Origin of the sequence: Pseudoflavonifractor intestinihominis, from assembly GCF_040096055.1 — a bacterium.
In the GTDB taxonomy this organism is placed as follows: Bacteria; Bacillota; Clostridia; order Oscillospirales; family Oscillospiraceae; genus Pseudoflavonifractor; species Pseudoflavonifractor intestinihominis.
This window is the reverse complement of the sequence record NZ_JBBMFK010000005.1, coordinates 113,297-170,251: the sequence shown is the minus strand read 5'-3', so window position 1 is coordinate 170,251 and position 56,955 is coordinate 113,297. Positions and strand designations below refer to the sequence as shown.

Below are 56,955 nucleotides of genomic sequence, written 5' to 3'. Positions count from 1 at the left end.
CTCCGTCTGGCCGTCCCCGCCCATGGCCGCCCGGACGGCGGCGCGGAAGTCGTCCATGGTCTTGCCGTGTCTGGGCCTCCAGTGCTCCACGTCGGCGTGGTTGGAGGCGATGCCCGCCCGGTAGCCCTCGGCGTGGCAGAGGATATCCACCACCCGCTTGGCCTCGTCCCGCTCGCCCAGCTTCATGCAGGTCATCCAGTACCAGTCCACCGTGGCGGCCAGGCACAGGGGGTCGTGCTTGGCGATGAGGTGGCGGGCCTTTGTGTGGCACATCTTGGCGTGCTCATAGAGCCCTTCCAGATATGCGGCCACGCCCTGGTAGTACCACGCCTCCCAGTCCATGGGGTTGAGGGCGGAGGCGGTGGCCAGCTCGGAGATGGCCATCGTATAGTCGGACTGCCCCATCAGCTTGCGGCCCCGCCAGGTCCGGAGGGAGGCGTGGAAAGGCGCGTAGATCAGGCCTGTGGAGAAACAGTGGAGCGCCATCTCGTTCTCCCCCTTCCAGGTGTGCTGCAACCCCTTCTGGTACCACAGCTCCGGATTGCAGGGGTCTGTCTTCAGCTTTTCGTTTACCTCCGCCAGCAGCTTCTCATCCGGGTCCAGCGGCTCATACTTCATGTTCTTCTCTGCCATCTCAATCTTCTCCTTGATCATAAATCATTTGATATGGGACAAGCCCTTGTTGAATGCTCATGTACGGTAAAGAAGCAAGCAACCGAAAACAATAGATAGACCGCCAGCACTACACTATTCCGAACCAAAGACCAAAAGATAAGCATTTTGAGAAAATCTAAACTTTTGGATTTTCCTACAATGCCGACTACGGCGGAATCCCTCCCACTCCTTATATATTTCTTTCTGTATACATTGAATTTGTATTTAGTAAAATGCAGACAACACCACGGATCGGCTTTTGGCTGGACAATTCCAACCAAACACCGCAGCAGACAGTAGAAACCATTCTGAACGTTAGGAAGCCGGTATGATTGTTACATATAAGGGGAAGAAAAATTTCTTTTAGATACTTGTTTTCCTAAAACTGATGTGATATAATAATTCAATTCCAGAAAAGGAGTAAAAAATATGCGGCAAGGTATTCTTAAATAAAACTATAATCAAATAGTGGGAACAAAGGATTATGATAGTCCCTTTTGTAGGGGCTTAGTTTTTTGTACCCAATTTAAGAATACTTTTGCCTTATCAATTTTGACATATCCCCAAAAACAGCACTCACAAACAGGTGTATGCTGTATATGTGTATGTCCGCAAATTATCATCCCCAGTGGTAAAAGTATTTTACTGCTGGGGATTTTTATGCCCTTCGGGGCAGTAAAGGGAGGACAATCACATGAAAATAATCAATATTGGAATTCTTGCCCATGTAGACGCTGGAAAGACGACCTTGACGGAGAGCCTGCTATATGCCAGCGGAGCCATTTCAGAACCGGGGAGCGTCGAAAAAGGGACAACGAGGACGGACACCATGTTTTTGGAGCGGCAGCGTGGGATTACCATTCAAGCGGCAGTCACTTCCTTCCAGTGGCACAGATGTAAAGTCAACATTGTGGATACGCCCGGCCACATGGATTTTTTGGCGGAGGTGTACCGCTCTTTGGCTGTTTTAGATGGGGCCATCTTGGTGATCTCCGCTAAAGATGGCGTGCAGGCCCAGACCCGTATTCTGTTCCATGCCCTGCGGAAAATGAACATTCCCACCGTTATCTTTATCAACAAGATCGACCAGGCTGGCGTTGATTTGCAGAGCGTGGTTCAGTCTGTTCGGGATAAGCTCTCCGCCGATATTATCATCAAGCAGACGGTGTCGCTGTCCCCGGAAATAGTCCTGGAGGAAAATACCGACATAGAAGCATGGGATGCGGTCATCGAAAATAACGATAAATTATTGGAAAAGTATATCGCAGGAGAACCAATCAGCCGGGAAAAACTTGTGCGGGAGGAACAGCGGCGGGTTCAAGACGCCTCCCTGTTCCCGGTCTATTATGGCAGCGCCAAAAAGGGCCTTGGCATTCAACCGTTGATGGATGCGGTGACAGGGCTGTTCCAACCGATTGGGGAACAGGGGAGCGCCGCCCTATGCGGCAGCGTTTTCAAGGTGGAGTATACAGATTGCGGCCAGCGGCGTGTCTATCTACGGCTATACAGCGGAACGCTGCGCCTGCGGGATACGGTGGCCCTGGCCGGGAGAGAAAAGCTGAAAATCACAGAGATGCGTATTCCATCCAAAGGGGAAATTGTTCGGACAGACACCGCTTATCCGGGTGAAATTGTTATCCTTCCCAGCGACAGCGTGAGGTTAAACGATGTATTAGGGGACCCAACCCGGCTCCCTCGTAAAAGGTGGCGTGAGGACCCCCTCCCCATGCTGCGGACGTCGATTGCGCCGAAAACGGCAGCGCAAAGAGAACGGCTGCTGGACGCTCTTACGCAACTTGCGGATACTGACCCGCTTTTGCGCTGCGAGGTGGATTCCATCACCCATGAGATCATTCTTTCTTTTTTGGGCCGGGTGCAGTTGGAGGTTGTTTCCGCTTTGCTGTCGGAAAAATACAAGCTTGAAACAGTGGTAAAGGAACCCACCGTCATTTATATGGAGCGGCCGCTCAAAGCAGCCAGCCACACCATCCATATCGAGGTGCCGCCCAACCCGTTTTGGGCATCCATCGGACTGTCTGTTACACCACTCCCGCTTGGCTCCGGTGTACAATACGAGAGCCGGGTTTCGCTGGGATACTTGAACCAGAGTTTTCAAAACGCTGTCAGGGATGGTATCCGTTACGGGCTGGAGCAGGGCTTGTTCGGCTGGAACGTAACGGACTGTAAGATTTGCTTTGAATACGGGCTTTATTACAGTCCGGTCAGCACGCCGGCGGACTTCCGCTCATTGGCCCCGATTGTATTGGAACAGGCATTGAAGGAATCAGGGACGCAACTGCTGGAACCTTATCTCTCCTTCACCCTCTATGCGCCCCGGGAATATCTTTCCAGGGCTTATCATGATGCACCGAAATACTGTGCCACCATCGAAACGGTCCAGGTAAAAAAGGATGAAGTTGTCTTTACTGGCGAGATTCCCGCCCGCTGTATACAGGCATACCGTACTGATCTGGCCTTTTACACCAACGGGCAGAGCGTATGCCTTACAGAACTGAAAGGGTATCAGGCCGCTGTCGGCAAGCCAGTCATCCAGCCCCGCCGTCCAAACAGCCGCCTGGACAAGGTGCGCTATATGTTTCAGAAGATAATGTAACGTCTTGCGCAATGCAAGCGTTCATTGCTGGCTATTGCGAAATATCATTGATAAAATCAGTATCAGAGAGGAGAAACTATTTTGAACCAGGAACAGACGAATATTACAACAGGAAAGCAAATACGTCATCTGCGAACACAATTGGGAATGACACAGGAAGAACTAGCCGGGGAATTGAATGTTACCCGGCAGGCACTATCGAATTGGGAGAGAGATGTTAATGAACCCGATTTAAATATGTTGAAAAAAATTTGCTTTCTTTTTGGAGTCAACATGGACGATTTTGCGAAGGAGGTAATAACAAAGATGGAAACATATGAAAAAAAGGAGAAACGACAATTTAATAAGTACGATATGGCAATTGGACTTTTTTATGGTGTTGGTATATTTCTTGGCATTGGTATTTTCTTTGTTGGCGGTTTTATGACAATGTCAGGTGCAGGGTGGGGAGCATCACTATTTGGCGGTGGCTGTTTTTCTCTTGTATTTGGCTTGATATGCCATGCAGTTATTACATTGAGAAGAAATGACAAATGATGACATATCCTGCTTTCTATACTTTTCGGTAATACCGAGTAAAAAAAGCCGCTGCTTTTGGCTTTCCAATAGCGGCGGCTTAATGCAAGCGGCGGCAAAGGGAAATATCCTTTGAATACCTTACAGAAGAAAAGTTTTGCAGCATTACAAAAATAAAAGCCTATACCATTTTGGAAAGAAAAGATACATAATAGTCAAGACGACAACAATCAGAAGTTATGGAGGGTAACAATGGAATATAGTAAGGAAGATTTAATGGAAGCAAAAAAGCAAATTTTGGGAGTGGGAGAGAACATGGGAACAGAGGAAAGTAAAAAAATCTGGGAGGAGAACGCACAATTTTGGGATAATGCAATGGGTGACGAATCTAATGAATTTCACAGAGAGGTAGTGCGCCCCAAAGTAACGGAACTTCTATCTCCTAATCCTGCGGATTACATTTTGGATATTGCGTGTGGCAATGGAAATTATTCTTCGTATCTTGCACAAAGAGGTGCTTCGGTTGTCGCTTTTGATTACAGCAAAAAAATGATAGAATTGGCTAAAAGACGGCAATCACAATATGCAAAACAAATTGAATTTTGTGTGGCGGATGCGACCGATAGAAAAAGTATATTAGAATTAAAAAGAAATCGAGCCTTTACGAAAGCAGTTTCTAATATGGCAATTATGGATATTACGGACATTGAACCACTTCTTATGGCTGTTTATGAACTGTTGCAGGAAAGCGGAATTTTTGTCTTTGCAACGCAACACCCTTGTTTTGTCACGTTGACTGAAAAATATATGACACCGCACAGTTACTATGATATAGCGATTGAAGGGCAACCGAAAGAGCAGATTTATTATCATCGTTCCATACAAGATATTTTTAACCTTTGTTTTAGAGCTGGATTTGTCATTGATGGATTTTATGAAGAATGTTTCAAAACCAACAAAGAAATTCCTATGGTAATGATAGTAAGGCTTAAGAAGGTAAAACGTGATAGCTTAAAATAAATTCAAGTTTGTCGGGTAAATAGCAAACCCAGCCGAGCCAGTCAACGATAAAATGAACGCCGCTTCGCGCCGTCGTTGACAGCCCCGCCCGTCTTTGCTGGTAGGCAATCAAGGGGCGACAGCAAGGAGTACTGCCGCCCCGCACTATTATTCAGAGAGGGGGAATTTCCATGACCGAAGATGAAGCCTACAAGGTGCATATCCAGTACACATTCAATGCCTTTTGCAAGGTAGTCATTCGTCACGCAGCCATAGATAAAATCTTGAAGCTGCGCCGGAGGTGGGAACGGGAAGTTTCCCTTGATTATCTGATGAGTGAAAAGTTTGTCCAGCTTGCCGAGCCGGAGTAGCTTGAAGAATATCTTTTTACCGCCTGCGGCCAGACCGCCGTTCTGTATCATGCGGAGCTTGCCGCCGCCCTTGCCCTTTTGCCGGAGCAGACGCAGGAAGAAATTTTTCGTTACTATTTCCTGCGCCAGCCGCAGCGAGTGATCGGCGTACATATTGGCCGGACACGCAGCACAGCGGGGCGGCATATCCGGCTTGCCTTGCAGCGGTTAAGGCGGCTCATGGAGGGAAATGACTATGAGTAAACTTCTCCCCTATGAAACAATCGTCAAAGCCCATGAGGGCGACCCGGACGCAATCGACACCATTCTTTCCCACTATGCCGGATATATCCGCTACTGTTCCAAAGTACACGGGAAAGTCAACGCCGAAGTTGAGGAACATATAAAGCAACAGCTCATTGCCGCCCTGTTCAAATTTCGCTTTGACCGATAAACAAAGAACAAACACTGGCTGTCATTAGCGGTTTCACTCCAGCCAGTTTACAATTCATCTATTCCTAAAGGAAGCAGGTCATAGTATAATAGAACCAACGACAAATATACTTTTAGGGGAGATATAGCAATATGAAAAGTAATAAATACTTAACTATTGGCTTATTAACAGGATTTATTGTCGGTGGTTGCATAGGTGTGTTGGCATGGGCGTTTTTGCAAAATCTTTTTGCTATTTCTATTTGTGCAGGTATCGGAATGTTGATTGGAATTGTTATAGGTACATTGATTGATTATGAAAAAAATAATCATCAAGAGAAATAGAAAAAATGCACAATGCCTTAAAGGGAAAACAGGAATTTATTGTGCTATCCATCATCGGGCCAACCTGACCTGAACTTTCAAAACTGAATATCCACCGCCCATCGGCGGCCAGCGAAAGCAGTAAGTCTGAAAAAGATTTGCTGCTTTTTTCTTTATCCGTTTGGCAAAATCGCAAAGTCATCCGTAGTAGGTAGGTGAAGCCGGAAACAAAAAATTTTCTGCGGCGGTAGCCAAATCTGCATTTTCTGTATTTCTAAGGCAAAGGAAAATTTGAGAAAATTCCCGGCAAGCGGGTAGCTGGCGGCCTTTGAAATGTATCTTTAGCGGAAAGAAAGAACTGCGGGTAAAAATCGCCCCACGCCGTAAGATTTTTGCAGAAATCCGGCCAAAACAGGCGGCAGCTATACGAGTAGTAAGTGCAAGGGGAAATCTACGGCTTACTTAGAGCAAGTTTCTACCACGGTGCCAAAATCCGCAATTCTGCGGTTTTGCCCCTCGCGGGAAACTTGTTGGGGAGTGCCTTCCCCAAACCCTGCTATGCGGCTTACGCCGCAAAAATATTTCTGTCCGGCAGACAGGAAATGCCCCGAAAATAGCTAACAGACCAGCCCATTTTTTGTGATAAGTGAAAGGAGGTTTACAGCCCATGCCGAAGCGATACAACACCCCCCACCGCAGCCATGTTGTGAAAACCCGGCTGACCGATGAAGAATACGCCGACTTCACAGAACGGCTTGCGCCCTATGGTATCAGTCAGTCCGAATTTCTCCGGCAGGCCATCCGGCGCACTACCATACGCCCCGTACTCCATGTGTCGTCAGTCAATGACGAGCTGCTCTCCGCTGTCGGGAAGCTCACAGCCGAGTACGGCAGGATTGGCGGCAATCTCAACCAGATTGCCCGCACCCTCAACGAGTGGCATAGCCCCTACCCGGCTATGGCAAAGGAATTGCGGGAAGCGGCCGCCGACCTTGCCGCCCTCAAGTATGAAGTCCTAAAGAAAGTAGGTGACGCCGTTGGCAACACTCAAGCATTTAGGCTCTAAGAACGCCGACTACGGAGCCGCCGAACAATACCTGCTCTTTGAGCATGACGAATTTACTATGAAGCCCGTCCTTGATGAAAACGGCAGGCTTATCCCCCGTGAGGATTATCGCTTGTCCACGCTGAACTGCGGCGGCGAGGATTTTGCCGTTGCGTGTATGCGCTCCAATCTCCGCTATGAGAAAAATCAGCGGCGGGAGGATGTGAAAAGCCACCACTATATCATCAGCTTTGACCCACGGGACGGGCCGGACAACGGCCTGACCGTAGACCGGGCGCAGGCGTTGGGGGAGCAATTCTGTAAAGAGCATTTCCCCGGCCATCAGGCCCTTGTCTGCACCCACCCGGACGGGCATAACCACAGCGGCAACATCCATGTGCATATCGTCATTAACAGCCTGCGGATAGAGGAAGTGCCGTTCCTGCCCTACATGGACAGGCCAGCGGACACGAAAGCCGGGTGCAAGCACCGCTGCACCGACGCAGCCCTACGCTACTTCAAGTCCGAGGTCATGGAGATGTGCCACCGGGAAGGACTTTACCAAATCGACCTCTTGAACGGCAGCAAGAACCGTGTCACAGACCGGGAATATTGGGCGCAGAAAAAGGGACAGGCCGCACTGGACAAGCAGAACGCCCCCATGATTGCAGGCGGTATCACGCCCCGGCAGACCAAGTTTGAAACGAACAAGGAGAAGCTGCGGCAGACCCTACGGAAAGCCCTTGCCACCGCTGCCAGCTTTGACGAGTTTTCCTCTCTGCTGTTGCGGGAGGGTGTGACCGTCAAGGAGAGCCGGGGGCGGCTGTCCTACCTCACGCCAGACAGGACGAAGCCTATCACCGCCCGGAAGCTGGGCGGCGACTTTGACCGCACCGCCGTCCTTGCCGTTTTGGAGCAGAACGCCCAGAGGGGCGTAACGGTTCGCTACACCCCGCAGCACCAAGCCGCCAGAGCCGCCGAACAGACCGCAGCCATACCCGAATACCTACACGCCGGGAAAGGCCGCTTACAGGGCGAAAAGACAGGGAAAATCGACCCCAGACAGGACAGTGTGCAGCGGCTTGTGGACATTGAGCAGAAGATGGCCGAGGGCAAGGGCAAAGGCTATGAACGATGGGCGAAGATACACAATCTGAAACAGGCCGCCAAGACCCTGACCATCTACCAACAGTACGGCTTTTCTTCCCCGGAACAGCTTGAAGCCGCCGTTGCTACCGCCTATCAGGAAATGCGCCAGACCAGCGGCGAACTGAAAGCACTGGAAACGAAGCTGCAAGGGAAAAGGGAGTTGCGGCAACAGGTACTTGCCTATGCCAAGACCAAGCCCATCCGCGAGGGGCTGAAAGCGCAGAAATCCGAGAAAGCCCGCGCCGCATACCGCCAGGCAAACGAGAGCGATTTTATCATAGCCGAAGCCGCCGCCCGGTATTTCAAGGCACAGGGGCTTACCAAGCTGCCCGGCCGAAAAGCGTTGCAGGCCGAGATCGAGCAGCTTATCTCCGAGAAAGACGGCCTGTACAACACCTATCACGAACAGAAGCAGCGGTTCAGGGAGTTGCAGACCGTCAAGCGGAACATCGACCAGATTTTGCGCCGGGAAGAGCCGCACCGCAGAAAGGAGCAGAGCCATGAACGATAAGCCGTCCCGCATGGACTACCGCCAGCACCAGGCAGCCCGCCGCCTTGTGCATGAGTGCTGTAACTACGACGAGGGGAACTGCCTGCTGTTAGACGACGGGGAGCCTTGCGTGTGCGTCCAGAGCATTTCCTATTCCCTCATGTGCCGCTGGTTCCGTGTGGCTGTCCTGCCCCTTGACGGGGAGCTGGCCGCAGCCCTCTTGTACCGGGGGAGCCGGAAACGCTGCGCGGTCTGCGGGGCGGCCTTTGTCCCCAAATCCAACCGGGGGAAATACTGCCCCGGCTGCGCCGGGTGCATGAAGAAACGCAAAGCCGCCGAGAGAAAGCGGAAACAAAGGCAGAAATGTCACGCTTTAGAGCCTTTCAAACCCGCATAAATCAAGGCTTTTTTCGTGGGTGTCAAAGGGTATGCGATACATTTATCCTTTCCCCCCGGAAATGCCGTCCTAATGCGTGACAAAGCCCAAAAACGACACAACACAGAGGGAGGTGATACTATCGCTGATTATATCAGGGCAGACACCACGCTGCCCGCCTATCTTCCATACCCCCGTTTCCTGCTGAAAATGGAGATTTCACAGACCGCCAAGCTGCTGTATGCGCTTTTATTAGACCGCTCCACCCTGTCACAGAAGAACGGCTGGCAGGACGGCGAGGGCAGGATATTCATTGTCTACCCCGTTGCGGAGATAGCGGAAATGCTGGACAAGGGTTGTACCGCCATCAAGGGAGCCTTGAAAGAACTGGACGCAGCCGGGCTTTTAGAACGGGAACGGCGGGGCTTCTCCGCACCCAATCGGCTTTATGTGAAAGTGCCGCCTGTCCCAGTGGTACGGTTTTCCGACCAACTGATGGCCGGAAAAGCGACCCTCATACAGTCGGAAAAGCGACCTTATGACGGTCGGAAAACCGACCCTATGATGGTCGGAAAACCGACCCCTAACAAAACTAATATAAACAACTTAATAGAGAACCAAACAATGAGAGCGAGTGGGGAGCCGCCCACAGCTTATGGCCGATATGAGAATATTTTTCTGTCAAAGGACGAATATGACGAGTTACAGGCAGAATACCCGGACAGGCTGGAACGGCTGATTGAGGAAATGAGCCATTACCTTGCCGCCAGCGGGAAAGCCTACCAGAATTATGCCGCCGCCTTGCACAGATGGGCGGCCAATGACAAAAAGGGAGCCGTAAAACAGGGCATCCCCGACTATACCTGTATGGAGGGAGAAAGCTTATGACAAGTGAAATCAAAGATATTTTGGAGAACATGACAACCGCCGCCCCGGAGATGGAGGACTATATCGGCGAGGACGGACTGCTTTACTGCGGAAAGTGCCATACGCCGAAAGAAGCCTACTTCCCGGAGGGTAAGGAGCTGTTTGGCCGTGACCGCCACCCGGCAGAGTGCGACTGCCAGAGAGCCGCCCGTGAGCAGCGGCAGGCCGCCGAGGAACACCGCCGCCATGTGGAAGCCGTGGAAAATCTGAAACAGAGGGCTTTTGCCGACTCAGCCATGCAGCAATGGACATTCGAGAACGACAACGGCAGAAACCCGCAGACCGGGATTGCCCGGCGGTATGCGGAGCATTGGGAAGAAATGCAGGCCGAAAACATCGGCTGCCTGTTCTGGGGGAACGTCGGCAACGGGAAAAGCTACCTTGCGGGCTGTATCGCAAACGCCCTCATGGAGAAAGAAGTCCCCGTATATATGACGAACTTCGCCGTTATCCTGGGCGACCTCTCTCCCGGCTTTACAGGCCGGAATGAGTATATTTCCCGCCTTTGCCGCTATCCGCTGCTTATCATTGACGACTTCGGCATGGAGCGTGGCACCGACTATGGACTGGAACAGGTATTCCATGTGATTGATACCCGATACCGCAGCAACAAGCCGCTGATCGCCACCACCAACCGCCCGCTGGACGAGTTGAAAAAGCCGACAGACACGGCCCATTCCCGGATTTATGACCGACTGCTGTCCATGTGCGTCCCGATACGCTTTACTGGCGTCAACTTCCGGCAGGAAACCGCAAAGCGGAAAATGGAAACCATGAAGAAACTGCTGGCTGAATGAAAGGAGTATTGCCTATGGAGAATATCAAGCAGCACGACCACCGTACCACCCGCCGCCCCGACTGCGTGACGGAAATCCGCATGGGGAATACCGTTCTTGTCGTGTCCGGCTTTTTCAAGAAAGACACCACCAGCACCGCCGCCGACAAGATGGCGAGGGTACTGGAAGCGGAAGCCGCTGCTACACAAAAAAAGGCGATTTGACAAGCTGTAAAGAAGCAGATTTATCACTTTTACCGCTGTACAGCCGCCCCTGTTCCGTGGTACAATGAAACCACGGAATAGTGGGGCTGGCTGTCGGAAACGGAGGATTTTATGTTAAGACAAGCCACCCAAAACCTCATTACCGCCCTTTATCCGAGATTGTCCCATGAGGACGAATTGCAAGGCGAGAGTAATTCCATTTCCAACCAGAAACGGATTTTGGAAGCCTACGCCAAGCAGAACGGCTTTACCAATCTGCGCTGGTACACCGACGACGGCTACTCAGGTGCGAACTTCCAGCGGCCCGGATTTCAAGCCATGCTTGCAGACATTGAAGCCGGGAAAGTCGGCACCGTCATAGTCAAGGACATGAGCAGGCTGGGGCGTAATTACTTGCAGGTGGGATTTTACACGGAAATGCTGTTCCCTCAAAAGGGCGTGCGTTTTATCGCTGTCAATGACAACGTGGACAGCGCAAACGGCGGCATGGACAATGATTTTACCCCTCTGCGGAACTTATTTAACGAATGGCTGGTGAGAGATACGAGCAAGAAAATCAAGGCAGTAAAGAAAGCAAAAGGCATGAGCGGCAAGCCTGTAACCAGCAAGCCAGTCTATGGCTATCTCATGGACAAGGACGAGAACTATATCGTTGACGAGGAAGCCGCCCCGGTTGTCCGGCAGATTTACCAGCTTTGCCTTGCGGGAAATGGCCCGACCAAGATTGCCCGTATGCTGACGGAGCAGCAAATCCCCACGCCGGGGACGCTGGAATACCGCAGGACGGGCAGCACCCGACGCTACCACCCCGGCTATGAGTGCAAGTGGGCGACAAACACCGTCGTCCATCTGCTGGAAAACCGGGAGTACACTGGCTGTCTGGTAAACTTCAAGACGGAGAAGCCCTCTTACAAGGTCAAGCACAGCGTTGAGAACCCCATCGAGAAGCAGGCTATCTTCCCAAATCACCATGAGCCGATTATCGACACGGAAACATGGGAGCGTGTGCAGGAGTTACGCAAGCAGCGAAAACGCCCGAACCGCTATGATGAAGTGGGGCTGTTCTCTGGTATGCTGTTCTGCGCCGACTGCGGCCATGTGCTGTATCAGCAGCGGTATCAGAACAAGAACCGCAAGCAGGACTGTTATATCTGCGGCAGCTACAAGAAGCGTACCCGTGACTGTACGGCACACTTTATCCGCACCGACCTTTTGACGGCGGGCGTGCTTTCCAATCTCCGGCAAGTGACGGAATACGCCGCCAGGCATGAGAGCCGCTTTGTAAAGCTGCTCATCCAGCAGAACGAAATCGGCGGCAAGAGAAAGACCGCCGCAGCCACGAAGCAGCTTGAACAGGCCCAGACACGCATTGCCGAAGTGAACCGCATTATCAAGCGGCTGTATGAGGACAATGTAAGCGGCAAAATCAGCGACGAGCGTTTCATGGAGCTGTCGGCGGACTATGAGCAGGAGCAGCGGGAACTGAAAGACCGGGCTGCCGCTTTGCAGGAGGAACTTTCCAAGTCGCAGGCCGCCACCGTCAACGCCGAGAAATTCATGGGGATTGTGAGAAAGCACCTTGCTTTTGAAGAATTGACCCCCACCCTCTTGCGGGAAATGATTGAGAAAATCGTCGTGCATGAGTGCAGCTATGACGAGAACGGCACCCGCAGGCAGGACATTGAGATTTATTACAGCTTTGTCGGCAAGATAGACTTGCCGGAAGCCTAACGCCTGACCTATCCGACACAGCCCTAAGTGCCGGATAGGAACGGCAAAATTTTTTACACTTCTATTACTTCTTTATCGCACATTAGCAAATATGGCGGAATTATAGTCTACACATTCTGTTTTTATCAAGTTGCGAGCGTTTTTTTATTCTATTTTTATGTATAAAAGCTGCATTTTTCAGTGAATATTATCAAATATTATTCATTTTTAGGACAAAACTTGCATTCAAAACTGTCAACAATTAAAAAGTGTTGCTTTCAGGGCGGGTATAGAAAAATTTCTTTGGCCAATTTTTGCAAATTGGACTTTTTCAGTCCGGCGGCGTATACTTGACAAAAAGCGCCGCCTGTCCCATACGTGGAACCGAGGGTTTCGCCGCCTCCTGTTTCTGCAGTTTCTTGGCCATAACAGGCAAATCTGAGCTTTGAGGTGGGGGAGTATGTTGCCGAAGCTAAAGCATGCGAATGTAAAGAGCGAGTTTTACAACATCTGGCGGGTAGAAAACCTGAACTACATCACACATATCCATGAAGAGCTGGAGATGGTGTACCTCTCTCAGGGCCAGCTGGAGGTAACGCTCGAGGACGAAGCGTATCTCCTGCGGGCCGGGGATGTCTGCTTTGCCGGCAGCCTGCAGGTCCATCAGTACCACAGCCTGGGCTACAGCAAATGCCTCATGATCGGAGCCTCGCCAAGTGTGGTGAACCTGTGCCAGGATGCGCGGAAGGATTTTCAGCTGGAGTGCCCCATCATCCGGAAGGGACAGTACAGCCCGGAGCTGGGCGCTTTGTTTGAGCTGCTGATCGAGTCCACCGACCTGATTCAAAATCCCGGGACCTGCATGGGGCTGATCAACGCCATCTTTGAATATCTGTGGGGTACGTCCCGTCAAGTTCCCAGGCCGGAGGTCCTCGCCCCGGTCAAAATGGTGCTCATGTACCTGCACCAGAACTGCTTCAAGCCCATTACGCTGCTGACAGCGGCCGAGGCGCTGGAGATGTCACAGTATCAGCTGTCCCGTCTGTGCAACCAGCAGATCGGAATGGGCTTTAACGCCTACCTGAAATTTCTCCGCGTCACGGCTGCAAAGCGGCTGCTCGTCAGCACGGACTGGCCCATGCCTGATATCTCCTCCCAGTGTGGATTTGAGAGCATCCGCACCTTTAACCGGGCGTTTAAAGAGCTGACAAACGGGCTCTCCCCCAGCGACTACCGGAACAGTCAGGCAGGCACATCCTTCTTCCAGATGAACACCGACGACAAACGCTAAACAAGAAAGCCGCGCCGCCGCCGGATTCCCCTTCTTTGGGAATCCGGCGGCGGCGCGGCCGTTATGGGCGATTGATTCTAATGGTTACTTGTTGGCGGTGTTGGCGGCCTTCCACGCCTTCATTTTCTGATGGCGGCGGACGAAGTAGGCCACACACAGGCCCAGCAGCACCACGTCCACCACACCGGCGGTGATGTACAGCCAGTAGGGCACATAGGGCTGGGCGATATCCTCGGCGGCGCTGTTCGCCGTCATATAGAGGATGTTGTGGGTGGCGCTGCGCATGGCCTGGCGGCCGTCGGGGGTGCCGGTGGTCTCCTCGCCGGGGCTGCTCAGACCCATGAGGGCCAGCTGGAGGTCGCAGCCGGCGCGGACGCAGCGGTCGGCGTCCACATAGCTCAGCTGCATGATGCAGTCGGTGATAACGGTGCCCCGGAAGCCCCACTCGTTGCGCAGCACCTGGGTGAGCAGCTCAGGGCTCTCGGCGCAGTTGGTGGTGCCCAGCCGGTTGAAGGCGGCCATCATGCCCTGGGAGTGTCCCTCCTTGACGGCCAGCTCAAAGCCCTTCAGGTACACCTCACGCATGGCCTGCTCGTTGAGCCAGGTGCACAGGCCGCCCTGGTCCCGGTTGGTCTCCTGGTCGTTGACGGCAAAGTGCTTGGAGTAGCAGTACACGCCCTGGGACTGGATGCCCTGTATCTCGGCGGCGGCCATCTTGCCGGTATGGAGGCCGTCCTCGGAGAAATACTCATAGTTGCGGCCGGAGAAGGGAGAGCGGAAGATGTTCAGGCCGGGGGCGTAGAGGCCGGAGATGTTGTAGGCGATGGCCTCCTGGGCAAAGGTGGTGCCCATGCGGCCGGCCAGCTCCTGGTTCCAGGTGCAGCCCAGCACGGACTGGCCGGTGTACTGGGTGCCGGTGACGCCGGCCATGATGTTGTTGATGCCGTTGGGGCCGTCGGTCTCGGTGTAGTAGGCCTTGCCCACCGAGGGCACGGCCTGGGTGCACCAGCCGCCGTTGGCGATGAGGTTGGTCATCTCCTCCACGGAGATCTGCTCCAGCAGCTTGTCCCACTGGGGGTCGTCGTAGTCCAGGCCCTTCATGTCGGCCAGGGTGAGGCCGTTGTCGGCAAAGGTGATGTCTGCGGCCTCCGGGTCGGAGGGCACGGAGGTATCGGTGAGGGCGGAGACGATCTCAGCGGAGGCCTCCCGGCTCTGGGGGGCCCGCTGGGTGGGCATGGTGCCGGCCCAGTCGGCACGGGAGACATAGGTCACGTCCTCGCCCCAGGTCACGTCGTCAAAGAGGTTGACGGCGGCCACGGCATCGGTGGAGCGGGGGCCGTCGTTGGCGTCGTTGTAGATCACGTCCTGGGCCACAGTGACGGTGCGGCTGTCGATGACATCGTGGGAGTTGTTCATCAGCTTGATCTCATACTCGCCCTGCTCCAGCACATAGGCGCCGCCCTGGGCCTTGACGCCGGTATAGTCGTAGGAGGCCATGTCCTCGTAGGTAAAGGAGATGGTGACGGTCTCGCTCTCCCCGGGCTGGAGGATGCCGGTCTTGCCGAAGCCGGAGAGGACCACGTGGCTCTTCTCAATGCCGCCGGGGGTGTAGGGGGCGGTGTAGTAGACCTGGACCACGTCCTTGCCCGCCGCGTCGCCGGTGTTGGTGACGGTCACGTCCATGGCGACGGTGGTGCCGTCGTCCCGGAAGTCGGCGATCTCCTGGGTGAAGGTGGTGTAGCTCAGGCCGTAGCCGAAGGGGTACTGGACGGTCTCGTCGTAGTCGATGAAGCCGTCGGCAGCAGCGGTCTCATAGTACCGGTAGCCCACGTAGATACCCTCCACGTAGTCCACATAGTGGTAGGCGTCGGGCTCGGTGTTGGCGGAGATGGGGGAAGTGTTGGTGTAGGTCACATTGGAGTAGTCGTAGTCGCCGAAGCTGTAATAGCTGGGCGCGCTCTCCACGGCGTAGGCAAAGGTGCTGGTGGTGCGGCCGGAGGGGTTCACCTCGCCGGAGAGGATCTGTCCCAGGGCATTGCAGCCGGTGGAGCCCAGGCAGCCCAGCCACAGGGCGGCGTCCACGTCGTCCTCCTCCAGGAAGCCCAGCTCCATGGCATTGGCGGAGTTGACCAGCACCACCACGGTGCCGAAGTTCTCCTTGACCATGTTGAGCATGTCGATCTCCACCTGCTGGAGCTCCAGGTAGTGCTTGCCCGCGTCGCCGCCCTTGACGCCCACGGAGGTGGCGGCGCCGGAGGAGCCCACCTCGCTCTCGCTGGGGGTCATGTCCAGGGGCAGGTCGGCGCCCTCGCCGCCCAGGCGGGAGATGACCACCAGAGCCACGTCGGAGAAGGCCTTGGCGTTGGCCAGCAGCTCGTCAGAGTACTCGCTGACCGGGGGTTCGTTGATGTCGAAGTTGTTGCCGGTGTAGCCCACGCCGGTGCGCTCCACGAAGTGGTCGTCGTAGAAGTCCACCAGCTCCTGGTTGACCTCAAAGCCGGCATTGGTCAGGCCCTGGGCCATGGTCACGTTGTTGCTCTCGTCGCCGGAGCCCGAGCCGGAGCCGCCGTACACGGTGTCCCGGGAGCCGTAGCCGAAGAGGTTGACCTTGCTGCCCTGGGCCAGGGGCAGGGCGCCGTTTTTGTTGTCCAGCAGGATGATGCCCTCGGAGGCCACCTCCTCCGTCATGGCGGCGGATGCCTCCCCCGCCTCGGAGGTCTCCGCCTCGGAGGGGCCTTTGTTGAAGAAATTGTTGATCATGGTCACGTTGGGCGGGATAAGCACGGCGGCGGCGGCGTTGACGGCCAGCAGCAGGGCCAGCACCACGCACATGACCGCCATGGCCGCCTTCCGGGGACGCCGGACAGGGGCAGACGCTTTCTTTTCCATGGATACTCCTCCTTGTTCTCTGTGCCCGTGCACAGGCTTTGGCAGGAGTATAGCACCTTCTCCCTTCCCCGCCGGGGCGGCATACCCACTTTGCGCTTTTTCCGGCGTAACTCGCACAAAACAGCGGGATGGCCGGAGATTTTTCCGGCCGCCCCGCTGTCAGGACGCTTCCCTGGGGATGGTCACCCGCAGGAGAAAAATGCCGTCCTCCGCCTGGATGGTGAGGAAGCCGCCGTACTTCTCCGCGGTGGAGCGGATGCTCTTCAGGCCGAAGCCGTGGTAGCCCCTGTCCGCCTTGCGGGTGACGGGCAGCTCCCCGTCGAAATTCAGGGCGCCCTGATAGTAGTTCTCCATCTGGAAGAGCACCAGCCCCGCCCGGGAGAAGACCGACACGGCGATGGTCCGCTTCTCCGGGTCGTCCAGAGGGGTGACGCTCTCGATGGCGTTGTCCAGGGCATTGCCGAAGATGGTGTAAATGTCCACCCCGTCCATAAAGTCCAGGCAGTCCCCGTCAGCCACGCAGGTGAGCGTAATGCCCCGACTCTCGCACAGCAGGCTCTTTTCGGTGAGGACGGTGTCCAGGATGTCGTTGCCCGTCTTGACCACGCTGTCGTAGATCATCACCGACTGCTCCAGGGCCTGGATGCTCTCCTCCCGCTCCCGCCGGTCGGAGATACGCCGCAGGGCGGCGATCTGGTGCTTCAGGTCGTGGCACTTGCGGTTGATGAGGTCCACGTTCTCCGCTGAGAGCTGGTACTGCTCCCGGCTCTTGTGCCACAGCTGCTGCTGCACATCCAGCTCATGCTGGAGGGAGAGCCGCTTCTGCTGTCCCACCTGTCCCCACAGGACATAGAAGCAGCAGAACATGGCGTAGAGCAGACACACCGGGTACAGCGGCCCGCCCGCCTCCTCCAGCTGCTGGGCCACGGCGGAGAGCACCAGGGCGATGGACAGGGCGCTGACCATGGTGCCCAGGGAATGGGTCACCTTGGTGTTGTACCGCCCCTCCCGGGCCAGCTGCCGGGCGAAGAGGACGTATGCCCCGGCGTAGACCGCCACATACAGCAGCACCGCCAGCAGGGTGTGCTCTCTGGGCTGGGTGATCTCCCACTCCAGGTGAAAGAGCCGGTAGAGGCAGTAGGTGAAGTGCTGGGTCAGATAGGCGCAGGTGGCGCAGTATACCGCCTCCCATGGCGAGATGTCGCAGCACAGCAGCGCGAAGGCCACCGCCAGGCCAAAGGAGAGGAAGGAGTAGACCAGCACAAGGGGCAGAGTTGTCTCCTGCAGGCCGGGGAAGAGTCTGCCCATAAGGTACATCAGCGGCCAGAAGCACAGCAGGCAGAGCACAATTCCGGCCGCCGCCCGGAAGGGGAACCACCTGCGCCGCCGCAGGGGCAGGCAGAACAGCACCGCTGCGGCCAGCAGCTCCATGGGCAGGTCGGCGGCCATCAGCACCTGGACCAGCACTTCTCTCACCGCAGCCCACCTCCCAGGTAGTCGCTCAGCCGCTGGAGGAACTCCTTGCGCCGGGGGCGGCTCACCGAAATGGTGTGGCCGTGGACCTGGACGGTCTCCTTGCCCACGCCGGTGACGTTTTTCAGGTTGACCATGTAGCTGTGGCTGCACCGGACAAAGGACAGCCCGGCCAGCTTCGTCTCCATCTCCTGGAGGGACCCGGACATCACGAACTCCTCCTCCATGGTGTGGATGTGGAGCCGGTGGTTGACCACCTCGATGAAGAGGATCTCGTCGGTGGATACCCGCTTCTCCCCCTCTCCGGCGGGGAGCATCAGGTAGCGCCGCTCCCGGCTGGCCACAATGGTCATGGCCTTTTTCAGCTTCAGGGCCAGCTGGCCGTAGGTCACCGGTTTGAGGACAAAGTCCAGGGCATCCACCTCATAGCCCTTGATGGCGTAGCGGGCCATGTTGGTGATGAACATGATGACAGCCGCCGGGTCCACGGCCCGGATGCGCCGGGCGGCGCTCATGCCGTCCAGGTGGGGCATCTCAATGTCCATGAGGATGATGTCCCACACCGGCCGGTAGTCCTCGGCGATGTCCATGCCGTCGGGAAAGACCACGATCTCCCCATCCAGCCCGTTCTCTTTCAGGTACCGCCGGACGCACTCCTCCAGCTGCCGGGCACAGGCCCGGTCGTCCTCCACAATCGCCACTCTTGTCACGAAAATCCCCCTTCTCCCACTGTCTGTGTCCCCTCCAGGCGCCGCTTTTCTTTCGGCCTGCGCTCCCTCACTCCAGCCAGTCGGCCCAGGTCCGGGCGAACAGGTTGTCCTTGAGGCAGGCGAAGTAGAAGGCGCCGCTCATGGGCGTGTCGGCCAGGTCGAACCGGGCCAGGGTGCCCTGGGCCAGCTCCCGCTCCACCACCGGCGCGTACAGGAAGGACACGCCCAGTCCGTCCACAACCAGGGCCTTGATTGTGGAAAAATCGCTGATGGCGGACACCTTGGGGAAGCTGCGCAGGGTACGGTTGTGGCGGCGGAGGGCGTCCTCAAAGATGGCCCGGGTGCCGGAGCCCACCTCCCGGATGAGGATCCGCTCGTCCTCCAGCTCCTCCATGGTGGCCGCCCGCCCTGCCAGCCTGTGTCCCGGCGGGCAGACGCCGAAAAATTCCTCCTGCCGGTACAGCCTGGTCTCATACCGGTTCCGCTCGAAAAAGCCCTCCACCAGTACAAAGTCCAGCCGCCCTGCCTCCAGAGCCCGGAGCAGGACCTGGGTGTTGTCCACCATCAGGGAGAAGGATGCCTCCGGGTGCTCCCGCAAAAAGCGCTCCACCTTGGGGGCGATGACGAACTCGCCGATGGTCTTGGAGGCCCCCACCCGCAGGGACACGGGCGCGGGGGCCGCCATGGCCTCCTCCACCTTCTGGCTGTTGTAGGCCAGGGAGCGGGTGTACTCCCGGAGCCTCAGCCCGGCCTCCGTCAGCCGGAGCACCTTTCCCTCGTAGGTGAAGAGGCGGCAGCCGTAGTGGTCCTCCAGGTGGTGGATGTGGTGGGTCACCGCCGGCTGGGTCAGGCAGAGCCGCTCGGCCGCCCGGGTATAGTTCATGGTCTCGCACAGGACAAGGAAGGTATTCCAGCGTGGGTCCAGCATGGCGCATCACCTATAACTCCAATTTATGGTGGCATTACGAATCTTCATTTTATTTTATCGCTCTCTTGGGCTATAATCAAGGGCGCCGAACGGAATACATAAAAAGAGAGAGAGAACACATCCATGAATTCTGTCAAACGAATCGGGCCCGGTCTGGTGCTCTGCCTGCTCCTGTCCATCCCCAGCGTTCTGCTGGGCCGCCTGTTCCCCGTGGTGGGCGGGCCGGTGTTCGCCATTCTGGCGGGCATGCTGGTGTCCCTGGTCCTGAAGGACCGGACCCGCTACCAGGCGGGCATCGCCTTCACCTCCAAGAAGATCCTCCAGTACGCGGTCATCCTGCTGGGCTTCGGCCTGAACCTGTCGGAGATCGCCAAGGTGGGCGCCAAGTCCCTCCCCATCATCTGCACCACGGTCTCCATGTCCCTCATCATCGCCTTTCTCATCCGGAAGTGGCTGAAGATGCCCAACAACATCTCCGTGCTGGTGGGCGTGGGCTCCTCCATCTGCGGCGGCTCGGCCATCGCCGCCACCGCCCCCGTCATCGGCGCGGACGACGAGGAAATCGTCCAGTCCATCTCGGTCATCTTCCTGTTCAACATTCTGGCAGCCCTGCTCTTCCCCACCCTGGGCGGAATGATGGGCATGAGCAACGAGGGCTTCGGCCTCTTTGCCGGCACCGCCATCAACGACACCTCCTCCGTGACCGCCGCCGCCTCCACCTGGGACACCCTCCACAACACCAACGGCGCGGTGCTGGAGTACGCCACCATCGTCAAGCTGACCCGCACCCTGGCCATCATCCCCATCACCCTGGCCCTGGCCTTCTGGCGGACCTGGCAGGTCAAGCGGGGCGGCGCCGTCTCCAACGGCTCCTTTGACCTGAAGAAGATCTTCCCCTTCTTTATCCTGTTCTTTGTGCTGGCCTCCATCATCACCACGGTCTCCACCATGGCGGGGGTGAACCCGGCTCTGTTCCAGGCCTTCAAGACCCTGTCCAAGTACTTCATCATTCTGGCCATGGCGGCCATCGGCCTGAACACCAACCTGGTCAAGCTGGTCAAGACCGGCGGCAAGCCCATCTTCATGGGGGTCTGCTGCTGGGTTGGCATCACCTGCGCCAGTCTCATCATGCAGCACGTCCAGGGCCTGCTGTAAGGCTTTCATTGAACATCCATTCACTTTTGCGGTATTTTGAAAGGGAGTAAGACAGCTATGTACGATATCATCATCATCGGCGCCGGCCCTGCCGGCATCAGCGCGGGCATCTATGCGGTCAGCCGGGGCAAGAAGACCCTGGTGCTGGAGAAGGCCCAGGTGGGCGGCATCATCGGCAAGGTGTCCACCGTCACCCACTACACCGCCCTGGAGGCCAGGGAGACCGGCGCCACTTTTGCCAGGCGTATGAAGGAGCAGGCCCTGGCCGCCGGGGTGGAGATCGCCTATGAGACGGTCACCGGCGTGACCCTGACCGGCCCGGTCAAGACGGTGCGCACCGACAAGGGCAGCTATCAGGCCGGCCGGGTCATCCTGGCCAACGGCGGCACCCTCCGCAAGCTGGGCATCCCCGGCGAGGCGGAGCTGGCGGGCCACGGCATCGGCCTGAATGCGGCCAAGGACGGCGCGGACTACGCCGGCCGGAACATCTACGTGGTGGGCGGCGCGGACGGCGCGGTGAAGGAGGCCCTGTATCTGGCCTCTCTGGCCAAGAAGCTGACCATTATCCACTTTGAGGACCAGCTGGGTTGCATCCCGGAGTTCCGGGAGAAGGTGGCCGCTGCGGGCAACATCGAACTGCGTCTGGGCTCCCGGCTCCACGCCGTCTCCGGCGACGTCCGGGTGGATCGGCTGGAGATTGCCAGCGAGAAGGACGGCTCCATTGAGACGGTGGAGGACCCGGGCTGCGGCGTCTTTGTGTACGCCGGTGTGACCCCCAACACGGAGCTGTACACCGAGCTTGCCCTGGAGGGCGGCTATATCCCCACCAACGAGAAGATGGAGACCGCCATTCCCGGCGTGTACGCTGCCGGCGACATCCGGGTCAAGCAGGTCTGCCAGGTGGCCACCGCCGTGTCGGACGGCGCCATTGCCGCCATCAACGCCGCCATGTGAGGGCGTAAACCCCTGTTTCCCTGAAAAGCAGCAAACCTCCCAGGTCCGGACAGCCGTCCGGGCCTGGGAGGTTTTTATTTGTACCTTTTCAGCGCCTCACCACATGGGATACCGGGCGGTGTCGGCCCGCAGCTGGCGGGCGATGGTGCCGCACAGCTCCCGGTAGAATCGCAGGTAGGTGGTCTTCTGGGCCCGCTGGATCTGCTGGCGCTGTTGGTATTCCCGCCAGCGCCGGCACTGCTTGTGGCAGCCCGTCTGATAGTCGGGGCAGCTGTCTTGACAGGGAAGCATGGCGCAGACCTCCTCATCGCCGGATGGGGCCCGAGGGGCAGGCATACCGCGGCTGCCGCCGCCGGAGTCAGGCCCTTTTGATGTTGCCTCTATTATATCTTCCGGCTCTGCGCGCTGCCTCCAGCCCAGAGTAAACATACTGTGAATTCTCTGTAAGTTCCCCCCATTTCCCTGGATTCATCTCGGTTTTAGTGTGATTTTTTTTTTCGTTTCTTGCACGTCTCTGTTTTATTTGCTCTCGTTTTCGACTCCTTTCTTATTAATTTTTTTGATAATTCGATAGGATGTTTCAATGTTATAATGATAGACCTGTAATCGTTGACATAAGCCGTTTTACCGTGCTACCGTTTTATGACAGAAGATTTCCGCGCCGGGGCGGGGCGTCTTTTCCCCCGGGCTCCGGATGCGGCAGGAAAACGAGGCGTGCAGAGTGGATAATCAGTTTGATGAAATGATACCCCGCCGGGGCACCAGCTCCCTCAAGTGGGACGGCGCGGACCGCATTTTCGGCGGGAAGGATCTGCTCCCCATGTGGATTGCAGACATGGACTTCCCCGTGGCCCCTGCCATTCAGGAGGCCCTCCACCGCCGGGTGGACCAGCGTGTATTTGGCTATGGCATGCTCTCCCCCGCGTACTACGAGGCCGTGTCCGGCTGGATGTCCCGCCGGCACGGCTGTTCCGTGCCCCGGGAGTGGATCGTGTTCACCGCCGGGGTGGTCACGGCCCTGAACTTCGCTGTTCAGGCGGTGACCGAGCCGGGGGATGAGATCCTCATCCCCAGCCCGGTGTACGGCCCCTTCTTCCACGCGGCGGAGGACTGGAACCGTGTGGCGGTCCGGTGTCCCCTGAAGGAGGAGGACCTGTTCTACACCTTTGACTTTGACGACATGGAGCGCCGCCTCACCCCCCGCACCAAAGCCCTGATGCTCTGCTCCCCCCACAACCCGGTGGGCCGGGTGTGGACCCGGGCGGAGCTGGAGGCCCTGGCGGACTTCTGCCTGCGGCACGACCTGATCGTCATCGCCGACGAGATCCACCACGACCTGGTGTTCCGGCCCCACACCCTGTTCCTCAATGTCTCCCCGGAGATCGCCCAGCGCACCATTCTGTGCACGGCCCCCAGCAAAACCTTCAACATCGCGGGCATCCAGGCCTCCAATATCATCATCCCCAACGAGGAGCTGCGCAACAAGTACCGGGCGGTGGTGGCCCATCACCACGCCTTTTCGGCCAATGCCTTTGCAGAGGCCGCCGTGGTGGCGGCCTACCGGGATTCGGAGGGCTGGCTGGACGCCCTGATCCCCTATCTGGAGGGCAACATGGCGCTGTTCTGCGGCACCGTGGCGGCGGAGCTGCCCAAGCTGAGGGTGCGCCGTCCGGAGGGCACCTACATGGTCTGGGTGGACTGCACCGGCCTGGGCCGCGACCCCAAGGACCTGAAGCGCTTCTTTGCGGAGGAGTGCGGACTGGCCTTCAACGACGGCGCCAGCTTCGGGCCGGGCGGCGAGGGCTTCGTGCGGGTCAACCTGGCCTGTCCCCGCGCCTATGTGGAAGAGTGTCTGCGCCGGCTGCGCGCACACTGCCAATAAACACCATTCAGGAAGGAAGAGAGTACACAATGAACTGGAAAAAGCGACTCCTGACCCTCACCCTCACCCTGGGCCTGCTGGGCACGGCCCTGGCCGGCTGCACCCAGCCCGCCAGCGATCCCTCCGGCTCTCCCTCCGCCTCCGGCACACCGGAGGCCTCCCCCTCTGCCTCTGCTCCCGAGGCGAGCGCCACCGGTGAAAAGGTGGACGGCGGCACCCTCATCATGTGCGAGCCCACCGACATCTCCAGCCTGAACATCCTCTACGAGACCGGCGACGAGGGCATGACCATGCTCAAGCCGGTGTACGACCCCCTGTATGTGGTCTCCAAGGACGGCGTGCGGTACTACCTGGCCGAGAGCCATGAGGTCAGCGAGGACGGCCTGACCATCACCGTCAAGCTCCGGGAGAACCTGAAGTGGCACGACGGCGTGCCCATCACCACAGAGGATGTGCTGTGGTACTTTGAGATGAAGTCCAACCCGGACAACAACGCCTCCAGCGGCACCAAGGTCAACGGCGAGCCGGTCCAGGTGGCCGCGGTGGACGATTACACCTTCACCGTCACCCTGCCCTCTGTCTCCGCCTCCTATGAGGCCACCCTGGGCAACCTGAAGCTGCTGCCCAAGCACGTATATGAGGACACCCCCGTGCTGGTGGGCGCGGAGATCAACTCCACCAGCGGCGTGGGCTCCGGCCCCTTCAAGGTGAAGGAGTGGAACAAGGGCGAGAGCCTGGTGCTGGAGCGGTTTGACGACTACTACCGGGGCCCCGCCAGCCTGGAGTCCGTGGTGTTCAAGATCATTCCCAACGCCAGCACCGAGGAGATCGCCTTCCAGAACGGCGAGCTGTCCGTGCTCCGCCTGACCACCCAGGACATGCTGGAGAAGTACTCCAACGACCCCAACTACTCGGTCTACACCCTGACCGAGGGCCGCATCAACTACATGGGCTTCAACTCCAACAGCCCCCTCACCAGCGATCCCAGGGTCCGTGAGGCCATCTGCCTGGCCCTGAACGTGGACGAGATCATCGCCGGCGCCTACGGCTCCACCGATCTGGCCCCCGCGGCCAAGACCGTGTTCTGTCCCTCCAACCTGTACTACAGCGACGTGGAGGGCTACAGCCAGGACCTGGAGCGGGCCAAGGAGCTCATCGCCGAGGCCGGCGTGGAGGGGGAGACCTTCCGCCTGGTGTACAACTCCAGCCGCGAGAACATGGAGAACTGCGCGCTGATGATCCAGCAGCAGCTCAAGGCCGTAAATCTGAACGTGGAGATCCAGGGCTATGAGACCCAGGGCTTCTTTGAGGTGTTCTTCTACACCGACGCCGGCGACTGGGAGCTGGGCCTGAACGGTTACTCCACCAACGGCGACAACCAGGGCGACGAGTACATGTTCAGCCTGGAGGGCTTCCTGTCCAAGAACATCTGCTCCACCGACGAGATCGCCGCCCTGTGGAACGAGGGCGACGCCACCACCGACCCCGAGGAGCGGGCCGCCATCTACAAGGAGATTCAGGAGCAGATCCGGGACGTGTACACCATGTTCCCCCTCACCTCCCCCAACTTCGTGGTGGCCACCGACAAGCGCCTGAAGGGCGTGGACGCCATCGACATGGTGCCTCTCTTTGAGGACTATCTCAATCTCTACATGACCAACTGATTCCGGCCGCCCGGCCGTCCGGAAGCAGAACGGCCGTCCGCCGGGCGGCCGTTCTGTGCATTTCCGCCTACCCTGTCTGAGAGGAGTGCTCCCATGGCCAAACACATCGCCAAGCGGCTGCTCCAGCTGATCCCGGTGCTGCTGCTGGTGTCCATCTTTTCCTTTCTCATCATCCACTTCGCCCCTGGCGACCCCCTGAACATGTACATCCGTCCCGACATGACCCAGGAGGAGATGGACACCCTGCGGGCCAACCTGGGCCTGGACGGCACCATCGTGGACCAGTACCTGGGCTGGCTGAACAACGTGCTCCACGGCAATCTGGGCAACTCCCTCACCAACAGCGCCCAGCCCGTGGCCGACCGCATCCTGGAGGTGCTGCCCAACACCATCCTGCTGATGGGCACCTCCCTGGTGCTGTCCTTCCTGATCTCCATCCCCCTGGGCCTGATCGCAGGGCTGAAGAAGAACCAGTGGCCCGACCAGGTCATCAGCTTTTTCTCCTATATTGGCATCTCCATCCCCTCCTTCTGGTTCGGCCTGATCCTCATCATCGTGTTCTCCCTGGTGCTGAAGGTGCTGCCCAGCAGCGGCATCCACACCATCGGGGATGACAGTCTGCTGGATCTGATCCGCCACCTCATCATGCCCAGCCTGGTGCTGAGCGTGGGCAATGTGGCCACCTTCACCCGCTACATCCGCTCCACCACCATCTCCCAGCTGGAGGAGGAGTATGTGCTCACTGCCAAGGCCAAGGGCGTGTCCCAGCGGGGCATTCTCTTCGGCCACGTGCTGAAGAACTGCCTGCTGCCGGTGATCACCCTGGCGGGCATGCGCTTCTCCAGCCTGGTGACGGGCTCCTTCATCGTGGAGTCTGTGTTCGGCTGGCCCGGCATGGGCACCCTGGGCATGTCGGCCATCAACAATCTCAACTACCCCATGATCATGGGCTTCACCATGCTCTCCTGCCTGCTCCTGATCGTGGGAAATCTCATTGCGGACCTGCTCTACTATGTGGCGGACCCCCGCATCAAGAGCGGATTTAAGGAGGCGCAGGGCTGATGGAGCGTACATTGACTTCCCCGATCGCACCCGCTCGTTTCCGGCGGGTGACCCATCCCCCGGTCCAGGCTGAGGTGTCCTACGACCGCAGCGCCCTGAGCCGGGTGTGGGCGGCCCTGCGGGCCAACCGGCTGGCCATGGTCTGCCTGGTGCTGATGATCATCATCATCGCCGCCTCCATTCTGGCCCCCCTGTCCCCCTACGATCCGGACCTGTACGACCTGATGAACAAGCTGGCCCTGCCCAGCCTGGCCCACCCCTTCGGCACCGACGACCTGGGCCGGGACTACTTCACCCGGTCCCTGTACGGCGGTCGGGTGTCCCTGACCGTGGGCTTTTTCTCCATGCTGGTGTCGGTGGCCCTGGGCACCGTGGTGGGCACCGTCAGCGGCTACGTGGGCGGCGCGCTGGATATGGTGCTCATGCGCCTGCTGGACATCATCATGTCGGTGCCCACCTTCCTGCTCATCATCATCATCAACGCCTACATAAAGCCCGGCCTGCCCACCATGATCTTCATCATCGCCATCTTCTCCTGGATGGGGGTGGCCCGGATCGTGCGGGCCGAGACCATGAGCCTGAAGGAGCGGGACTTTGTGCTGGCGGCCAAGAACCTGGGCACCAGCGACTTTGTCATCATCTTCCGCCACATCATCCCCAACATGAGCTCCTCCATCATCGTGGCGGCCAGCCTGTCCATCGCCCGGGCCATCCTCACCGAGTCCTCCCTCAGCTTTCTGGGCTTCGGTGTGCGCCTGCCCAACGCCTCCTGGGGCTCCATGCTCCAGAACGCCCAGAGCGAGATTCTCTATAACCCGCTGCTGGCCGTGTTCCCCGGGCTTTTGATCCTGATCACGGTGCTCAGCTTCAACGTGCTGGGAGATGTGCTCCGCAGCGCCCTGGAGCCGAGGATCATCAAGTGAGGTGCGGCATGGAAGAACAGATGCTCAGAGATTATGTGGTGGGCCTGCGCCGGGCCTTCCACCAGGAGCCCGAGCTGGGGCTCAAGGAGTTTGAGACCAGCCGCCGGGTGCAGGAAGAGCTGTCCGCCCGGTCCATCCCCTTCCATATGGTGGGGGAAACCGGCGTGGTGGCCGAGATTTCCGGCGGCCGCCCCGGCCCCACTGTGCTGCTGCGGGCGGACATGGATGCCCTGCCCATCCAGGAGGCCACCGGCCTGCCCTTCGCCTCCCGGGTCCCCGGGGTGATGCACGCCTGCGGCCACGACGCCCACACCGCCATGCTGCTGGGGGCCGCCGCCCTGCTGTGGGAGGAGCGGGAGGCCCTGCCCGGCCGGGTGCGGCTGGTGTTTGAGCCGGCGGAGGAGTTCGCCGGGGCGGGCCGTGCCCTGCTGGAGGCCGGGATACTGGACGGCGTGGACACAGCCTTTGCCGTCCACGTGGCCCCTAACCTGCCCTGCGGCGCGGTCAGCGTGCAGCCCGGGGTGCGCATGAGCGGCTGCGGCTTCTTCTCCCTGACCGTCAGGGGCAAGAGCGGCCACGGCTCCGCTCCCCACGAGGGGATCGACGTCATCCCGGCGGCCTGCGCCATGGTATCCGCCCTCCAGACGGTGGTCAGCCGGGAGGTGAGCCCCCGGGACTTTGTGGTCATCACGGTGGGCACCTTCCACGCCGGTACCGCCGCCAATATCCTGGCCGGCGAGGCCAAACTCACCGGCACCATCCGGTATCAGAACCCGGCGCTGAAGGAGATGCTCCCCGCCGCGTTGGAGCGGGTGCTCCGGGGCACGGCGGAGGCCTTCCGGGTGACCATAGACCTGAAGTGCGGTATGGGCCTGTCCCCCGTGGTCAACGACGCCGCCTGTTCCGCCGTGGCGGAGCGGGCCGCCGCCGGACTGCTGGAGGCGGCGGAGCTGCCCATGGGCACCGGATCGGACGATTTTTCCTACTACACCCAGCGTGTCCCCGGGGTGTACGCCTTTCTGGGCACCGGCGGGGACCACCCTATCCACCACGAGTGCTTCACTCTGGACGAGGACGCCCTGGCGCCGGGCAGCCGGCTGTACGCCCGCTATGCGGAGGAATATCTGAGAGGAGGATGCCTGTGAGTCAGACGCTTTTGGAGGTCAAGGACTTGCGGGTGTCCTACCGCACCTACGCCGGCGAGGTCCAGGCGGTGCGGGGCCTGTCCTTCTCCATGGGGCGGGGCGAGACCCTGGCCGTGGTGGGCGAGTCGGGCTGCGGCAAGTCGGTGAGCGCCAAGGCCCTGATGGGGCTGATCAACTGCCCCCCCGGCGAGGTCAAGCCGGGCAGCCAGGTGCTCTTTGAGGGGAAGAACGTGCTGGACTTCACCCCCGCGGAGTGGTCCGCCTTTCGTGGCAAAGAGTGCGCCATGATCTTTCAGGACGCCCTGGCCGCCCTCAACCCCACGGTGACGGTGGGGCGGCAGATCGCGGAGAACCTGACGGTCCACCATATGGCGGGCCGCGCCCAGGCCATGGCCCGCGCGGTGGAGATGCTCTCCCTGGTGGGCATCTCCCAGCCCCAGGAGCGGGCCAGGCAGTACCCCCATGAGTTCTCCGGCGGCATGCGCCAGCGGGCTATGATCGCCATGGCCCTGGCCTGCGGCCCCAAGCTGCTCATCGCCGACGAGCCCACCACCGCCCTGGATGTGACCATTCAGGCCCAGATCATCAAGCTCATCAAGGAGATGCAGCAGAAATTCAACATGTCCGTGCTGCTCATCACCCACGACCTGGGGGTGGTGGCGGACATCGCCCAGAACATCGCGGTGGTGTACGCCGGGCGCATCGTGGAGTACGGCGCCCGGGACGACATCTTCTACGACCAGCGCCACCCCTACACCTGGTCCCTGCTCCGGTCCATCCCCCGGCTGGACCTGGACGGGAAGAAGCAGCTGGTGTCCATTGACGGCATGCCCCCCGACCTGATCTCTCCCCCGGCGGGCTGTCCCTTCGCCCCCCGGTGCCCCTGGTGCATGGAGATCTGCACGGAAGAGAAGCCGCCCCAGGTATCCTTCTCCGGGAACCACACCTGCACCTGCTGGCTCCATCACCCCGACGCACCCAAGAGCGATCTTCCATTTCAGGCAGGGGACGGTGTACTATGTTAGAACAAAACGAGACAGCCCTTGAGGTCAAGGATCTCAAGAAATACTTCCGCACCGCCGGCGGACTGCTGAAGGCGGTGGACGGTGTCAGCTTCACCATCCGCCGGGGGGAGACCCTGGGTCTGGTGGGCGAGTCGGGCTGCGGCAAGACCACCTGCGGCCGCACCTGCGTGGGGCTCTACAACAAGACCGGCGGCCAGGTGCTCTACCGGGGCAAGGACGTCCACAGCCTCCGGGGCAAGGAGCGCAAGGCCTTCACCAAGCAGGTGCAGACCATCTTTCAGGACCCCTACGCCTCCCTGGACCCCCGCCTGCGGGTGGAGGAAATTGTGGCCGAGGGCATGCGCAACCACGGCATCTGCCCCTCCGCCAAAGAGCGGCGGGAGCGGGTGTACCAGCTGCTGGAGCTGGTGGGCCTGAGCAAGGAGCACGCCGGGCGGTACATCCACGAGTTTTCCGGCGGCCAGCGCCAGCGCATCGGCATCGCCCGGGCCCTGGCGGTGGACCCGGAGTTCGTCCTCTGCGACGAGCCCATCTCCGCTCTGGACGTGTCCATCCAGGCCCAGATCGTCAACCTGCTGGTGCGCCTCCAGGAGGAGCGGGGCCTGACCTATCTGTTCATTGCCCACGACCTTTCCATGGTCAAGCATATCTCCGACCGGGTGGCGGTCATGTACCTGGGCACCATCGTGGAGATCACCACCTCCTCCGAGCTGTACGCCCACCCGGCCCACCCCTATACCAGGGCCCTCCTGTCCGCCATTCCCATCCCTAACCCCCGGGTGGAGGAGCAGCGGGTGCGCACCGTGCTGGAGGGCGAGGTGCCCAGCCCCATCGACCCGCCGCCGGGCTGCCGGTTCCACAGCCGGTGCCCCTACGCCACCGACCGCTGCGCCCAGGAGGCGCCGGTCCTCCGAGAGATTGCCCCCGGCCACTCCGTGGCCTGCCATATTGTCTGATTATTTTAAAAAAGGGAGATGTCCGAGATGGAACAGACCAACATCAAGCTGCCCGCCGACTTTGAGACCTACGGAGAGGCCCGAAAGGCGGGCTTCCTGCGCATGAAGCAGCTGAAGGACCAGGGCGCCCGTGTGGTGGGCATGTTCTGCTCCTTTGTGCCCACCGAGCTGGTGTACGCGGCGGGGGCCCTGCCCGTGGGGCTGTGCGCCTTCACCGAGGAGCCCATCCCCGCCGCCGAGGCCAACCTGCCCCGGAACCTGTGCCCCCTCATCAAGGCCAGCTACGGCTTTGCCCTCACCGATACCTGCCCCTACTTCTACTTCTCCGACTTTGTGGTGGGCGAGACCACCTGCGACGGCAAGAAGAAGATGTTTGAGCTTCTCAATGAGATCAAGGACACCTATGTCATGCAGCTGCCCCACAGCCGGGACGAGGCCGCGCTGGCCTTCTGGCGGGACCAGATCATCGCCTTCAAGCGCAAGCTGGAGGACTTTTACGGCGTCACCATCACCGAGGACGACATCCGCCAGGCCATCAAACGGAAGAACCGGGAGCGGGACGTGATGCTCCGCTACCTGGAGCTGGGCAAGCTGAACCCGGCCCCCATGAGCGGCTATGAGATGGGCACCCGTGTGGACGCGGGCAGCTTCTCCTTTGACCTGGACCAGCGGTGCAACATCATCGAGGCCCGGACGGCGGAGGTGCTGGAGCAGTGGAAGGCTAACAAGGACTCCCTGCCCACCGACCGGCCCCGCCTGCTGGTCACCGGCTGTCCCAACGCGGGCGTGCGGGAGAAGATCATCAAGGCCGTGGAGGAGCTGGGGGCCGACGTGGTGGCCTTCGACACCTGCAACGGCATCCGGGAAAAGGTGGAGAAGGTGGACGAGTCCGACCCCGACGTGTACCACGCCCTGGCTGTGAAGTATCTCAACATTAACTGCTCGGTCATGAGCCCCAACGACAGCCGCCGGAACTACATCGGCGAGATGATCGACTCCTACGCGGTGGACGGGGTGATTGAAATTGTGCTCCAATCCTGTCATACTTACGATGTGGAGGCTTTCTTCATCAAGCGCTTTGTCACCCAGGAGAAGGGCCTGCCCTACCTGAACATTGAGACCGACTACTCTCAGGCGGACAAGGGTCAGATCAACACCCGCCTTGCCGCCTTCCTGGAGACGATTGAGAAATGAAGTACTTTGCCGGAATCGACATCGGCTCCACCGCCTCCAAGGTGGTGGTGCTGGACGGGACGGACATGGTGGACCACTTTGTCCTGCCCACGGGCTGGAGCAGCAAGGAGACCTCCGTTGAGATCGCCCGCCGGCTGGAGGCGGACGGCCATCCCATCGGGGAGGACATGAAGATCATCGCCACCGGTTACGGCCGGGTGGCGGTGGACTACGCGGCCAAGACGGTGACGGAGATCACCTGCCACGGCCGGGGCGGCTGGTACCTGCTGGGCCAGGACTGCACCATCGTGGACATCGGCGGCCAGGACACCAAGGTCATCACCGTGGAAAACGGCATGCCCACCAGCTTTCTCATGAACGACAAGTGCTCGGCGGGCACGGGCAAGTTCCTGGAGATCATGGCCAATCGCCTGGGGGTGGACCTGACCGAGCTGTTCACCCTGGCGGAGGCGGGGACCCCTCTGGCCATCAGCTCCATGTGCACCGTGTTTGCCGAGAGCGAGGTCATCAGCCACATCGGCGCCGGGGAGAAGCGGGAGGACATCGCCGCCGGCGTGGTGGACTCGGTGGTGAGCAAGGTGGCGGGCCTGTGCGCCCGGCACACCCTGAAGGGGGACCTGTTTCTCACCGGCGGCCTGTGCGACAGCGCCTACCTGGTGGACCGGCTGTCCCACAAGCTCAAACGGCCCGTCCTCACCCACCCCCTGGGCCGGTATGCCGGCGCCCTGGGCGCGGCTCTCATTGCCCGGGGCAAGACGTCCAAGTAGCAAAATACATGGAAAACCATCCACATACAGAACAGGAGGACTGATTGATATGCTGAAAAAAGTAAACGCCATGGGCGACCCCTGCCCCATCCCTGTCATCAAGACCAAGAACGCCATCAAGGAGCTTGCCGGCCCCGGCACGGTGGAGGTCCTGGTGGACAACGAGACCGCCGTACAGAACCTGACCCGTCTGGCCAACAACAACGGCTACGCCGTCAAGTCTGAGAAGCTGGGCGACAAGGAGTTCCGGGTGGTGATGGAGGTCACCGGCGCCCCCGCGGCCCAGGCCCAGGATGACGACAGCGAGACCTGCCTGGTGCCCGCCGGCACCGGCCGGAGCAGCACCGTGGTGGTCATCTCCTCCCCCTGCATGGGCACCGGCAGTGACGAGCTGGGTGCCACGCTGATGAAGAGCTTCATCTTCGCCCTCACCCAGCAGGACACCCTGCCCAAGACCATCCTCTTCTACAACGGCGGCGCCAAGCTGACCACCGAGGGCTCCGCCTCTCTGGACGACCTGAAGAGCCTGGAGGCCCAGGGCGTGGAGATCCTCACCTGCGGCACCTGTCTGAACTTCTTCGGCCTGACCGACAAGCTGAAGGTGGGCGGCGTCACCAACATGTACGACATTGTGGAGAAGATGAGCTCCGCCGGCCGGGTCGTCCGGCCCTGAGGCGCGCCATGCGGGAGAAAAAGCCTGCCCTTATCATCACCTTTTCCACCACCACCGACGCCATGGGCATGGAGCAGTTCTGCGGCAAAAACGGCCTGCCGGGCCGACTGATCCCGGTGCCCCGTGAGATCAGCGCGGGCTGCGGCCTGGCCTGGAAGGCCCCCGTGGAGGCCCAGGAGCAGCTGCTGTCCGCCATGACGGACGCGGGCATGCATTGGCAGGAGACCCGGGTGCTGGAGCTGTGGGTTTGACCCCGAAAAAGCCATAGGAGATGAGTTCCCTTGATCTATCTGGACAACGCGGCCACCACCCGGCAGAAGCCGCCCCAGGTCATCGACGCGGTGGTGAACGCCATGACCACCATGGGCAACGCCTCCCGGGGCGCCCACGGCAGCGCCCTACAGGCCTCCCGGGCGGTGTATGACGCCCGGTGCAAGCTGGCAAAGCTGTTGGGCTGCCCCCGGGCGGACCATGTGGTCTTCACCTGCAACTCCACCGAGGCCCTGAACATCGCCATCAACGGCACATTATCCCCCGGGGACCATGTGATCTCCACCGACCTGGAGCACAACTCCGTCCTCCGTCCCCTGTACCGGCTGGAGGCGGAGCGAAACGTGGCCCTCAGCTTTGTGCCCGCCGACAAGCAGGGCCGCCCGGACATGTCCGCCTTTGAGACCCTCATCCGGCCCGAGACAAAGGCCATCGTGTGCACCCACGCCTCCAATCTGACGGGCAACATGATCGACATCGCCCGGGTGGGGGCCATTGCCAAGGCCCACGGCCTGCTCTTCATCGTGGACGCCTCCCAGACTGCCGGGGCCGCCCCCATCGACATGGAGGCCATGGGCATCGACATCCTCTGCTTCACCGGCCACAAGGGCCTGATGGGCCCCCAGGGCACCGGCGGGCTGTGCGTCCGCCCCGGTGTGGAGATCCGCCCCTGGAAGGTGGGCGGCTCGGGGGTGCAGTCTTACAGTAAAACCCAGCCGGAGGAATACCCCACCCGGCTGGAGGCGGGCACTCTGAACAGCCACGGCATCATGGGCCTCTCCGCCGCCCTGGACTTTATCGAGGCCACCGGCGTGGACACCATCGCCCGCCGGGAGGAGGCCCTGATGCGGCGGTTCTACGACGGGGTCGCAGGCCTGAAGGGGGTCACGGTGTACGGGGACTTCACCCAGGCCCACCGGGCCGCCATCGTGGCGCTGAACATCGGGAACATGGACTCCAGCGAGGTGTCCGACATCCTCAGCACCGACTACGACATTGCCACCCGCCCCGGCGCCCACTGTGCGCCCCGGATGCACCAGGCCCTGGGCACCACGGAGCAGGGCGCGGTGCGGTTCAGCTTCTCCTGGTACAACACCGAGGAGGAGGTGGACGCCGCCGTCCGTGCGGTGGCCGACCTGGCAGAAGGCTGATTGCATACAAAAAGAACGGGTGTGTTTCACCGGAACTCCGGCGGAACACACCCGTTTTTCAGTTCTCTCCCAGCCGCTGGCGGCACAGCTGGATGCACCGCTCCAGCCAGGCGCAGCAGCCCTCTTCCCGCATGACGCCCCCCAGCAGCACCAGGTAGTCGCTGAACTCCTCCTCTCCCTCCGGGGGCACCCGGCTGAACTTGGCCATATTCTCCCGCAGGTGGTCCAACAGGGCCTTGTGCTGCTCCAGCTGGGGCTCCAGCAGGGCGATACGCCGACGGGGCGGGATGCAGTCGGAGAAGTAGAGCTGGAGCCGGAACTCGTCCTTGGGCACGGACCTTATCTTCAGCTGCCCCTCCGCCCACGCCCGCAGGGCGGCCCGGCCGCTGCCGGTGATGGAGTACACCTTTTTCTCCAGCACGGTGCCGGAGATCTCGATCTGGTACGCAATCAGGCCCTCGTCCGCCAGGGCCTTCAGCTCCGGGTAGATCTGGCTGTGCTTGGCGCCCCAGAACTCGGCCAGGGTGGTCTCAAACTCCTTGGCCAGGTCGTAGCCCGACATATCCCGCCGGTTCAGCAGCCCCAGGATGGCATAGCGCAGGGTTCCCATGGTCTCTCCTCCTCTGTCAGGGTCATGGTGGTATTATACCATACTCCCGGCTTCATTTCCTCCAAAACGGCAAATGATTTGTTCCCCATATTTTAAACATGTAATAATTGACATGTTTATTTTTCCATGCTACCATGAAATATAACAACACTCCGCCTCCTGGAGACGGAACGATATTTTGGAAGGAGTTTTGGTTCGGAAATGGAAAAGCTGAAGCGCTACGTGGTATTTTTGATTGGACTGTTCGTCAACTCCCTTGGGGTGGCTCTGATCACCAAGGCCGATCTGGGCACCTCCCCCATCTCCTCGATCCCCTATGTGCTCAGCTTGAATTTTCCCCTCACGCTGGGACAGTTCACCGTGCTGTTCAGCCTGCTGCTCATTGTGCTCCAGCTGGTGATCCTGCGGAAAAACTTCCGCCCCGAGCACATTCTTCAGATCCCGGTGTCCTTTCTCTTCGGGTACTTCATCGACCTGTGCATGGCCCTGCTCTCCTTTGTCCAGCCCCAGGTGTACGGCATGAAGGTGCTCTATCTGCTGATCGGCTGCGTGGTCCTGGGCGTGGGCGTGTACATGGAGATGCTGGCCGACGTGGTCATGCTGCCCGGCGAGTCCTTTGTGCGCTCTGTGGTGTTCCGCTGGGCCACCGAGTTCGGCATGACCAAGGTGGCCTTTGACGTGACCATGACGGTGGTGGCGGCGGTGCTCTCCTTTGTCTTTGCCGACATGCTCTCCGGCGTGCGGGAGGGGACCATTGTGGCCGCCCTGCTGGTGGGCTTCATCGCCCGGCTCATCAACCGCCGGCTGGAGTTCATGTCTCAGGCCCTGTTCGGCGGGACGCCCGCGCCCGAGTGTTCCGAATAAGCAAAAAATCAGCAGCCCGTGACGGGCTGCTGATTTTTTTATTGCTCAGTGGACCGGGACGGCCTCTTTTCTTCCGTCGGGCGCCTCCTGCCGCACTGTCTGGACAAAGAAGATGGCGCCTACGGCGAACATAAAGGCCAGGGCGCCCACGCCCAGGTTGACGCTGCCGGTAAGCTGGCTCACGGCGGAGACGGTGATGGTGCCCAGGAAGGAGGCGCCTTTGCCGCAGATGTCGTACAGGCCGAAGTACTCGCCGGACTTCTCCGGCGGGATGAGGCGGGCGAAGTAGGCCCGGGACATGGACTGGATGGCCCCCTGGAAGATGCCCACGCACACGGCCAGCACCCAGAACTGGTACTGCTCCTTCATCCACATGCCGTAGAGGGTGATGAGGAAGTAGGCGCCGATGCACACCAGGATCAGGCTGGCGGAGGAGAAGCGCTCGGTGAGGCGGCCGAAGAGGAGGGCGGCGGGGAATGCCACGATCTGGGTCACCAGCAGCGCCAGCAGCAGCCCGGTGGTGTCCAGACCCAGGGCGGTGCCGTAGGCGGTGGCCATGTCGATGATGGTGTACACGCCGTCGATGTAGAAGAAGAAGGCGATGAGGAAGAAGAGGGCCTTCCGGTTGTGGGCGAGCTCGGAGAACACCCGTCCCAGGCGGCGGAAGCTCTCGCCCAGGCGGCTGCCCCGGGCGGGGACGGCGTGCCGCTGTTCATAGGACCGCCACAGGGGCACGGACAGCAGCAGCCACCAGGCGGCAATGAGCAGGAAGGCCAGGGCCATGGCCACGTTGACCGGCATGCCCAGGGGCTCGTAGCACAGCACCAGCACCAGGGAGAGGACAAAGGGAAGGCAGCTGCCGATATAGCCCCAAGCGTAGCCGTTAGCGGAGACCTTGTCCATCCGCTCAGGCTCGGTGATGTCGGTGAGCATGGAGTCATAGATGACCAGGCTTACCGAGTAGGCCGATTTGGCCAGGACAAAGAGCACCAGGAACCACAGCCAGGAGGACATGATGCCCAGGCCCACACAGCCCAGGGCCCCCACCAGCACGGAGAGGGAGAAGAGCTTCTTTTTCCAGCCGGGGAAATCGGAGATGGTGCCCAGCACCGGGCCGCACAGGGCCACCACCAGGGTGGCGATGGAGGTGGCGTAGCCCCAGTAGGCCAGGTAGCTCACCTCGGAGAGGCCCGACCCACCGGCCAGGCTGTTGAAGTAGATGGGCATGATGGTGGATACCAGCAGGGTAAAGGCGGAATTGCCCACATCGTAGAGCACCCAATTGCGCTCCAGGGGCCGCAGTTTAAACTTCATAGACAAGCTCCTTTTCCAGACTCAGCACGGGGATCTTCTGCCAGTTGGCCCCGGCGCCAAAGGTGAGCTCCAGCCCGGCGGGCAGGGGCCGCTCCCCCTCCAGGCAGGGAAGATAGCCTTCCATCAGGGTGAGACACCGCTCCTCCGCCCGGTCCATCAGCTTTTTGAGGCGGACGCAGCTGTCCGCGCAGCGGGGATCGGGCTGGGGGTTGATGAGCAGGCCGTGCATCTCGGTGTAATTGCCCGACAGCTTGAGCACAGCCTTCACCAGATTCCGTCTCCAGGCGCTGGGCGCCACCAGCAGGCGGTTGTAGAAGATCATGCTCCGCAGGGATTTTTCCACTTCCTCCGGCGTGACGGTGGAAAAGAAGGGGGCGATGACCCTGCTGTTTTCCGCCGTGGGGCGGATGTGACCGGTCAGGTCCTGGCGCACCGGGTCAAGCCCCTGTTCGGCCATGAGGCAGCGGTCAAACTCCCCCTCGATCTCCGTGTGGGTGACGCCGCTGACGTGGATCTTCTGCTCGATATACCCGTGACAGGCGCTGTCCAGAGCGAAGTGGCAGAGGAAGCCCATGAGGTAGGCCCGGCCGGGTCCCCTCTCCCCGGCGGGCATGGCCCGCACCAGAGCGGCGGCCGGACCGAAGAAATCGGCTGCCGGCTTCTCGTGCTGCTCAAAGCCCACGGTGTTGACCCGGTTGACCGTGAGGGCCTTGTAGTAAAACAGGATGTCCGGCCCGTGGAGGCCGATGGCGAACAGCTCCTTTTGCGCGGGTGTCAGCCCTTTCAGGGCACGCGGGTCCCGGCGGAGAATCCGGTCCCCAAAATACTTGTGGGCGTAGGTGGATGGCATGGAGAATCTCCTTTTGCTCGATTTTCTGTTCCGGCAGCTATTGTACCATCCTCCCTTCGGCCCTTCCCCGCAGTTTTTGTAAAATGGAGACAAACTGTTTGTAAAATAAAGGCCGCCGGGAGAAAATTTCTCCCGGCGGCCTTGCCGTGTTCTGATTCAGCTGTTCTTGAAGTAGTAGCCCACGCCCCACTTGGTGAGGATGTACTCGGGGCGGGCGGGGTCCAGCTCCAGCTTCTCCCGCAGACGGCGGACGTGGACGTCCACGGTGCGGTAGTCCCCGGCGTACTCATAGCCCCACACCACGTTGAGCAGGTTCTCCCGGCTGTACACCCGGCCCGGATTGCGCATGAGCAGCTCGATGAGGTCGAACTCCTTGGCGGTCAGGTCCACCGGGGTATCCCCCTTCCAGGCGGAGCGCTCGTCGGCGTCGATCACGATGTGTCCGGCGGTGAGGCGGGATTTCTTGTCCTTCTGTGCGGCCATGCCCGCCCGGCGGAGCAGGGCCCGCACCCGGGCCTTCAGCTCCAGGATGTTGAAGGGCTTGGTGATATAGTCGTCGGCGCCGCACTCAAACCCGATGATCTTGTCGGTGTCCTCACTGCGGGCGGTGAGCATGATGATAGGCACGTTGGAGAACTCCCGGATGCGCATGCAGGCCTGGAGGCCGTCGATCTTGGGCATCATCAGGTCCAGGATGATGAGGTCGAAGCCGCCGCTGCGGGCCAGCTCCACCGCCTCTTCCCCGTCATAGCCGGTCTCCACCTGGTAGCCCTCGCTCTCCAGGTTGAATTTGATGCCCTTGACCAGCACCTTCTCGTCGTCCACAACCAGAATTTTCATTGTTTGATTCCTCCACAGGGCGTTCGCCCTCACTAAACGGTAATATAGTCGATGATCTGGGACAAAATCCCCTCGCCGATGCCGCTGACATTGGTGATGTCCTCCACCATGCGGAAGGGGCCGTTCTCCTCCCGGTATGCGATGATGGCCGCCGCCCGCTTCTCGCCGATGCTGGGCAGGGTCTGGAGCTCCTCGCTGCCGGCGGTGTTGATGTTGATCAGGCCGGTCTGCCCCTCTGTCTCCTCAGGCGAGGGCGACGGCGTCTGAGATGTGATTGCCGCAGGTTCTGTCTCCGCCGGAGGGTCGGAGGTTGTCGGCAGGAGCTGGGAGACCGACGGTGCGGTGCTGAGCTCCGGCTCCAGGCTGTACTGGGCGGTGATCTGCACGGTTCCGGCGGAATTCTCCCCTCCCAGGAACCACCCGGCAAAGAAGGCAAGGCAGGCGGTGGTCAGCATAAGCAGCACAAATTCCAGCCTGGAAATCTTCATCAAATTGTAACCACCTTTCCCGTTGCGCGGCCCGTCCTTCTTTGCTATAATGAATTATGTAACCGAGTCTGTCCAGACGCATTCTTTGCCGCAGAGGTGGCCCTTCCGGCCGTTTTTGCGGCAAAGGGGCGTTATGGGATATATTATAACATAGTGTGCGGGAGTTTCCTATGAAAAAAAATCGTCTTTTTTCTCTTCTTCTGACCCTGTCGCTGGTCTGCGCCATGCTGGCCCCCTTTTCCACCGCTTCGGCCAATTCTGTGGACGACTACGTGGTGAACGCCAAGTCCGCCATTCTGGTGGACACCACCTACGGCGAGATCCTCTACGAGCACAACGCCCATGAGCGGACCTACCCCGCCAGCATCACCAAGGTCATGACCGGTCTGCTGACCATCGAGGCCATCGAGCGGGGCGAACTGTCCCTGGACCAGCAGATCACCGTCAGCGAGCACGTAAACGACGGCATGATGTCCGGCGCCTCCACCCAGAACCTGAAGCCGGGCGAGATCCTCAGCCTGAAGGACGTGCTGGCCTGTGCCCTGATCCCCTCGGCCAACGAGGCGTGCAACGTGCTGGCCGAGACGGTGGCCGGCTCCATCTCCGCCTTTGTGGACCTGATGAACCAGCGGGCCGCCGAGCTGGGCTGTGAGGACACCCATTTCATGAACCCCCACGGCCTCCACGATGAGAACCACTACACCACGGCCTACGACATCTACCTGTTCTGCAACGAGGCCATGAAGCACGATATCTTCCGCGAGCTGGTCACCTCCATGAACTACACGGTCCCCGCCACCAATATGAGCGAGGAGCGCACCTTCTGGGACACCAACGCCCTCATCACCAGCTGGAAGTACAAGGGGTATACATACGAGTATGCCACCGGCATCAAGACCGGCTACACCCCCGAGGCGGGCTACTGCCTGGCCTCCTCCGCCACCAAGGGCGAGCGCTCCCTCATCGCCGTGGTCACCGGCTGTGAGCGGGCCGAGGGCGCCACCGGCAGCGACGGGTACACCCAGTTCTCCGAGAGCAAGAAGCTGCTGGAGTGGGGCTTCTCCAACTTCTCCTACCAGTCCATCATGAGCAGCAGCAAGCCCCAGCTGTCCATCCCCGTGACCCTCTCCGAGACCGACCACGTGGTGGCCGAGCCCAACGGCACCCTCTCCGCCGTGCTGCCCAACGACGTGTCCGCCGAGGACTTCAAGCAGAACGTGGAGCAGTATTACGACACTCTGGAGGCCCCGGTGGAGAAGGGCACGGTGCTGGGCAAGGTGACCCTCACCTACAACGGCGAGGAGTACGGCTCCCTGGACCTGGTGGCCGTGGACACGGTGGAGCGCTCCGAGCTGCTCTACAACCTGGACCGGATCGAGAAGTTCTTCAGCCAGCTGTGGGTGAAGATCCTCCTGCTGGTGCTGGTGGTGCTGATTCTGGTGCTGGTGCTTCGGCTCACCCTGTTCGGCCGGCGCGGCCGGCGGAGCTACGGCGGCCGGAGCCGCGGCAGCTACCATGGACGCCGCCGCCGCTGATCTTCTCTTCTTCAAATCATCGCCCCACGGATCATTCCGTGGGGCGATTTTTTGCGTTTTTCCGTCTTTCTCTTGACAGAACAGGTTTGTCGCGATAAACTAGTTTTGCAAGGAGATTTGTTCTAACAAACCTCGCAGGGAAAGGAGCCCGCTATGGACGACTATAAGCTGTTTGACGCCGAATACCGGCTGATGGATCTGGTGTGGACGGAGGAGCCGGTGAACTCCACCGCCCTGTCCCGCATGTGCCTGGAGCGCTTCGGCTGGAAGAAGCCCACCACCTACAATCTCATCCGCAAACTGTGCCAGCGGGGCTTCCTGCAAAATGAGGACGCCACTGTCACCGCCCTGGTGCCCCGGGAGCAGGTGGAGCAGTACGAGAGCGAGTCAGTGGTGGAGAAGTCCTTCGGCGGCTCCCTGCCCGCCTTTGTGGCCGCCTTCCTGCGGGGAAAAAAGCTCTCCCAGGCGGAGGCGGAAGAGCTGCGGCGCATGATCGAGGAGGCGGGCGATGAGTAACCTGTTTTCCGCCGTGCTGCCCGCCCTGTTCCAGGCAGTGCTGGCCATGAGCCTGACCGCCGCCGCCGCGGCCCTGGCGGTGCTGCTCATCCGGGCTGTCATGCGGATACTGGAAGTTCCCAGGGCCATTGTGTTCCTGCTGTGGGCGGTGGTGCTGTTCCGTATGGTGTGCCCGGTGTCCTTCTCCAGCAATTGGAGCCTGCTCTCCCTCTTCCCTGCGGCGGAGGAACAGGTGGCCGGCTTCTCCGACGACGATATGAGCGGCAACCAGGTCATCTGGGACAGCCCCCAGAACCATGATCGTTATCAGGCCGGTGTGGCCGCCGGAGGGACCGTCATCTCCCCCGCCCCGGAGGAGGGCGGCGGTTCCTATGTGGTCACCGGGCCGGACGGCGTCTCTCCCCCCGCCACCGTGGAGACCGACGTGCTGCCTGTGCTGTCCGTCATTTGGGCCCTGGGCGTGCTGGCGCTGTGGCTGTGGAGTCTGCTGTCCTGGCTGCGCCTGCGTCTGAAGCTGTCCGCCGCCGTCCGCACCCCGGACGGCGCCTGGGAGAGCGACCGGGTGGACTCCCCCTTTGTGCTGGGCTTCTTTCCGCCCAAAATCTATCTTCCCCTGGGCCTATCCGGGGACACCCGGCGGTATGTCCTGCTCCATGAGCGCACCCACATCCGCCGGGGGGACCACATCGTCAAGGTGCTGGCCTTTCTGGCCCTGGCGGTTCACTGGTTCAATCCGCTTCTGTGGGTCAGTTGGTTCCTCTCCTGCCGGGACATGGAGTCCGCCTGTGACGAGGCTGTCCTCCGCCGCAGCCCGGAGGATATCCGTAAAAACTATTCTGCCGCCCTGCTCTCCCTGGCCGTCGCCCACCCTCTGCGGGTGCCCCTGGCCTTTGGGGAGAACGACGTAAAGGGCCGGGTGAAGGGCGCCCTCCGGTGGAAGCGGCCCGCCGCCGCCCTGGTGGCAGTGGCTCTGGCGGCGCTGCTGGCCTCCTGCTACATGCTGGCCGCCAACCCGGCCCAGGTGCCCGACACCGCCCCTGATCTGACCGTCACGGTTGAAGGTTCTTCCACCACCCTCGCCCCTGAAACCGGCGTCCTGGACTGGGACAGCGTCCCCCTCTTTACCGGCGCGGTGGCCGCTTCGGTGGAGCTGTCCTTCCCCGACAGCCCGCCCGACACGCTGGAGGTGGAGGACCTGCTCCTCTCCGCCCAGGACGCCCCCTCTCAGTCCCTGGATGTCTCGCTGGATGCGGACGGCTCGGCCGCCTTTGCCCTCCGGTCCCATGAGGCCTCCACCGGCACAGGCACCGAGCTGCGGGGGATTCGCCTCATTGCCCGCTGGGGCAGCGGTGCCCGGGCCCTCACCGTCCGGTACACCTTCCGGGTGCGCCTGCCCTCCACTCAGACCGGCGTGGACCGGGCCGAGCCCGCCGTGGTGGCGGGCGGTCAGGAGCTGTCCCTGCGGAGCAGCTCTCCTTTCTCCACGCTACAGGAGACCCAGCCCCTGGTCCTTACCGATGCGGATGCCCTCATCTCCCTGTCCAACCCCACCGACGCTGTGGGGTATACGGTGGAGCTCTACGCCCTGAATGAGAGCACCTATACGGAGGCAGGCGACCCCCTGAGCCGGATGGGCGCCCAGTCCACGGACGGCGATGCCAGCCTGTCCTCCGGCGTGGCCTTCTACCTGCCCGAGGACGCCCCCGGCGGCCTGCTGGGCCTGCGGCTGACCTACCAGTACCCCAGCGGCGCCACCAAGAGCTGGGTCGGACTGCTGGAGCTGGATGGAGGCGCACAGCCGCCCCAGTGTGTCTTTGGGGACGACGGCCTGCCCTACCTCCGCTACCCCGGCGCAGAGGACCTCACCCCCCTACTGCCCCTCCTGCCCGCGCCCGCCCAGTGGGCCGATCAGGACCTGGGTGGCCGCAATGAGATGGAGACCCTGGCGGACCTGGAGGCCGCCACGGTTCAGATGGGCTTCACCACAGCCAGAGAGGGCTGGGCGGTGGTGGGCGTCGGCGCCGGTGTGGGCAGTGCAGACACCTATTTTTACCGCACCCATGACGGCGGCTACACCTGGACAGAGTATAGCCACCCGGACACCCAGTGGTACATCGAGCGCGCCGCCTTCTCCGACCCGGACCACGGCGTCCTCTGTGAGGGGCTCTTCAACCGCGCGCCCATCTATGTCACCTGGGACGGCGGCCAGACCTGGCGGGAGCTGGACATCTCTTTGATTTACGACCAGGCCTACCCGGAGGACATCCCCGCCGACGCCCTCTATACGGTGGACTCTCTTCAGCTCTGCGGCAGCTGGGGCATGCTCACCCTGAGCGGCGAGGGTCTGCCGCCCCTTTGCGTCTGGACCTCGGACAACTGGGACACCTTCTCCCTCCTCCGGGGCGGGGTGCTGCCCGTCGGGGATGAGGCGGCCTACGAGGCCCACTCCCTGGAGCTGGACGAGTATGCCTGCCCCGTCCTGTCCCTGTATCTGCTGGACAGCGGAGGCAACTCCACCGAGACCGCCACCCTCCGGTGGGACGGCTCCTGGACCCGGGGTGTGGACATCGGCGACCCGTCAGCCTTGACCGCCGCCGATCTGCCCGACCCGGACAGCCTGTATATCAACGGCGTGAAGCGTTCCTTTGACGACCCCCAGGTATGGGAGACCTCCCCCATCCGCATTCTGGGCGACCTGCCCAAGATGGACATCACCCTCTACGGGCTCAACGAGACCGTCACCGGCCAGAGCGGCATGCTCCTGCGCCATAGGGACCGGGTGGCCTATTTCCCCGACCTCACCTACAACGCCGGTCCCCAGATCCTCCCCGCCACTCTGGCCACGGCCGACTACGACGGGGACGGCGCCCATGAGCTGGCCGCCGTGGTATCCGCCGGGACCGGCACAGGGGTCAGCACCTGGAATCTACACATCTTCCAGCTCCAGGACAGCAACTTCGGCCAGGTCTCCAGCCTCTCCTGGCAGGACCTGGGCCAGGCGGTGAACGCCCAGCTGGACAGCTCCGCCCGCCGGGAGGGCGACACAGCCCTTCTCGCCATTACCTGGCCCAAGGGTCAGGTGGAGTGCGACATTACCAGCCTGACCGCCCCGTCGGAGGACCTGTCGGGAATGAAAGCAGCCGCCGGCGACATCAACGCCTTTGACCTGTCCGCCGTTCCCATCCGGGCCACCTGTGAGTTGATGGTCCGGAACACCCTGGGCTATGTAGCCACCTATACCGCCCAGCTGTCCTTTGACGGCTCCGTCTTCCATCTGGACCCGGGCTCCAGCGCCCTGACCCTCTATCCGGATACACTGCCTGACGTGCCGGTATACACCTGGGCGGAGGACACCGGCAGCTATGCCGTCGAGAACACCCCCACCCGCTCGGAGATTCTGGCTGAGTATGGATTTACCTGGGATGATATGTATTATGTCTACTACACCCCGCTGGATGATACCCTGCAGCTTCAGCTCTGGTTTGACCCTGAGACGGGCAGGGGCTGCGGCTTCCGATATGTATGGGAGAGCGGAGACAATCCTCTGGCCATTCCCTATATCTATGCCTTCGGGTTCCATAGCACCACCGCCCCCGCAGCGTCGGACGACCCCTATGAATGCGGTCTGTTGGGCAACGCCGGGGCCTACTCGGTCCTGACCCCCTGGGGCACCGACGGGACGGAACTGGAGCTGGTATCCGGTTTCCGCTCCGACTGGTCCTTCCTGCCCGACGGCAGGCCGGAGGAATTCCGCACCACCGGGGTGGATGCGTCAGGCAATGAGGTGGACGTGCTGAACGTGACCTTCTCCTATTGGGACGACGGTTCCCTTCTGGGCAAGTCCTATTACCTCAACCAGGAGCTCTTCGGTACCACCTACTTCAGCACACAGATGTACTACACCTCCTACAAGCGGCTGGCCTATGCCCGCACCTACATCACCCACGGCAGCCTGCAGTTCTTCTATCTCTACGACGGGGAAAACACCTCTCCCAGCTACTGCCTCATGCTGGACGACAACGCCGGGCTCTGTTTCCCCACCCTGTTCACCTACTGACCCCTTCCGGCCCGCCGCGCTCCCCGGCGGGCCGGAAATTTTCTGTTTTGTGCGAATAAAACCGGGCCTCTTTTCGTCATAAAAGGTAGAGAGAGGAGGGCGGCCCATGACGGAACATCAGCTCAACAGCTTATTCTCCGCGCTGCGGCGTGGGGATCGTGAGGCCTTCCACACCCTCTATGAGGCCCTGTCCCCGCCGGTCTACACCGTGCTGCTCCGGCTGGTGGGAGACCGGCAGAGCGCCGAGGATTTGCTCCAGGAGACCTTTCTCAGGCTCTACCGGTCGCCGCCCGGCCCGGAGGTGTCCCACCCCAGGGCGTGGGTGTTTCAGGTGGCCCGCAACCTGGCGGTGGACCACCTCCGCGCCCGCAGGGCCTCCCTTCCTCTAGAGGACAGCGGCCTGACCGTTCCCCAGCCCGACCTGGACCTGGGGCTGGACGTGGAGGCCGCCCTGGCCCGGCTCTCCCCGGAGGACCGCCTGTTGGTGAGCCTGCACCTCAACGGCGGGCTCCGCTTTCGGGAGTGCGCCCGGCTTCTGGGCATTCCCCTGGGCACGGCCCTGCGGCGCTACCACACCGCCATGGGGCGGGTGCGGGATTATCTGAACGGATGACGATTGGAGGTACTTATGAAACTGCGCGCTGTTTTTCTCGCCATACTTCTTCTGGCGATACTGTTCCTGCCCGCTTCCAGGGCGGAGGCAAAGGCGGACATCCCGGCCTCCGCCCTGGCGCTGCTGGAGCGCTGGGAGGATGAGGGCTACCCGGACATGGTGGGCGGCACCTGGGTGAACGAGGCTGCCAACTCTGTGGTCGTGGCGGTGGTGGACGGGGACCAGTCCGCCATAGACTCCATCATTGCCCAGGCGGGCAGCGCCGACGGCCTGTCCTTTGCCTCCTGCCGCTGGTCCCGGGCTCAGCTGCTGGAGGTCCATGCCGCCCTCTCCCAGCTGGTGGGCGCGGAGGGCAGCCCGGTCCTCGTCGTAGGGCTGGGCAACCGGGGCAATGATTTCAGCACAAATGGCCAGCCCTGCGTCCATGTTGACATCACCACTCTGGACGGCCGGGAGGCGGCCGACGCCTATGCCGCCCGCATTGAGGAGGAGTACGGCGACATGGTGGAGGTGTCGGTGGGGCCCTATCAAATTACCACTACCGTGGGTGTGGAGGCGCCCGCCCTGCCCCAGCCCTTTCTCCCCGCCCGGCAGACCCAGCCCGACCTCACCTGGTGCCTTATCCCCCTCCTGTTCCTGCTGGTGCTGTTTCTGGCCTTTCCCCTGCGCCGGATGCTGCTCCAGCCCGCCGGGCGGCCTCCGGTGACAGGCGGACGTCCCATGACCCGCCGCCGTGCCGCCCGGGCGGTGCGGGACAGCGGCGCCCTGCCCAGCCAAACGGTCTGGGCCTCCATCCGGCGGGAGCTGTCGCTTTGAGGCCCGTTTTTCAATCCGATTCGTACTTTTATTTATTCATATAACATTTTGTATTCTATTTTCCTTTGCTTCCTCATATTTTTCCGTCTCTGGACTTCCGTCCTTGCGGCCTGGGAATTCAGACTGTATAATAGTGACGGAATTGTATTTGTGCGGCGGCTGCCGCACGGGAAATAAAGGAGTGTTATCATGAGCGGTTATCAGATCATCACCGACGCCACCACAGACCTGACCGAGGCCTGGGCCAACCAGATCGGTGTGGAGATCATCCCCATGGAGTGCCAGCTGGGCGGTGTGCCCTACACCTTCGGCCCTGGCGGCAATATCACCAGCGAGGCCTTCTTTGCCGGCATGCGTGAGGGCAAGATGGGTTCCACCTCCCAGATCAACCCCACGGTCTATGAGGAGCACTTTACCCGCTGCCTGGAGCAGGGGCTGGACGTGCTGTACATCTGCTTCTCCTCCGGCCTGTCGGGCACCATCCAGGCGGCCAAGATCTGCATGGAGGATCTGCGGGAGAAGTACCCGGACCGGAAGCTGATCTGTGTGGACTCCCTGGCCGCCTCCGCCGGCGAGGGTATGCTGGTGACCGGCGCTGCCGCCCAGCGGGACGCCGGATTGAGTGTGGAGGAGCTGGCCGCCTGGGTGGAGGACCACAGGCAGAACGTGGCCCACTGGTTCACGGTGGAGGATCTGAACCACCTGCGCCGGGGCGGGCGCATCTCCGCCGCCACTGCCGTGGTGGGCTCCGCCCTCCAGATCAAGCCGGTGATGCACTGCGACAGCGAGGGCCACCTGACCAACACCGCCAAGGCCCGGGGCAGGAAGAACTCCATGCTGGCCCTCATCGACCACATGGACAAGGACTGGACGCCGGAGGTCAACCGCCAGGTGTTCCTCTGCCACGGCGACTGTCTGGCGGACGCCGAGTTCATGAAGGCCACCATTCTGGAGCGGCACCCTGACGCGGACATCACCATCTTCCACATGGGCCCCATCATCGGCGCCCACACCGGTCCCGGTGTCATCGCCCTGTTCTACTGGGGCACGGGCCGGTAACCGGGAGTGCAAACACAGCGGATAAAAAGCGGCAAATCCCAATGGGATTTGCCGCTTTTCTCTGTTATGTATTGTTTACCTGCCGGGCATTCGGATAAAAGCGCATTGGCTCATATCGGCAGCCGCCGTGAAGGCGCAGGGGCGATATGGGTGGCATATCTCCTGATTTCTATCGCGTCCTTCAAAATCCAATCATTCTGATTCGATTTTGGTATTGCCCGGTCCCATCGCTCCATCTCCATACCGGTCAGTCTCCGCTTGCCGGATATGCGTAGGTCCTTCCCAGCGGGATCTGGAACCCGAGGGCTTGATACATCTGCTCATCGCAGGGCGCGCAGGTGACGCTCAGGCTGGCGACGCCCTTCTCCCCGCACCACTTCTGCGCCGCCTCCGCCAGCATCCGGGCAATGCCCTTTCCCCGAAAGACCGGCTCAATATAGAAGTCCTCAAAGGTTCCTGTATCCCCGCAGGCGAAGGTGGAAAAGGCAGTCGCCACGCTGCACATCCCCACGGCGCGATAGCCCCGCTTTGCAAGGAAGTATGTGATTTTCCCGTGGGAGACCGCCTGTTCCAGGCGGCGCTTCTTCTCTTCCGAGAGCATGTCCTCCCCGATTTCACAGAGGAATCCGTTCTCCAGCTTTTTCAGCTGCCAGTCTCCGCCGTCGGTCAGGCGTTCAATACGGATCGGCAGCGCCTCTTCCGGCGGCAGCAGCATCAACGGCATGCCCCACTCGTCCGCTCCGTTCCTCCGGAAGCCCAGCCGTCCCCAGAAGCGCTGGCGCTGAGGTGTGTCACAGTTCAGCTCCACATAGGCCGCGCCCATGGATTTTGCCCAGGCGAGAAAGCGCTCCCCGCATTTCGTTCCGGTGCCGTCTCCCCGAAATTCCGGGAATACGCAGAACTCGCACAGAAAGCACTTGCCGTCCTCCGTGTGATACAGCACCGGCAGCGCCAGGCCGATGTCCTCTCCGTTCCGGCGCAGCAGCAGGTAATAGCAGCGGTCCTGCTGCCGCTCATGGAGGGCGTCCATATGAGCGCGGTATTGGTCGTCCAGGAAACGGGCCCGCGCTCCGCTGTCCGGATCGGGAAAGATATCCCGGCTGAAGTAGGCCCGGAGCTGGGCCCAAAAGAATGCGATCTCCTCTTCTGTAACGGCTTCTCGGATGGTGATTTCGTTTTTCATCTGTTCTCCTCCAAATGTCGATTGGAGGGTTAGGAAGCGTGAACCCTCCATACACGATTCATCTTCATAAACGACCATCCTTTCCCTGTTATGATTTGCACGGCTGTGCGTAACAAATACAGTTTACCATCCCCACAGGAGCAATGCAACCCGCGAAAAAAGGCGGCACCCGGTATCAAACCGGGTGCCGCCTTTTGTTTATCCCACGTCCTCGAACTGGGAGTTGTAGAGGTCGGCGTAGAAGCCGCCCTTGGCCAGCAGCTGCTGGTGGTTGCCCTGCTCCACGATGTCGCCGTCCTTCATCACCAGGATGAGGTCTGCGTTCTTGATGGTGGAGAGCCGGTGGGCGATGACAAAGCTGGTGCGGCCCTTCATCAGGTTGGCCATGGCGTCCTGGATCAGGTGCTCGGTGCGGGTGTCCACCGAGGAGGTGGCCTCGTCCAGGATCATGATCTTGTTGTCGGCCAGGATGGCCCGGGCGATGGTCAGAAGCTGTTTCTGGCCCTGGGAGATGTTGGTGGCGTCCTCGTTGAGCTCCATCTGGTAGGCACCGGGGAGGGTCTGGATGAAGTGGTGGACGTGGGCGGCCTTGGCGGCGGCGATGACCTCCTCATCGCTGGCGTCCAGGCGGCCGTAGCGGATGTTCTCCATGATGGTGCCCTTGAACAGCCAGGTGTCCTGGAGCACCATGCCGAAGGTCTCCCGCAGGTCGGCCCGGCGGAAGTCCCGCACGTCGTGGCCGTCCACCCGAATGGCGCCGGAGTTGACGTCATAGAACCGCATGAGCAGCTTGACCATGGTGGTCTTGCCCGCGCCGGTGGGGCCCACGATGGCCACCATCTGACCGGGCTCCACGTGGGCGGAGAAGTCGTTGATGATGATCTTGTCGGGGTTGTAGCCGAAGTGGACGTGGTCGAAGTCCACGCCGCCCTTCACGTCGGCCAGAGAGGCGGGCTGGGCGGGGTCGGGGGTCTCCTCCTCCTCGTCCAGGAACTCAAAGACCCGCTCGGCGGCGGCGGCCATGGACTGGAGCATATTGGAGACCTGGGCGATCTGGGTGATGGGCTGGGTGAAGTTCTTCACGTACTGGATGAAGGCCTGGATATCGCCCACCTTGATGACCCCGGCCACGGCCAGCATGCTGCCCGACACGGCCACGGCCACATAGCCCAGGTTGCCCACAAAGTTCATGATGGGCTGCATCATGCCCGAGAAGAACTGGCTCTTCCAGGCGGACTGGAACAGGATGCGGTTGGTCTCGTCAAATCTGGCCTTGACGGTCTCCTCCTGGTTGAAAGCCCGGATGACGTTGTGGCCGGAGTAGCACTCCTCCACCTGGCCGTTGATGTGGCCCAGGTACTCCTGCTGGGCCTTGAAGTACTTCTGGGAGTGCTTGATCACAATGCTGATGAGGAGCATGGAGATGGGCAGGATGACCACGGCGATGAGGGTCATCAGGGGGCTGATGGTGAGCATCATGATGAACACGCCGATGATCATGGTCACCGAGGTGATGAGCTGGGTGATGCTCTGGTTCAGGCTCTGGCCCATGGTGTCCACGTCGTTGGTGATGCGGGAGAGGACCTCGCCCACGGTGCGGGACTCAAAGTACTTCATGGGCATGCGGTTGATCTTCTCCGAGATATCCCGGCGCATGCGGTAGGCCATCTTCTGGGCGATGCCGCTCATGATCCAGCCCTGGATGGAGCCGAAGAGGGCGGCCAGCAGGTACATGCCCAGGAGGAAGAGGAGAATCTGGGCGATGCGGCCGAAGTCGATGCCGCCGGTGCCGCTGATCTTGGCCACCAGGCCGTTGAAGAGCTCGGTGGTGGCGTTGCCCAGGATCTTGGGCCCGAAGATATTGAACACGGTGGAGCCCGCCGCGAAGAGCAGCACAAAGCACAGTCCGATCTTATAGCTGCCCATGTAGGAGAGCAGCTTGCCGATGGTGCCCTTGAAGTCCTTGGCCTTCTCGCCGGGCCGCATGCCGCCGTGGCCCATGCCGCCCATGGGGCCCCGGCGGGGCTGGGTGTGGGTCTGTTTCGTCTCGCTCATGCTCCCTCACCTCCCAATTCCGCTGCGGAGAGCTGGCTTCTTGCAATTTCCTGATAAGTGGGGCAGGTCTTCATCAGCTCCTCGTGGGTGCCGATGCCTGCGATCCTGCCCTCGTCCAGCACCACGATCTGGTCAGCGTGGAGGATGGTGGAGATCCGCTGGGCCACGATGATGACGGTGGCGTCCTTTACCTTCTCGTTGAGGGCCCGGCGGAGGACCACGTCGGTCTTGTAGTCCAGGGCGGAGAAGGAGTCGTCAAAGAGGAACACTCTGGGGTTCTTGGCGATGGCCCGGGCGATAGACAGCCGCTGTTTCTGGCCGCCGGACACGTTGGTGCCGCCCTGGGCGATGGGGGTGTGGTAGCCGTCGGGCTTGGAGTCGATGAACTCCTTGGCCTGGGCGATCTCCGCCGCCTCCTCCATGGCCTGGTCGGTGATGTTCGCGCCGCCGAACTTCAGGTTGGACTCAATGTCGCCGGAGAAGAGCACGCCCTTCTGGGGCACATATCCCAGCAGCTCGTGGAGCTTGTGCTGGGACAGGTCCCGGATGTCCACGCCGTCCATGGTGATGCGGCCGTAGCTCACGTCGAAGAACCGGGGGATCAGGTTCAGCAGGGTGGACTTGCCCGAGCCGGTGGAGCCGATGATGGCGGTGGTCTGGCCGGGCTGAGCGGTGAAGGTGATGTGCTCCAGCACGTCGGCCCCGGCGTCGGGGTAGCGGAAGGACACGTCCTCAAAGGCCACCACGCCCTTCCACTGCTCCTTGGTATTGTCCTTCACCTTCCGCTTGTCCCGGATGATGGGCTTGGTCTGGAGCACCTCGTCGATACGCTCGGCGGCCACGCTGGCCCGGGGCAGGAAGATGGCGATCATGGCGATCATGAGGAAGGACATGACGATCTGCATGGTGTAGGTGATGAAGGCGATCATATCGCCCACCTGCATGGTGCCCGCGTCGATGCCGTGGCCGCCGTTCCACACGATGAGGATGGACACGCCGTTCATCAGCAGCATCATCATGGGCATCATGAAGGTCATGACCCGGTTGGTGAACAGCTGGGTCTTCTTCAGGTCCAGGTTGGCCAGGTCGAAGCGCTTCTCCTCGTGCTTCTCCCGGCTGAAGGCCCGGATGACGGGCAGGCCGGTGAGGATCTCCCGGGAGACCAGGTTCATCTTGTCCACCAGGGTCTGCATCCGCTTGAATTTGGGCAGGGCCAGGCCCATGAGCAGGGCCACCAGCACCAGGGCGGTGCCCACGGCCACGGCGATGATCCACTCCATGCCGGTGTGGGTGGTGGCCACCTTGACAATGCCGCCGATGCCCAGGATGGGTGCATAGATGACGATGCGCAGCATGAGCACCACCACCATCTGCACCTGCTGGATGTCGTTGGTGGAGCGGGTGATGAGGGACGCGGTGGAGAACTTGTCGATCTCCGCGTTGGAGAAGGACATGACGGCCTTGAACACGTCGCCGCGGAGGCTCATGCCCAGCTGGGCGGCGGTGCGGGAGGCCAGCAGGCCCACCAGGATGGCGGCAGCGGCCATCAGCAGGGAGATGCCCAGCATCTTGCCGCCGGTAGAGAGCAGGTAGTTCATCTGGATCTGGTCCAGGTCCAGGCCCATGGCGGCATACTCCTCTTTGACAAAGAGGAGGGCCTTCTGCTCCACGATCATGTCGGACTGGGTGCCGAACTGCTCCAGAGCCTGGTCCGCCATGGCCTGGAGCTGCTCCAGGGTCATCTGGCCGGAGGCGAGCATGGCCTGGAGGGTAGCGGCGTCCATGCCCTGCTCCTCCATGGCGGAGAGCATGAGCATGGGCATGCCGAACACATCGTCCAGCTCCTCCAGGGCGCTCTCACTCACCTTGTTCCGGTACCAGATGCCGTCGTCATTCAGCGTATAGGCGGCCTCCACCTTGCTCCAGCTGTCCTCGTCCATGAAGAGCTTCAGGTCCTCCATGGTCTCGTCCCGGATCTGGTCGGGGGCGGCGTGCTCGATGCCCCCCTGCTGGATGCCCACATCCACAATGTCCGATGTGTACTGCGGCAGGCTCAGGTCGCACCAGGCCTGCACCACCAGCAGGAGCATAATGGCCAGGATGGGCCATTTCACCTGCTTGAGATAGCGTATCAATTTCAGCACTGCTCTGTCTCCTTTGCTCGTTCGTCTTCCAGAATGGCGGAGAACTGGTTCCACAGGTCAATCATGGCCTGGACATTCTCCTGGCCCATCCGCTCCACCACCCGGTCCAGGAACCGGGACAGCCGCTCCGCCGTCCTGCACCTGGCCGCCTCACCCTGGTCGGTGAGGACGATGTAGGTATTGCGCCGGTCGGACTTGTCGATCCGCCGTTCGATGAGGTTCCGCTCCTCCATGTCCCGCAGCATCCGGGACACTCTGGGGGCTGAGACCCGGGCGCACTGGGCCAGCTCCCGGACGTGCATCCCCTCCGGATGCTCCTTCAGGTGCTCCCGCAGCATGGAGAGCCCGAAGAACTCCCCCTGGGTCAGGCCTTCCGTCTCAATGAGCTGCCCGGTATTCAGCTTTCCGAACCGGTGCAGGGCCTGGAAGATCTCCCGCTGTATCTCTCTGTGCTCCACGCTTTCACCATCTTTCCTTGCTAATTGTTAATGCGGTTATCTTTTAATCACGTTATGATATCATACGCGCCCGACCCCTGTCCTGTCAACCGCATTGTGCACAAAAAATCCGCATTCAGCCGTCCTTTTCCTGACGGCCGAACGCGGCACGGGATATATTGGGGCGATTATGGCACTTTTCCTTTTTCCATAATAGAACATAAATCCAAAATTAAGTTTGCACAGCCCTGCTTTTCTTGCTATAATTTGTTTGAAAAACAAAAATGCGGCAGCTTACGGGTGCGCCAACACCCGTAAGCCTGCGCAGGTGCTAGCACCACCTACACAACGGCCTTTGGCCGCACCGCATAGGATATTATACGACAATCCGGTCTTTCTTGTAAAGAGCGGCTTTGTTGTCATATACCTGTGTCTGTGTCGCATGAGAAGGTCTCTTCTTACGCTGTGTAGGCTTTGCCCTGCACAGCGTTTTTGTTTTTCGCCCAACCCCCGGGGGCGCAAGCCCCCGAGGCGGTTGCGGTGAGAACAAAAGAAGGGATGAGAAAACGCATGAAACGCAGACAAAAAGCAGCATGGTTCCTCTCCGGCGTGGCGGCGACCGTCCTGGCGGTCTCCCTCACCTCCCCCGCGCTGGCGGCGCTTGCCGCCAAAACCATCCAGGTCTACACGGGCGTAGACGTCTATGTGGACGACATGAAACTGGAGCCCACCGACGCTAACGGCAACCCGGTGGAGGTCTTTGTCTACAACGGCACCACCTATCTCCCCGTCCGGGCAGTCAGCGAGGCCGTGGGCAAGACCGTCCAGTGGGAACCCAAAAGCAACAGCGTCTATCTGGGCAAGCACACCGGGGAGAAGCCAGCGGTGTGGCTCCAGGATCTGGACTACTTTACAGGGAGAACATTAAAGGTAGAGCCCACGGATAAGGACAACCTGGGAAACACGCGGCAGGAAGTCATTACTATTAGTGGCTTTGACAACACCTACCTTTTGAATGGCCAGTACTCAGCCATCAGCGGGACATTTTTCCAGCGATATAAATATCGTTCGAATAATGCCACATCTAGTCTCTATATTTACGGAGATGGTGAACTGCTATACAGCGCCGAAATAACTGGCGGTGTCAAGCCCATCGATTTTTATGTGGACCTCACAGGTGTTTTAGAATTAAGAATCTGTTTCGATCCTAAGGTTAACACAGTTGATCCCCATAGTGCCCTCGACGACTTGGGCCTCTGGACATGAGGGCGGGCGATATGAAACGACGGCTCACTCTGTTTTTCGTTGCGCTACTGCTTTTTGTCCTGTCTGGCTGCGGGAGTCAGGCGGCCATCTCTCACGAGGACAGCGCGGCAGGCCAGGTTATAGTGAATGCGGAAAAACCGCTGAAAAAGATTCTGCTATCCATTGAAAAAGGCGAATATTCCGCAGTGGAGGAGCTATATCAGAGCGAAATTGTTGGAAATATTCAAGCAGAACAGGCGGCAAACGAAACCATCCAGGCATATACGAAAGCGTTGATTGACGACTACGGCGCAGAGCTGTTATCCTACGAAAACATCAATCTGATTCTAAATACTCTCCAGCAGACCAGCATGTGGAACCTGGTATTTGGTGATTACCTGTGGAGTGAAGTAGACTTTCTTTGTCAATCCAAACAGAATTATCAAAGCGCCTTGGAGGCCAGAGAACAAGGACTCTATGCTGAGGCCATGGACTACTTCTCAAGAGTGTATGAAAGAGATCCTTCTTATCTGGATGCTGTCTTTGCCAGAGTTGATACGGCGATAGAGGCAGCAGAATCTAACGACCTTGCCACTTTACGCGAAATCGTCCGCACAATAAACGATACTCTGGCCCTGCCGGAAGAGATACGTTTACAGTTCTCACCCGAAGCCAATGAACTTTGCATGAATTCTGCTGATTTCCATCTCCGTTACGGTAGATTATTGGAGGAAAACGGTTACATCTACCACGCAATCCAGCAATATGCACAGTGCCGCTATTCGCCGGCAGACGGTTCCAATCTGCTGCTTTGGGAAAACAAATGGAATGGCCCTCCATGCGGTTGGAGTAACTTTGAGGACATGTGGTACGACCGGTCCCATTACTATTTAGATGATGATGGAACGATTTCCTGTGTCGGCAATACTCGCTGGAACTGCTCCGGAGTCGCCCTGCAGCTGAAGCCCTCCCTGGATGGTTATGTGGCCAGAATCACTCCCGAGTATGCTTCTCGCGTTTCATTTGATTCTTCGTACTCCGGCAGTATGTATGAGAGTTTTTCCAGTCGTTTTTCCGGCCTTGCTGTTACACAAATCATAGAAGCAGGGGAGCAGATCGCCCTTCTCTGTACGGACGGGACCGTTGAAATTGGCCTTCTTAATCCCCTTGACAGTTACTATGGTGACATTGAGCAAATCAGCTACTGGAACGATATGGTATATGTCGAGAACCAAGGCCAGGGATACTTTGGTCTGACCGAAGATGGACACATGCGCTGTACCGCTTATTTCAGTGACCACATTCCCATTGTCAGTACTTGGGACAATTTGATATCCATATCTTACGGCAAGGCCAACGCTGGGTCTTATTACTTTGAGACTCTTTTCTTGGGACTTCAGGAAGATGGCACCATTTTAACGTCCATTCCGCTCCCGGACGGCAGCTATTCGATTGATGCCAATGCAAAAGCGATTAAAGGTCTTTTCTATATCACCAAGGACGGAAAACTCAAATCAATCTTTGATGAATACACCTCCTATTTGGAGGAAAACTATTCTGACTATACCTTTTCCCGTATTACTTCCTGCTATTACGACAATAACAGTATTATCGCAGAGTCAGATGATGGC

General features: G+C 60.1%; 52 protein-coding genes (1 of these 52 running past the window's edge). 36 read left to right on the top strand and 16 right to left on the bottom strand.

Translation table 11 applies throughout. The annotated features are described in order from the left end of the window. Window positions 1–633: tetratricopeptide repeat protein (locus tag WMO64_RS05050; RefSeq protein ID WP_435412050.1), on the bottom strand; the 633-nt coding region annotated here is incomplete at its 3' end. A gap of 715 nt (window positions 634–1,348) precedes the next feature. On the opposite strand from WMO64_RS05050, the gene tet(W) reads away from it, so the two are divergent. The 3 genes from tet(W) (at window position 1,349) to WMO64_RS05035 (ending at window position 4,804) form a co-directional block, all read left to right on the top strand. Then, window positions 1,349–3,268 carry a tetracycline resistance ribosomal protection protein Tet(W) gene (gene tet(W) / locus WMO64_RS05045; RefSeq protein ID WP_000691721.1) on the top strand — a complete coding sequence of 640 codons (1,920 nt, stop codon included), beginning with the start codon at window positions 1,349–1,351 and terminating at the stop codon, window positions 3,266–3,268. A gap of 81 nt (window positions 3,269–3,349) precedes the next feature. After that, the gene (locus WMO64_RS05040; protein ID WP_001071126.1) at window positions 3,350–3,805 is read left to right on the top strand and encodes an XRE family transcriptional regulator; all 456 of its coding nucleotides are present in this window, start codon (window positions 3,350–3,352) and stop codon (window positions 3,803–3,805) included. A gap of 231 nt (window positions 3,806–4,036) precedes the next feature. Then, window positions 4,037–4,804, top strand: coding sequence for a class I SAM-dependent methyltransferase (locus WMO64_RS05035; protein ID WP_000456787.1), 768 nt, complete (start codon window positions 4,037–4,039; stop codon window positions 4,802–4,804). 41 nt (window positions 4,805–4,845) lie between these two features. Here the strand turns inward: WMO64_RS05035 and WMO64_RS17135 are convergent, their stop codons facing one another. Continuing rightward, window positions 4,846–5,307: a hypothetical protein gene (locus WMO64_RS17135; protein ID WP_021659603.1), complete on the bottom strand. Its 462-nt coding sequence runs from the start codon at window positions 5,305–5,307 to the stop codon at window positions 4,846–4,848. 82 nt (window positions 5,308–5,389) lie between these two features. Here WMO64_RS17135 and WMO64_RS05025 point away from each other — a divergent pair, with 82 nt between their 5' ends. The 10 genes from WMO64_RS05025 to WMO64_RS04980 all read left to right on the top strand — a co-directional run bounded on the left by WMO64_RS05025 (window position 5,390) and on the right by WMO64_RS04980 (window position 13,877). Next, window positions 5,390–5,587 (top strand): helix-turn-helix domain-containing protein, encoded by a 198-nt coding sequence (locus tag WMO64_RS05025; RefSeq protein WP_001909500.1) that lies wholly within the window; start codon window positions 5,390–5,392, stop codon window positions 5,585–5,587. A 131-nt stretch (window positions 5,588–5,718) separates the two neighbouring features. After that, window positions 5,719–5,910, top strand: a complete 192-nt coding sequence (locus tag WMO64_RS05020; protein ID WP_000841357.1) for a hypothetical protein — start codon at window positions 5,719–5,721, stop codon at window positions 5,908–5,910. Window positions 5,911–6,556: 646 nt separating this feature from the next. Then, window positions 6,557–6,955 (top strand): plasmid mobilization protein, encoded by a 399-nt coding sequence (locus WMO64_RS05015; RefSeq protein ID WP_001126628.1) that lies wholly within the window; start codon window positions 6,557–6,559, stop codon window positions 6,953–6,955. Continuing rightward, window positions 6,927–8,594 carry a relaxase/mobilization nuclease domain-containing protein gene (locus WMO64_RS05010; RefSeq protein WP_009249723.1) on the top strand — a complete coding sequence of 556 codons (1,668 nt, stop codon included), beginning with the start codon at window positions 6,927–6,929 and terminating at the stop codon, window positions 8,592–8,594. The genes WMO64_RS05015 and WMO64_RS05010 overlap by 29 nt, the downstream gene beginning before the upstream one ends. Beyond that, entirely contained in the window at window positions 8,584–8,970 is a 387-nt protein-coding gene (locus tag WMO64_RS05005; protein ID WP_000998386.1) for a cysteine-rich VLP domain-containing protein, read from the top strand. Before WMO64_RS05010 ends, WMO64_RS05005 begins: the two co-directional genes overlap by 11 nt. 72 nt (window positions 8,971–9,042) lie before the next feature. Then, window positions 9,043–9,837, top strand: a complete 795-nt coding sequence (locus WMO64_RS05000) for a replication initiator protein A (protein ID WP_001205019.1) — start codon at window positions 9,043–9,045, stop codon at window positions 9,835–9,837. Beyond that, complete coding sequence (locus tag WMO64_RS04995; protein ID WP_000200031.1) at window positions 9,834–10,673, top strand: ATP-binding protein; 840 nt, start codon at window positions 9,834–9,836, stop codon at window positions 10,671–10,673. Before WMO64_RS05000 ends, WMO64_RS04995 begins: the two co-directional genes overlap by 4 nt. Window positions 10,674–10,687: 14 nt before the next feature. Continuing rightward, the gene (locus tag WMO64_RS04990) at window positions 10,688–10,876 is read left to right on the top strand and encodes a transposon-encoded TnpW family protein (RefSeq protein ID WP_000427739.1); all 189 of its coding nucleotides are present in this window, start codon (window positions 10,688–10,690) and stop codon (window positions 10,874–10,876) included. Between the two features lie 111 nt (window positions 10,877–10,987). After that, entirely contained in the window at window positions 10,988–12,607 is a 1,620-nt protein-coding gene (locus WMO64_RS04985; RefSeq protein ID WP_000945966.1) for a recombinase family protein, read from the top strand. 439 nt (window positions 12,608–13,046) lie between these two features. Continuing rightward, window positions 13,047–13,877, top strand: coding sequence for an AraC family transcriptional regulator (locus WMO64_RS04980; protein WP_294516481.1), 831 nt, complete (start codon window positions 13,047–13,049; stop codon window positions 13,875–13,877). A gap of 84 nt (window positions 13,878–13,961) precedes the next feature. Here WMO64_RS04980 and WMO64_RS04975 read toward each other — a convergent pair whose 3' ends face one another. The 4 genes from WMO64_RS04975 to WMO64_RS04960 form a co-directional block, all read right to left on the bottom strand. Further along, on the bottom strand, window positions 13,962–16,766 hold the full coding sequence (locus WMO64_RS04975) for a beta-glucosidase (protein WP_349231212.1): 2,805 nt from the start codon (window positions 16,764–16,766) through the stop codon (window positions 13,962–13,964). A 159-nt stretch (window positions 16,767–16,925) separates the two neighbouring features. After that, window positions 16,926–18,242 (bottom strand): ATP-binding protein, encoded by a 1,317-nt coding sequence (locus WMO64_RS04970; protein WP_349231211.1) that lies wholly within the window; start codon window positions 18,240–18,242, stop codon window positions 16,926–16,928. Beyond that, window positions 18,239–18,949 (bottom strand): LytR/AlgR family response regulator transcription factor, encoded by a 711-nt coding sequence (locus WMO64_RS04965; protein ID WP_349231210.1) that lies wholly within the window; start codon window positions 18,947–18,949, stop codon window positions 18,239–18,241. Before WMO64_RS04965 ends, WMO64_RS04970 begins: the two co-directional genes overlap by 4 nt. 67 nt (window positions 18,950–19,016) lie before the next feature. Then, on the bottom strand, window positions 19,017–19,877 hold the full coding sequence (locus WMO64_RS04960) for a LysR family transcriptional regulator (RefSeq protein ID WP_294516489.1): 861 nt from the start codon (window positions 19,875–19,877) through the stop codon (window positions 19,017–19,019). 123 nt (window positions 19,878–20,000) lie between these two features. Between WMO64_RS04960 and WMO64_RS04955 the strand changes: the two genes are divergently transcribed. Next, a complete protein-coding gene (locus WMO64_RS04955; protein WP_349231209.1) occupies window positions 20,001–21,032 on the top strand; it encodes a YeiH family protein in 1,032 nt (343 codons plus the stop codon). Window positions 21,033–21,089: 57 nt separating this feature from the next. Beyond that, window positions 21,090–21,986, top strand: a complete 897-nt coding sequence (locus WMO64_RS04950; RefSeq protein ID WP_349231208.1) for an NAD(P)/FAD-dependent oxidoreductase — start codon at window positions 21,090–21,092, stop codon at window positions 21,984–21,986. 96 nt (window positions 21,987–22,082) lie between these two features. Here WMO64_RS04950 and WMO64_RS04945 read toward each other — a convergent pair whose 3' ends face one another. Further along, window positions 22,083–22,277 carry a hypothetical protein gene (locus WMO64_RS04945; RefSeq protein ID WP_349231207.1) on the bottom strand — a complete coding sequence of 65 codons (195 nt, stop codon included), beginning with the start codon at window positions 22,275–22,277 and terminating at the stop codon, window positions 22,083–22,085. 430 nt (window positions 22,278–22,707) lie between these two features. On the opposite strand from WMO64_RS04945, the gene WMO64_RS04940 reads away from it, so the two are divergent. The 12 genes from WMO64_RS04940 to WMO64_RS04885 all read left to right on the top strand — a co-directional run bounded on the left by WMO64_RS04940 (window position 22,708) and on the right by WMO64_RS04885 (window position 34,698). Then, entirely contained in the window at window positions 22,708–23,868 is a 1,161-nt protein-coding gene (locus tag WMO64_RS04940) for a MalY/PatB family protein (RefSeq protein WP_349231206.1), read from the top strand. 29 nt (window positions 23,869–23,897) lie between these two features. Continuing rightward, entirely contained in the window at window positions 23,898–25,532 is a 1,635-nt protein-coding gene (locus WMO64_RS04935; RefSeq protein ID WP_294516500.1) for an ABC transporter substrate-binding protein, read from the top strand. A 93-nt stretch (window positions 25,533–25,625) separates the two neighbouring features. Beyond that, entirely contained in the window at window positions 25,626–26,594 is a 969-nt protein-coding gene (locus WMO64_RS04930; RefSeq protein ID WP_349231205.1) for an ABC transporter permease, read from the top strand. Then, the gene (locus tag WMO64_RS04925; protein WP_349231204.1) at window positions 26,594–27,517 is read left to right on the top strand and encodes an ABC transporter permease; all 924 of its coding nucleotides are present in this window, start codon (window positions 26,594–26,596) and stop codon (window positions 27,515–27,517) included. Before WMO64_RS04930 ends, WMO64_RS04925 begins: the two co-directional genes overlap by 1 nt. Window positions 27,518–27,525: 8 nt before the next feature. Continuing rightward, the gene (locus tag WMO64_RS04920) at window positions 27,526–28,662 is read left to right on the top strand and encodes a M20 metallopeptidase family protein (protein WP_349231203.1); all 1,137 of its coding nucleotides are present in this window, start codon (window positions 27,526–27,528) and stop codon (window positions 28,660–28,662) included. After that, window positions 28,659–29,687 (top strand): ABC transporter ATP-binding protein, encoded by a 1,029-nt coding sequence (locus WMO64_RS04915; RefSeq protein WP_349231202.1) that lies wholly within the window; start codon window positions 28,659–28,661, stop codon window positions 29,685–29,687. The genes WMO64_RS04920 and WMO64_RS04915 overlap by 4 nt, the downstream gene beginning before the upstream one ends. After that, entirely contained in the window at window positions 29,681–30,643 is a 963-nt protein-coding gene (locus tag WMO64_RS04910) for an ABC transporter ATP-binding protein (RefSeq protein ID WP_349231201.1), read from the top strand. The genes WMO64_RS04915 and WMO64_RS04910 overlap by 7 nt, the downstream gene beginning before the upstream one ends. Window positions 30,644–30,670: 27 nt before the next feature. Beyond that, complete coding sequence (locus WMO64_RS04905; protein ID WP_294516514.1) at window positions 30,671–31,837, top strand: double-cubane-cluster-containing anaerobic reductase; 1,167 nt, start codon at window positions 30,671–30,673, stop codon at window positions 31,835–31,837. Next, window positions 31,834–32,604, top strand: coding sequence for an acyl-CoA dehydratase activase (locus WMO64_RS04900; protein ID WP_349231200.1), 771 nt, complete (start codon window positions 31,834–31,836; stop codon window positions 32,602–32,604). The genes WMO64_RS04905 and WMO64_RS04900 overlap by 4 nt, the downstream gene beginning before the upstream one ends. 49 nt (window positions 32,605–32,653) lie before the next feature. Continuing rightward, the gene (gene yedF / locus WMO64_RS04895; RefSeq protein ID WP_349231199.1) at window positions 32,654–33,277 is read left to right on the top strand and encodes a sulfurtransferase-like selenium metabolism protein YedF; all 624 of its coding nucleotides are present in this window, start codon (window positions 32,654–32,656) and stop codon (window positions 33,275–33,277) included. 8 nt (window positions 33,278–33,285) lie between these two features. Continuing rightward, the gene (locus WMO64_RS04890) at window positions 33,286–33,528 is read left to right on the top strand and encodes a putative Se/S carrier protein (RefSeq protein ID WP_294516520.1); all 243 of its coding nucleotides are present in this window, start codon (window positions 33,286–33,288) and stop codon (window positions 33,526–33,528) included. A gap of 30 nt (window positions 33,529–33,558) precedes the next feature. Further along, the gene (locus tag WMO64_RS04885; RefSeq protein ID WP_294516524.1) at window positions 33,559–34,698 is read left to right on the top strand and encodes an aminotransferase class V-fold PLP-dependent enzyme; all 1,140 of its coding nucleotides are present in this window, start codon (window positions 33,559–33,561) and stop codon (window positions 34,696–34,698) included. Between the two features lie 58 nt (window positions 34,699–34,756). Here the strand turns inward: WMO64_RS04885 and WMO64_RS04880 are convergent, their stop codons facing one another. Continuing rightward, window positions 34,757–35,308 (bottom strand): PadR family transcriptional regulator, encoded by a 552-nt coding sequence (locus WMO64_RS04880; protein WP_294516526.1) that lies wholly within the window; start codon window positions 35,306–35,308, stop codon window positions 34,757–34,759. Window positions 35,309–35,509: 201 nt separating this feature from the next. Between WMO64_RS04880 and WMO64_RS04875 the strand changes: the two genes are divergently transcribed. Continuing rightward, window positions 35,510–36,172, top strand: a complete 663-nt coding sequence (locus WMO64_RS04875) for a YczE/YyaS/YitT family protein (RefSeq protein ID WP_349231198.1) — start codon at window positions 35,510–35,512, stop codon at window positions 36,170–36,172. A 45-nt stretch (window positions 36,173–36,217) separates the two neighbouring features. Here WMO64_RS04875 and WMO64_RS04870 read toward each other — a convergent pair whose 3' ends face one another. From WMO64_RS04870 to WMO64_RS04855, 4 genes are all read right to left on the bottom strand, one after another. Beyond that, window positions 36,218–37,486: an MFS transporter gene (locus WMO64_RS04870; protein WP_349231197.1), complete on the bottom strand. Its 1,269-nt coding sequence runs from the start codon at window positions 37,484–37,486 to the stop codon at window positions 36,218–36,220. Further along, window positions 37,476–38,336, bottom strand: a complete 861-nt coding sequence (locus WMO64_RS04865; RefSeq protein WP_349231196.1) for a zinc dependent phospholipase C family protein — start codon at window positions 38,334–38,336, stop codon at window positions 37,476–37,478. The genes WMO64_RS04870 and WMO64_RS04865 overlap by 11 nt, the downstream gene beginning before the upstream one ends. 156 nt (window positions 38,337–38,492) lie before the next feature. Then, window positions 38,493–39,176: a response regulator transcription factor gene (locus tag WMO64_RS04860; RefSeq protein WP_349231195.1), complete on the bottom strand. Its 684-nt coding sequence runs from the start codon at window positions 39,174–39,176 to the stop codon at window positions 38,493–38,495. 32 nt (window positions 39,177–39,208) lie between these two features. Further along, complete coding sequence (locus tag WMO64_RS04855) at window positions 39,209–39,664, bottom strand: ComEA family DNA-binding protein (RefSeq protein ID WP_349231194.1); 456 nt, start codon at window positions 39,662–39,664, stop codon at window positions 39,209–39,211. A gap of 170 nt (window positions 39,665–39,834) precedes the next feature. On the opposite strand from WMO64_RS04855, the gene WMO64_RS04850 reads away from it, so the two are divergent. The 6 genes from WMO64_RS04850 (at window position 39,835) to WMO64_RS04825 (ending at window position 48,260) form a co-directional block, all read left to right on the top strand. Continuing rightward, a complete protein-coding gene (locus WMO64_RS04850; protein ID WP_294516540.1) occupies window positions 39,835–41,199 on the top strand; it encodes a D-alanyl-D-alanine carboxypeptidase family protein in 1,365 nt (454 codons plus the stop codon). A gap of 153 nt (window positions 41,200–41,352) precedes the next feature. Further along, on the top strand, window positions 41,353–41,715 hold the full coding sequence (locus WMO64_RS04845) for a BlaI/MecI/CopY family transcriptional regulator (RefSeq protein ID WP_294516542.1): 363 nt from the start codon (window positions 41,353–41,355) through the stop codon (window positions 41,713–41,715). Beyond that, entirely contained in the window at window positions 41,708–45,772 is a 4,065-nt protein-coding gene (locus tag WMO64_RS04840; protein ID WP_349231193.1) for a M56 family metallopeptidase, read from the top strand. The genes WMO64_RS04845 and WMO64_RS04840 overlap by 8 nt, the downstream gene beginning before the upstream one ends. Window positions 45,773–45,878: 106 nt before the next feature. Further along, a complete protein-coding gene (locus WMO64_RS04835) occupies window positions 45,879–46,385 on the top strand; it encodes an RNA polymerase sigma factor (RefSeq protein WP_349231192.1) in 507 nt (168 codons plus the stop codon). Window positions 46,386–46,400: 15 nt separating this feature from the next. Further along, window positions 46,401–47,201 (top strand): hypothetical protein, encoded by an 801-nt coding sequence (locus WMO64_RS04830; protein ID WP_349231191.1) that lies wholly within the window; start codon window positions 46,401–46,403, stop codon window positions 47,199–47,201. A 189-nt stretch (window positions 47,202–47,390) separates the two neighbouring features. Continuing rightward, window positions 47,391–48,260, top strand: coding sequence for a DegV family protein (locus WMO64_RS04825; RefSeq protein ID WP_294516551.1), 870 nt, complete (start codon window positions 47,391–47,393; stop codon window positions 48,258–48,260). A gap of 247 nt (window positions 48,261–48,507) precedes the next feature. Here the strand turns inward: WMO64_RS04825 and WMO64_RS04820 are convergent, their stop codons facing one another. From WMO64_RS04820 to WMO64_RS04805, 4 genes are all read right to left on the bottom strand, one after another. Then, the gene (locus WMO64_RS04820; RefSeq protein WP_349231190.1) at window positions 48,508–49,443 is read right to left on the bottom strand and encodes a GNAT family N-acetyltransferase; all 936 of its coding nucleotides are present in this window, start codon (window positions 49,441–49,443) and stop codon (window positions 48,508–48,510) included. Window positions 49,444–49,641: 198 nt separating this feature from the next. Further along, window positions 49,642–51,498: an ABC transporter ATP-binding protein gene (locus WMO64_RS04815; RefSeq protein WP_294516557.1), complete on the bottom strand. Its 1,857-nt coding sequence runs from the start codon at window positions 51,496–51,498 to the stop codon at window positions 49,642–49,644. Continuing rightward, on the bottom strand, window positions 51,495–53,642 hold the full coding sequence (locus tag WMO64_RS04810; protein ID WP_349231189.1) for an ABC transporter ATP-binding protein: 2,148 nt from the start codon (window positions 53,640–53,642) through the stop codon (window positions 51,495–51,497). Before WMO64_RS04810 ends, WMO64_RS04815 begins: the two co-directional genes overlap by 4 nt. Further along, window positions 53,636–54,100, bottom strand: coding sequence for a MarR family winged helix-turn-helix transcriptional regulator (locus WMO64_RS04805; RefSeq protein WP_294516562.1), 465 nt, complete (start codon window positions 54,098–54,100; stop codon window positions 53,636–53,638). Before WMO64_RS04805 ends, WMO64_RS04810 begins: the two co-directional genes overlap by 7 nt. A 549-nt stretch (window positions 54,101–54,649) precedes the next feature. On the opposite strand from WMO64_RS04805, the gene WMO64_RS04800 reads away from it, so the two are divergent. Together WMO64_RS04800 and WMO64_RS04795 are read left to right on the top strand one after the other, a co-directional pair. Continuing rightward, window positions 54,650–55,345 (top strand): stalk domain-containing protein, encoded by a 696-nt coding sequence (locus tag WMO64_RS04800; RefSeq protein WP_349231188.1) that lies wholly within the window; start codon window positions 54,650–54,652, stop codon window positions 55,343–55,345. A gap of 11 nt (window positions 55,346–55,356) precedes the next feature. Next, window positions 55,357–56,955 carry the 5' portion of a hypothetical protein gene (locus WMO64_RS04795; protein ID WP_349231187.1) on the top strand. It continues 57 nt past the right edge of the window, so 1,599 of the gene's 1,656 nt are visible here — the first part of the coding sequence; its start codon is at window positions 55,357–55,359; the stop codon falls past the right edge of the window.

Coding starts and splice junctions, on each gene's coding strand:
- yedF (WP_349231199.1), top strand. CDS start 32,654: ATGCTGAAAAAAGTAAACGCCATGGGCGACCCCTGCCCCATCCCTGTC.
- WMO64_RS04850 (WP_294516540.1), top strand. CDS start 39,835: ATGAAAAAAAATCGTCTTTTTTCTCTTCTTCTGACCCTGTCGCTGGTC.
- WMO64_RS05005 (WP_000998386.1), top strand. CDS start 8,584: ATGAACGATAAGCCGTCCCGCATGGACTACCGCCAGCACCAGGCAGCC.
- WMO64_RS04960 (WP_294516489.1), bottom strand. CDS start 19,877: ATGCTGGACCCACGCTGGAATACCTTCCTTGTCCTGTGCGAGACCATG.
- WMO64_RS04880 (WP_294516526.1), bottom strand. CDS start 35,308: ATGGGAACCCTGCGCTATGCCATCCTGGGGCTGCTGAACCGGCGGGAT.
- WMO64_RS04820 (WP_349231190.1), bottom strand. CDS start 49,443: ATGAAAAACGAAATCACCATCCGAGAAGCCGTTACAGAAGAGGAGATC.
- WMO64_RS04930 (WP_349231205.1), top strand. CDS start 25,626: ATGGCCAAACACATCGCCAAGCGGCTGCTCCAGCTGATCCCGGTGCTG.
- WMO64_RS04990 (WP_000427739.1), top strand. CDS start 10,688: ATGGAGAATATCAAGCAGCACGACCACCGTACCACCCGCCGCCCCGAC.
- WMO64_RS04905 (WP_294516514.1), top strand. CDS start 30,671: ATGGAACAGACCAACATCAAGCTGCCCGCCGACTTTGAGACCTACGGA.
- WMO64_RS04920 (WP_349231203.1), top strand. CDS start 27,526: ATGGAAGAACAGATGCTCAGAGATTATGTGGTGGGCCTGCGCCGGGCC.
- WMO64_RS04975 (WP_349231212.1), bottom strand. CDS start 16,766: ATGGAAAAGAAAGCGTCTGCCCCTGTCCGGCGTCCCCGGAAGGCGGCC.
- WMO64_RS05015 (WP_001126628.1), top strand. CDS start 6,557: ATGCCGAAGCGATACAACACCCCCCACCGCAGCCATGTTGTGAAAACC.
- WMO64_RS04925 (WP_349231204.1), top strand. CDS start 26,594: ATGGAGCGTACATTGACTTCCCCGATCGCACCCGCTCGTTTCCGGCGG.
- WMO64_RS04860 (WP_349231195.1), bottom strand. CDS start 39,176: ATGAAAATTCTGGTTGTGGACGACGAGAAGGTGCTGGTCAAGGGCATC.
- WMO64_RS04815 (WP_294516557.1), bottom strand. CDS start 51,498: ATGAGCGAGACGAAACAGACCCACACCCAGCCCCGCCGGGGCCCCATG.
- WMO64_RS04980 (WP_294516481.1), top strand. CDS start 13,047: ATGTTGCCGAAGCTAAAGCATGCGAATGTAAAGAGCGAGTTTTACAAC.
- WMO64_RS04825 (WP_294516551.1), top strand. CDS start 47,391: ATGAGCGGTTATCAGATCATCACCGACGCCACCACAGACCTGACCGAG.
- WMO64_RS04865 (WP_349231196.1), bottom strand. CDS start 38,336: ATGCCATCCACCTACGCCCACAAGTATTTTGGGGACCGGATTCTCCGC.
- WMO64_RS04870 (WP_349231197.1), bottom strand. CDS start 37,486: ATGAAGTTTAAACTGCGGCCCCTGGAGCGCAATTGGGTGCTCTACGAT.
- WMO64_RS04800 (WP_349231188.1), top strand. CDS start 54,650: ATGAAACGCAGACAAAAAGCAGCATGGTTCCTCTCCGGCGTGGCGGCG.
- WMO64_RS04840 (WP_349231193.1), top strand. CDS start 41,708: ATGAGTAACCTGTTTTCCGCCGTGCTGCCCGCCCTGTTCCAGGCAGTG.
- WMO64_RS04935 (WP_294516500.1), top strand. CDS start 23,898: ATGAACTGGAAAAAGCGACTCCTGACCCTCACCCTCACCCTGGGCCTG.
- WMO64_RS05020 (WP_000841357.1), top strand. CDS start 5,719: ATGAAAAGTAATAAATACTTAACTATTGGCTTATTAACAGGATTTATT.
- WMO64_RS04950 (WP_349231208.1), top strand. CDS start 21,090: ATGTACGATATCATCATCATCGGCGCCGGCCCTGCCGGCATCAGCGCG.
- WMO64_RS04900 (WP_349231200.1), top strand. CDS start 31,834: ATGAAGTACTTTGCCGGAATCGACATCGGCTCCACCGCCTCCAAGGTG.
- WMO64_RS04985 (WP_000945966.1), top strand. CDS start 10,988: ATGTTAAGACAAGCCACCCAAAACCTCATTACCGCCCTTTATCCGAGA.
- WMO64_RS05025 (WP_001909500.1), top strand. CDS start 5,390: ATGAGTAAACTTCTCCCCTATGAAACAATCGTCAAAGCCCATGAGGGC.
- WMO64_RS05000 (WP_001205019.1), top strand. CDS start 9,043: ATGCGTGACAAAGCCCAAAAACGACACAACACAGAGGGAGGTGATACT.
- WMO64_RS04830 (WP_349231191.1), top strand. CDS start 46,401: ATGAAACTGCGCGCTGTTTTTCTCGCCATACTTCTTCTGGCGATACTG.
- WMO64_RS17135 (WP_021659603.1), bottom strand. CDS start 5,307: ATGTACGCCGATCACTCGCTGCGGCTGGCGCAGGAAATAGTAACGAAA.
- WMO64_RS04890 (WP_294516520.1), top strand. CDS start 33,286: ATGCGGGAGAAAAAGCCTGCCCTTATCATCACCTTTTCCACCACCACC.
- WMO64_RS05035 (WP_000456787.1), top strand. CDS start 4,037: ATGGAATATAGTAAGGAAGATTTAATGGAAGCAAAAAAGCAAATTTTG.
- WMO64_RS04855 (WP_349231194.1), bottom strand. CDS start 39,664: ATGAAGATTTCCAGGCTGGAATTTGTGCTGCTTATGCTGACCACCGCC.
- WMO64_RS04835 (WP_349231192.1), top strand. CDS start 45,879: ATGACGGAACATCAGCTCAACAGCTTATTCTCCGCGCTGCGGCGTGGG.
- WMO64_RS04955 (WP_349231209.1), top strand. CDS start 20,001: ATGAATTCTGTCAAACGAATCGGGCCCGGTCTGGTGCTCTGCCTGCTC.
- WMO64_RS04910 (WP_349231201.1), top strand. CDS start 29,681: ATGTTAGAACAAAACGAGACAGCCCTTGAGGTCAAGGATCTCAAGAAA.
- WMO64_RS04875 (WP_349231198.1), top strand. CDS start 35,510: ATGGAAAAGCTGAAGCGCTACGTGGTATTTTTGATTGGACTGTTCGTC.
- WMO64_RS04845 (WP_294516542.1), top strand. CDS start 41,353: ATGGACGACTATAAGCTGTTTGACGCCGAATACCGGCTGATGGATCTG.
- WMO64_RS04945 (WP_349231207.1), bottom strand. CDS start 22,277: ATGCTTCCCTGTCAAGACAGCTGCCCCGACTATCAGACGGGCTGCCAC.
- WMO64_RS04995 (WP_000200031.1), top strand. CDS start 9,834: ATGACAAGTGAAATCAAAGATATTTTGGAGAACATGACAACCGCCGCC.